Origin of the sequence: Nocardia sp. NPDC058480, assembly GCF_042720495.1 — a bacterium.
GTDB lineage: Bacteria > Actinomycetota > Actinomycetes > Mycobacteriales > Mycobacteriaceae > Nocardia.
This window is the reverse complement of the sequence record NZ_JBHXMN010000007.1, coordinates 282,663-332,410: the sequence shown is the minus strand read 5'-3', so window position 1 is coordinate 332,410 and position 49,748 is coordinate 282,663. Positions and strand designations below refer to the sequence as shown.

Below are 49,748 nucleotides of genomic sequence, written 5' to 3'. Positions count from 1 at the left end.
GAGCGCTAACCGGCGACCCGGCCGCGGACCGGCCACTTCGTGGCCGCCGCTCCCTATGGGTCGCGGGTGCGGGGTTGGGAGTGCGGTCATGGCGGACCTGGGGTGCACGGTGGGGCTGGGAGTGCGGTAGGGCTGCGGGCTTCGGGGTGTGTGGTGGGGCTGGGAGTGCGGTAGGGCTGCGGGCTTCGGGGTGTGTGGTGGGGCTGGGAGTGCGGTAGGGCACTGCGGACTTCGGGGTGGGTGGTGAGGCTGGGAGTGCGGTAGAGCTCTGGTCTTCGGGGTGCGGTGTGGCTGGGTGGGGCGGTTAGGTGGGGGTGGCCAGGGCGAAAGGGAGGATTGCGTCGGCGCCGCTGGTGCGGAGGGCGTGGGCGGCGACGGTCATGGTCCAGCCGGTGTCGGTGAGGGTGTCGACTAGCAGGATCGGGCCGTTGACCGCGGCGAGGTCGGGGATCTCCCAGGAGTCGAACAGTCCGGCCACTCGGTGGGCGGAGTTGGCCGCGGAGACCGGGGGGCGGTCGGGTCTGGTGTGGAGGGTGCCGAGGTTGTCGAGTCTGCCGATCTGGGCCAGGCGCGCGGCGAGGCTGGTGGTGAGCTGGGGGTAGCGGGGGGATTCGAGGGCGAGCACCGAGGTGGGGCGGGTGGTCCAGGTCCAGTCGCGGAGCACAGCGATGCAGGCGTCGAAGACCGCGTCGGGTACCGGTGCATCGGGGGCGTCGAGCAGGGCGCGCAATCGCATGCCCCAGCCGAGATCGGTGAGTCGACCCAGTACGCGGCCGGTTTCGGCGCCGCCGGAGATCTTGCCCGACAACGGGATTCCCAATTTCGCCATGCCGCTCGGCCACTGTTTGCGGGGGGCGAGGTCTAGGCCGGGGCGGTCTAGGCGGGCCCGGGTGGCGGCGATCGCGGCGTCGTCAACCGTGGTGTCGGGGCGGGTGCCGGTGCAGTTGTCGCAGCGGCCGCAATCGAGGTCGGCTGTTGCCAACCCGGCCATGCCTGGGTCGTCGAGTTGGCGGCGCAGGAAGGTCATCCGGCACGTCGACGTCGACTGATAGTCGATCATCGCTTGTTGTTCGGCGTCGCGTGCCGCGGCCAAGCCCTCGTAGCGTTCGGTGTCGTAGGCCCAGTCCTGGCCGGTCGAGAGCCACCCGCCGCGCACTCGCCGCACGGCGCCGTCGACATCTAGCACCTTCAGCACCATCTCGAGCCGCGATCGGTTCAGCTCGACGAGCGGTTCGAGCGCCACCGTCGACATCGCCCGGTCGGTATCCAACGCGGCGAGCACCGAGCGCACGATGTGCTCACGCGGGAAGGCGACGGACGCGAAGTAGCTCCAGATCCGCGCGTCCTCGGGGCCCGGCAGCAGGACAACCTCGGCGCGCTCGGTGCCGCGGCCCGCACGACCGACCTGCTGGTAGTACGCGATCGGCGAGGACGGAGCCCCGACGTGCACAACGAAACCGAGATCAGGCTTGTCGAAGCCCATACCGAGCGCCGACGTCGCGATCAACGCCTTGACCTCGTTGTTCAGCAGCGCGGCCTCGAGCACCTCGCGTTCGGCGGGGTCGGTTTGGCCGGTGTAGGCGGCGACGGTGTGGCCGTGCGAATTCAGCAGGTCGGCCAGATCGTTGGCCGCGGCGACCGTGAGGCAGTAGATGATGCCCGAGCCCGGCATCCGATGTAGCTGTTCGCCCAGCCACGCCGTGCGCTGCACCGCGTCGTCGAACCGCACCACCGACAGGTGCAGCGACTCGCGATCCAGCGTGCCGCGCAACACCAGCGTGTCGGTGCCGATCTGCCCGGCCACATCGGTGACCACCCGGTCGTTGGCGGTCGCGGTGGTCGCCAGGACCGGCACCTCCGACCCGAGGTCGGCGATCAGCGTTCTGATGCGGCGGTAATCGGGCCGGAAGTCGTGGCCCCAGTCCGACACGCAGTGCGCTTCGTCGATGACGACGAGCCCGGCGTCGGCGGCCAGACGCGGCAGTACCTGATCGCGGAAGTCGGGGTTGTTCAACCGTTCCGGGCTCACCAGCAGCACGTCGACCGCACCGTCGGCCACCCGCTGATGGATCTCGTCCCACTCGGTGACATTGCCCGAGTTGATCGTGGCCGCCACCACCCCGGCGCGCTCGGCGGCCGCCACCTGGTTGCGCATCAACGCCAGCAGCGGCGACACGATCACCGTCGGTCCACGCCCCGCCCCGCGCAGCAACTTGGCCGCGATGAAATACACCGCTGACTTACCCCAGCCGGTCCGCTGCACCACCAGCGCCCGCCTGCGTCGCACCACCAGCGCTTCGATCGCGATCCACTGATCCTCCCGCAACCGCGCGTCGGGCCCGGCGAGCTCACGAAGCAGCTGCTCAGCTCGTTCGCGCAGGTCAGGGTCCGTCAGGTCGAGCACATCGTTGCCTGCGGGTGAGGTCATGCGCCTATCGTGCCGCACACCTCCGACAGGTAGGTACCGCCTCTCCGCGATTCTGGCCGGATTCGGGTGCGCAGGGAGCAGGGGGCGCGGCCGTGGGAACGTCGGGGGCGCGGTTGGCTCGTGCCCGGTGGAGTTACCCATGTTCGTGCGAGATCAGGCGTCGCCTCGCACAGCCAGATCGGCCATTCAGTCGGCGAATGGTCCTGCGGGGGAGGAGAATAGGGCTATTGCCTGACCGCGGGAGGGGCGTTATGTCGAACAGATTCGACTCGCCTGCTGGGTGGACGCCGCCCGGTTCGCAATTCCAGACGAATTCGAACACCTCCCGCACGCTGATCGGCGCGTTTCTCGCGCTGATCGTGACGCCGGTCGGGATGGGGCTCGCCGCACACGGGGCACTCGACACCAGCCGGTGGGTCATCCTCGGTGACGCCGCCGACCGGCTCGGCTCGACCCTGCAGATCATCGTGGGCGCGCTGCTGCTCCTGCTGGTGAGCGCGCTGGCCGGGTTCACTCCCGTCGCGACCGTCCTGGCCGGACTGGTGTGGGGTGTGCTGCCCGGCCTTGTCTACTTCGTCTCGCCGGAGAGCACGTGGCGGATGGTGGGTGATCTGCCGCTGATGACCGATGAAATGCACCTCGCGCTCCACGCGTGGATCACCAGCGGCTACACCTTCGTCGTCGGGTTGCTGCTCGTCGGCGCGGGTGTGGCGGGCACCCTGCGCCGACGATGAATCAGCCCTTCACACACAGCACCTGACGCAGCGTCGCCACCACATCGACCAGATCGGCCTGTGCCGCGATCACCTGATCGATGTCCTTGTACGCGGCCGGGATCTCATCGACCACCCCCGCGTCCTTCCGCGATTCCACACCCTCGGTCTGCGCGACCAGATCCGCGACCGTGAACTGCCGTTTGGCGGCCGACCGGCTCAACCGCCGTCCCGCACCGTGCGAGGCCGACTGGAACGAAGCGGGATTCCCCTTGCCCCGCACCACATACGACCGCGTCCCCATCGACCCCGGAATCAACGCGAGTTCACCGGATCCGGCCCGCACCGCACCCTTACGGGTCACCAGCATCGGCTCGTCGTCGATGATCTCCTCGGCCACATAGTTGTGGTGGCAGGAAATGGGCTCGTCGAAACGCACCTCGCGCCCGGTGAATTCGTCGCGCACCGCACGGCACACCAGCGACAGCATCACCGCGCGATTGCGCGCGGCGTACTCCTGCGCCCAGGTGAGATCACGCCGGTAGGCGTCCATTTCCGAGGTCCCGGACACGAAGACGGCCAGGTCCCGATCCGGCAGCGACTGGTTGTGCGGCAGCGCACGCGCCACCGCCATGTGCCGCTCGGCCAGTTCCTTGCCGATATTGCGCGAACCGGAGTGCAGCAGAATCCAGACGGCATCGTCGGAGTCGAGGCAGACTTCGATGAAGTGATTCCCCGACCCGAGCGATCCGATCTGCTTGTGCGCCTTGGACTCCAGCTGGGAAACCCCGGGGTGCAGCTCCCCGAACGAACGCCAGAACCGCTCCCACCCGTTGGCGCGCAAGGCGGCCTGCCCGTGTGAACCCGCGAGCTCGGCACCGAGCTTCGTCACGTTCACGGCATCCTTGTGCGCCTGGAAGCCGACGGGCACCGCCTGCTCGATCCGGCTGCGCAGCGAGCGCAGATCGTCCGGCAGGTCGGCGGCGGTGAGATCGGTCTTGACGCTCTCCATCCCGCAGCCGATATCGACCCCGACCGCAGCGGGCGCGACCGCATCACGCATCGCGATCACCGACCCGACCGTCGCGCCTTTACCCAGGTGCACATCGGGCATCACGCGCAGTCCGTACACCCATTCCAGGTTCGCGATATTGCGAAGCTGGCGCAGCGCTGACTGCTCGATCTCGTGCTCGTTGGCCCACATGAGCGTCTGCGCTCGCGTACCGCGCAGCTCGACGGGAAACATGGTCGGTCCTCTCCTAGATGAAGGACCAACGGTAGGGGTGGGACGGATGTGGCGCACCTGATTTTCACCGCGCCCGGCAGGTCAGCCGGTGGTGATCGCCGCCGCGATCTGTGCGCTGCTGGGAATCGACGAGCTTGCGCCCAGGCGGGTGGTCGCCAGTGCGCCGGCGGTATTCGCCCAGTTCAGTGCGGTCGGCGCACCCTGATTCCAGGTTGCGACCAGTGCGCCGGTGAATGCGTCACCCGCGCCGGTCGTGTCGACCACATCGACGGCGAGTCCCGCGACGGAGAGCTCGGTCCCGTCCTGGCCGCGATACACCGCCCCGTCCCCGCCGAGCGTGCGCACCACGTGGGTGACCTCGGTCAGTTCGGCCGAATACTGTTCGGATTCCAAGGAATTCACAATCGCGAGGTCCACGGCGGTCCACAGTTCAGTGGGCAACGACTGAACCGGCGAGGGATTCAGGGCGACGACCGTGCCCGACGTGCGAGCGTGTCGGGCGGCGGCGAGCACCGTGTCGATCGGAATCTCCAACTGGCACAACAGGATGTCGGCAGCCGCGATCGCTGCGAGTTCGGCGGTCGACAGATCCGTCACCCGCCCGTTGGCTCCCGCTACCACGATGATGCTGTTCTCGCCGGCCCCGTCGACGACGATCGAGGCGATCCCGCTGGCACCATCGACCCGGCGCAGCGAGGTGGTATCGACGCCCGCGTCCGACAGCGCCGCCGTCAGTTCGGCCCCGAACGCGTCATCGCCGATCGCGCCGAGAAACCGCACCCGCGCGCCTGAGCGTGCCGCCGCGATCGCCTGATTCGCACCCTTCCCGCCGGGGACTGTCGCGAACTCGGACCCGAGCACGGTCTCGCCCGGTGCGGGCCTGCGCGCGGTTGTCGTGACCAGGTCCATATTGACGCTGCCGAGGACGACGACGGTGGGCGAATCGGTGCGGTCCATAACGCTGAATCTAGCGGCGAGGGCGCCATCGGTTCGGGCATCCCTTGCCGCCGTGGGAGTAGGGGGCAGCGGATGTGTATGCACTGGTCGGCGGCTGTGACGGAGAGGTTGCCATCCTCGCTGGGGCGAAGGTGCTGATGCGTGCCTAGAGCGTGGTGACGGCGCCGGTCAGCGGGTGTGCGCGCCACACGCAGTCCCTGCGTCGGCGTCCTTGGGGACAACTGCGTCGATAGCGTCGCCGAACCTGTGGACAACTCGGTCCCGCCGCCGGTCGGAGCCGTATTTCGGGTGCTGGGTGGCGTCGAGTGCGCGAGTCGGACTGCGTACGCTGATACCCATGACGGTAGAAGTGACCCCCGAGCTGGACATCCGCGCAGCGGTGCACGACGCCGCCCGCAGGGCTCGCGTCGCGTCCCGTGTGCTGGCTCAGCTGACCACGGCGCAGAAGAACGACGCACTGCACGCGGCGGCCGACGCCCTGCTCATCGCCACCGATCGCGTGCTCGCGGCCAACGCCGCCGACATCGCGACCGCGCAGGCCGCCGGTACCGAGGAGAACCTGCTCGACCGGCTGCGGCTCACCAAGGCCCGCATCGACGGCATCGCCTCGGGTCTGCGTCAGGTCGCCACCCTGCCCGACCCGGTCGGCGTCATCGTTCGCGGCTCCACCCTGCCGAACGGTCTCGAGATCCGCCAGACGCGCGTGCCGCTCGGTGTGGTCGGCATGGTCTACGAGGCCAGGCCCAATGTCACCGTCGACGCGTTCGGCCTCGCTCTCAAGTCGGGCAACGCGGCGCTGCTGCGCGGGTCGTCCTCGGCCGCGAATTCCAATGCCGCACTGGTCGAGGTATTGCGTGAAGCCCTTGTCGCCCAGGGTGTTCCGGCCGATGCCGTGCAGCTGCTGCCGAGCAACGACCGCTCCAGCGTCACCCACCTGATCCAGGCCCGCGGCCTCGTCGACGTGGTGATCCCGCGTGGCGGTGCTGGCCTGATCAACGCTGTCGTCCGCGACGCCCAGGTGCCGACCATCGAGACCGGCACCGGCAACTGCCACGTCTACGTGCACTCGGCCGCCGACCTGGCCATGGCCGAGGCCATCGTGCTCAATGCCAAGACCCGCCGCCCGAGTGTCTGCAACGCCGCCGAGACCGTCCTCATCGACGCCGCCGTCGCGGAGACCGCGCTGCCTCGCCTGAGCAAGGCACTCGAAGACGCGGGCGTCACCATCCACGGCGATCTGCCCGGTCAGGTCCCGGCCACCGATGCCGATTGGGGTGAGGAGTACCTCACCATGGATATCGCGCTGAAGGTCGTCGACGACCTCGATGCCGCCGTCGACCACATCAACACCTGGGGGACCGGCCACACCGAAGCCATCGTCACCGCCGACCTGGCCGCCGCCCGCGAGTTCACCGCCCGAGTCGACGCCGCCGCGGTGATGGTGAACGCGTCCACCGCGTTCACCGACGGTGAGCAGTTCGGCTTCGGCGCCGAGATCGGCATCTCCACTCAGAAGCTGCATGCCCGCGGCCCGATGGCACTGCCCGAACTCACCTCCACGAAGTGGATCGTGTGGGGCGACGGCCAGACTCGGCCGGTGTGATCGTGACTCTCGTACAGGAACCGATCTTCACCTCGGTCGACGATGTCATCGACCGGCTCGCCACCACCGGCTACCTGGCCGACAAGGCAACGGCCACTTCGGTCTTCCTTGCCGATCGGTTGGGCAAACCGCTGCTCATCGAGGGCCCGGCCGGTGTCGGCAAGACCGAACTCTCGCGAGCGGTGGCCCAGGTCGCCGACGCCGAACTGGTCCGCCTGCAGTGCTACGAGGGCGTTGACGAGGCCCGTGCGCTCTACGAGTGGAACCACGCCAAGCAGATCCTGCGGATCCAGGCGTCGAGTGAAAACGATTGGGCCGAAACCAAAGCCGACGTCTTCACCGAGGAGTTCCTGCTCTCGCGCCCCTTGCTCACCGCCATCCGGCGCTCCGAGCCGACGGTGCTGCTGATCGATGAGACCGACAAGGCCGATGTCGAGATCGAAGGCCTGCTGCTCGAAGTGCTCAGCGATTTCGCGGTGACCGTGCCCGAACTCGGCACTATCACCGCCACCCGCAAGCCGTTCGTGGTGCTCACCTCGAACGCCACCCGGGAACTGTCGGAGGCACTCAAACGCCGCTGCCTGTATCTGCACCTGGACTTCCCCGACGAAGACCTCGAGCGCCGCATCCTGGCCAGCCGCGTACCGGAACTCCCGAGCACCGTGGCCGAGCAACTGGTGCGGGTCGTGCACGTGCTGCGCGGAATGCAACTCAAGAAGCTGCCCTCGGTCGCCGAAACGATCGACTGGGGCAACACCTTGCTCGCCCTCGGCGCCGCCGACCTCGACGACGCGACCGTGCGCGCCACGCTCGGCGTGGTGCTCAAGCACCGCAGCGATCACCAGCGCGCGCTGGCCGAGCTGAAACTGGCCTGATCATGACCGCGCCGACACCGCACGGAATCGGTGGCCACGTCGCCGGTTTCGTCGGTGCGCTCCGAGCCCGCGGCGTGCCGGTCGGACCGTCGGAGACCGTCGACGCCGGGCGGGTATTGACCGTGCTCGACCTGCTCGATCGCGAGGCCGTACGCGAGGGACTGGCCTGTGCGCTGCTGCGCAGGCCCACCCACCGCGCCACCTTCGACGGACTGTTCGACCTGTGGTTCCCCGTCGCCGTGGGTGATCGCAGCGCCGAGACTCCAGACCTGCCGCGCACCCCCGATGGACAGATCGACCTGGCTGCCCTACGCGAGCAACTCGCCGAACTGCTCGCCGCCGAGGACAGCGGCCCCCAACAGCAATTGCTGGCGGGGCAGGTGGTCGAGCAACTCGGGCAGTACCAGTCCGCGCGCGGGCCGTCGTTCTCCGCGTACCAGGCGCTCAAAGATCTTGCGCCCCAGTCGTTGCTGGCCAAGGTGCTCGCCGGCCTCGCCTTGCCCCCCGACGCGAGCGAGCGAGACACCGAGGTCGCCCGCCGCGTCGCCAGGGAACGCATCGCGGGGTTCCGGGCGAGTGTGGAAGCCGAGACCAACCGGCGCGTGGCCGAACAGATCGGGCGCGAACGCGTCGCGACCTACGGTGTCGCCCGTCAGGCCGAGGACGCCGACTTCTTACGCGCCTCCGAACGCGAGCTCACCGAACTGCGGCGCGGTACCCAGCGATTGGCCCGGATCCTGGCCTCTCGGCTGGCGGTGCGGCGCAAACGGGCTCGGCGCGGCGAGATCGATCTGCGTAAAACCCTGCGCGCGTCGATGTCGACCGGTGGGGTGCCGATCGACCTGGTGAACCGCAAACCTCGTCCCGGCCGGCCGGAACTGGTACTGCTGTGCGATATCTCGGGCTCGGTGGCCGGGTTCAGCAACTTCACGCTGTTGCTGGTGAGCGCACTGCGTGAGCAGTTCTCGCGGGTGCGGATCTTCGCGTTCGTCGACCGCACCGACGAGGTCACCGGGTTCTTCGAGCCATACGCGGGCCTCGACGACGTGATGACCCGGATCTTCACCGAATCGCGCATCATCGACGCCGACGGGCACTCCGACTACGGTTACGCGCTGACCAGTTTCGCCGAGAACTTCGGCGAAGCCGTCACCAGTCGCAGCTCGCTACTGGTCCTCGGTGACGGTCGCACCAACTATCGCAACCCACAACTGGACACCCTGCGCGAACTGGTCGGCACCGCCCGGCACGCGCACTGGCTGAATCCCGAACCCAAAAACCTTTGGGGGACAGGCGATTCAGCGGCTCGCGACTACGGTTCGGTGATCGAGATGCACGAATGCCGATCAGCTCGGCAGCTGACCGAGGTGGTCTCCAGGTTGTTGCCCGTCTGAAGGAGCTGACGATGAGTGTTGACGTCTCGGCCTACTGTCTGGCCAAACCGGGCGCTTGGGAAGACGAGCCGTGGGAGGGCGACACCGTCGCCAAGGTCGGCGACAAAGTGTTCGCGTTCCTCGGTGCCGGCACGTCGATCAGCCTCAAATGCGGTCGCGACCGCACCGAAGCCGATGAACTGGTCAACATCTACCCCGACGATGTCACCGTGTCGCCCTACATCGGCCGCTACGGCTGGAACAGCATCCGCGTGAGCGGCGCGGTGCCCGACGACGAACTACGCGAACTGATCGACGCATCCTACGACGCGGTCGTCGCCAAACTCCCGAAGTCGAAGCGCCCCACTGCCTGAGCACTTCAGCCGACGTTAAGCGCCTCACATGGCACGGCAACCAAGATCACGCCCATGCTGGCAGGGGCGTCGCGCGACGACGAGCGATCCGATCGACGGATATCGGACGTAGGGATGGTGCGGTCGGGCTACGTGCTCGGTCGGTGGGCGCGGTCCGCTCGGTGACCGATCCGTTCGCGAACGACAACGATCGCCCCCGCGTCGAACCCATCATTCCGGGCGGTCCCGCTGAAGGTTCGGGAGATCGACCCATCGCCGGGTCGGGCACGGCCGTAGCCGAAGGAGGCTCCCCGCAACCCGCGACGGGTTCGGGGCAGGGCACCGTTGCCGAGCCGGGCACGGCGAGCCCGCTCGGTGTCGCGGCTCGGCATCTTGCGCCGGGTGCAGGGGCCCGTGCGGCACGGCGCCTGGCCGGGATCGCCGCCGCGCGCCTGGCCGACGCCCCCGCGGCGGCGGAGGAACAGCTGCGTAGGGCGCTTGTCGTCGGCGCCGGTGAACTGGGTGGGCGAGAACTCGCCGCGATGCGTACCCAGCTGGTCACCGCCGTCGCCGCCCAGCCGGGCCGCGACCGTGATGTGGCTCGCGCCGCCGCCTCGGCCGCGGCTTGTTGGCGCCCGATCTCCCAGGCCGACTCGGTACACCTGTGGCTGGTCGCCGGTCGTGCCTGGCATCGGGCCGGCAAGCACGCAGAGGCGGTGGTGGCGTTCGACCGGACCCTGCTGAGCGGCGCCGTCGGCTACCCACCCGGTGAGCTCGCGCTGGTGCGCGCCCAGTTCGCTGAATCGCTGAACCACCTCGGTCGCTACCGCCAGGCCGCGTGGCAGTTCGCCGAGGCGGCGCGGCTGATCGCCGGTTCGCCCGAGCAGCGGCGCCGCCATGCCGATCTGGTGTGGTCGGAGGCCGTTGCTCGTGAGTGCTGTGGGCAGGAGTCCGAGGCGCTCGGCGGCTACCTGCGTGCCGCGGGGCTGTGGGGCGAACAGGACAAGATCGTGCCGCGGGCCCGCTGCCTGCGCGCCGCCGCCTGGCTGCAACTGCGCGGACCCCGGGGGCGCGTGCGCGGGCCGTGGTGGGTGACGATCGACGTGTTGCTGATCGAACTGAATCGCCGGGTCGCCGCCGACCCGGCCGCGCACCTCGTCGAAGAGCTGAAACGCACCCGTGCCCAGTTCGCCCAGATGTGCGCGCAGGCGTCGGGATCTCGCGAGCGCCGCGATGCCCCGGAGTAGTCCGGTCCGCCCCGGTCCCGTCGGCCGGATTAAGCTCAGACCTCATGCACGAAACAGCTCGGCCGCGTCGCAAGCTCGGTGTAATGGGCGGCACCTTCGACCCGATCCACCACGGCCACCTGGTCGCGGCGAGCGAGGTCGCGAACCGGTTCGAGCTCGACGAAGTGATCTTCGTACCTACCGGCCAGCCGTGGCAGAAGGTCAACAAGCAGGTCAGCCCCGCCGAGGATCGCTACCTGATGACAGTCATCGCCACCGCATCCAACCCGAGGTTCTCTGTCAGCCGGGCCGACATCGAACGCAACAAGGTCACCTACACCGTGGATACCCTGCGCGAGATGCAAAACGCGCACCCCGACGCGGAGCTGTACTTCATCACCGGTGCGGACGCGCTGGCCAACATCCTGACATGGCAGGATTGGACCGAACTGTTCGAACTGGCGAAGTTCGTCGGGGTGAGCCGACCGGGTTACGAACTGAACACCGATCATCTCGAGGAGCATCTGCGGGACCTTCCCGCCGACGCCGTGACGATGGTCGAGATCCCCGCACTGGCCATCTCGTCGAGCGAATGCCGCCGCCGCGCCGCGGAGGGTCGGCCGGTCTGGTATCTCGTCCCCGACGGCGTGGTGCAGTACATATCGAAGCGGCACCTCTACGTGCCCGCAGGAACGGAAGGTAGCTGACGTTGAGTCACATGAGCGAGGGTCTGACCCTGCAGAAGGAGATGGCATGAGTGCCTCAACCGAAGCGATCGAGATGGCCACGGTCGCCGCACTCGCGGCCGACGACAAGCTCGCCACCGATGTCGTCGTGCTCGACGTGTCCGAGCAGTTGGTGATCACCGACTGTTTCGTGATCGCGTCGGCGCCCAACGAGCGCCAGGTCAACGCGATCGTCGACAACATCGAGGACAAGCTGCGCGAAGCCGGCCACAAGCCGGTCCGTCGCGAAGGCACCCGTGAGGGTCGCTGGGCGCTGCTCGACTACGTCGACATCGTCGTGCACGTCCAGCACAACGACGAGCGCAATTTCTACGCACTCGAGCGCCTGTGGCGTGACTGCCCGGCGGTTCCCGTCGAGGGCATCGCCGCACTCCCGACTCCGGCCGCGGACGACGACGCGCAGGTAGAGGGAATCAACGAGTGAGTAAGTACGCCCATGTGCGCAACCTGATCCTGTTGCGGCACGGGCAGACCGAATGGAACGCGGCCGACCGGATGCAGGGCCAGATCGACACCGATCTCACCGAACTCGGTCGCCAGCAGGCCAAAGAGGCTGCGCGCGAACTGGGTTCACGCAACTCCATCGCGATCCACGCCTCCGATCTGCGTCGCGCCAAGGAAACCGCGCAGGCGCTCGGTGACATCACCGATCTGCCTGTCATCACCGATCCGCGGCTGCGCGAGACCAACCTGGGTGACTGGGAGGGCCTGACCCACCTCGAAGTCGACGCCGACTACCCCGGCGCTCGGGTGCAGTGGCGTCTCGACGCCACCTACACACCGCCCGGTGGCGAGAGCAAGCTCGAGGTCGGCGCGCGTGCGCTGCCCGTGGTGCGCGAACTGTACAACGAGCGGCAGGATTGGCCCGGTCGGACTATCATCCTGGTTGCGCACGGCGGGTTGATCGCTGCTCTGACGGCCGCGTTGCTGGAACTGCCACCGGAGAACTGGCCTGCCCTCGGCGGGCTGGCCAATACCAGCTGGGTGCAGCTTTCCAGTCACGGCCCGGATATCGACCGACCCGGCTGGCGCCTCGATGTGTGGAACGCAGCGGCGAAGGTAGCTCCCGATGTCCAATGAAGAGCCCGACCGATCAGTACCTGATGAGATGTTCCAGCAGGTGACGGCGAAAGCCGGACGGCAGTTGCCGGACGCGCTATTCGGCCCGCCACCCGCTCGGCCCGCGCGCGCAGAGCGCGAGGAGCCGATCCGTTCGGTACCGGACGAACTCTTCAAGCAGGTCACCGCGCGCAGCGCACGATCGCTGCCCGATGCCCTGTTCGGCCCGCTTCCCGCGCCGGTCGTCGCTGAGCCCGAGCCGGTCGACTCGGCGGCAGGCGCCGTCGAGTCCGGCTCGGGGACAGCGGATTCCGACTCCTCGGCCGCCGATGTTTCCCCGGACGGCAGTATCGACGGCGATAGTGCGGTGACCTCGATCGGTGACAATGCCGAGGGTGCACACGACGCTGTCGACGTCGCATCCAGTTCTGCTGTGCAGGAAGCCGACAGCGAGACTTCCGGTGTCACGGCATCGGTGGACGTTGCCGCAGATGACGGTTCGACAGACGAACTCGTCGATGCGGATTCCGGTGCGGTACAGGCTGATACCGTCGAGTCCACTGTGGAATTCGCTACGGCGGATGCGGATGCGGTCTCCGGCAGCGATCTGTCCGTGGAGCAATCCGTCGATGACCCGGCAGTCGTCGAGCCGATCGCGGATACCGCCGGACCGACGGATCTGGCTGCGCTGCAACCACTCCGACCGGATGCGACTGGTCCGGTTCAGTCCGACGCCACTACCTCGTCCGAAGTTTCTTCGGCTGAGGTGACGGCCGCCGCCGAAACCGGATCTGCTGATGCGCAGGCCGATCCTCCCGCCGCACTCCCCGGCGTGGACCTCGATACCTCGGACAGCTTGCCGGCATCTTCGCCTGCCACTGACGCGGATCTCGCAGTCGAGGCGGCCGCGAACCCTGCTGCCTCGCATGGTGAATTGGTCGTTGCGGAGCCGGCCGGTTCGCTGCTCGTCGAGGAAGCCGTGTCGCCCAGGCCGGTGGAGTCGGCCGCGCCGCGTCCAGTGCTGCTCGTGATCGCCGACTCGCTCGCCTACTACGGGCCGAAGGGCGGGCTGCCTGCCGACGATCCGCGGATCTGGCCGAATATGGTCGCCGCGGAGCTGGATTGGGATGTCGAGCTGATCGCGCGGATCGGCTGGACCTGCCGCGATGCGTACTGGGCACTGATCGGTGATCCTCGGGTGTGGGCCGCGGTGCCACGCGCCGGAGCGGTCGTGTTCGCCGTCGGCGGCATGGACACTCTGCCGTCCCCGCTGCCCACCGCGCTGCGGGAGATGATCCGCTACATCCGTCCGCCGCGTTTGCGCCGTGGCGTGCGCGCGTCCTACAACTGGTTGCAGCCGAAGCTGTCGAAACTCGGTCGCCCGGTTGCCCTTCCGCCGCGGGTGAGCGTGGACTACCTGGAACAGTCGCGTACCGCGTTGAACCATCTGCGTCCTGAGCTGCCCGTCGTGGCGGTGCTGCCCTCGGTGCACAAGTGCGATGCCTACGGGCGGGTGCACCGGGGTCGGGCACGGGCGGTCAAGGCCTTGCAGGCGTGGTCCGGTCGCACCGCGGTGCCGCTCGTCGACCTCGCTGAGGCCGTCCGTGACGACATCGAGTCGGGGTCCGCGAACCCGGATGGCATCCACTGGGGCTGGGCTGGGCACGCGGCAGTGGCGACGGCGATGACCAAGGCGCTGCAGGAGGTCCGGTAGTCCGTGGCCGTTGTGGTGGTCACCGATTCGGCGGCGGGATTGTCCGCCGATCTGGTCGCCGAGCTCGGTATCGAAGTGGTGCCGTTGCATGTGCTCGTCGGTGAGCGTGAGATCCGGGATGGCATCGACCCGATCGAGATCGATTACACGGCGGACTCGGTCACCACTTCGGCCGCTTCGCCCGGCGAACTGCGCGAAGCCTACGAACGCGCGTTGAGCCACAGCGATGGTGCCGGGGTTGTCGCGGTGCACTTGTCGCGCCGGTTGTCGGCGACCTGGGAATCGGGTCGCCAGGCGGTGCGCGACATGGGCGCCGAAGATCGAGTGCGCGTGGTCGATTCGCTCGGCGCCGGTCTTGCCACCGGTCTGCCGGTGCTGGCCGCCGCGCGCAGGGCGACGGCCGGTGAACCGCTGGACGACGTCTACGAGTGCGCGGTGTCGGCCGCGACCCGTTCTCGCACGTTCATCCTGGTCAACCGTACCGAGCAACTCCGCAAGGGCGGCAGGCTCAGCAGCGCCGCCGCGTTCTTCGGCAGCGAACTGGTGACGAAGCCACTGCTGCAGCTGGTGGAGGGCAAGCTCGAAATGCGCGAGAAGGTGCGAACCAGATCGCGCGCCTACGCCAAGCTGGTCGCCGCCGCGGTCGACGCGGCCGCGTCCGACGGCGCGGCCCTCGGCATCCAGCACCTCGGTGCACCCGAGGCTGCCGAGAACATCGCGGCGCAACTGCGTGAGCAGCTGCCGGAGGTTCAAGAACTTTACGTCGCCGAGTTCGGCCCCGCACTCGGTGTACACCTCGGTATCGGCGCACTCGGCGTCGCGGTGTTGCCGGGCGGATGTGTCTGATCGGTGCCGGTTCAGAATCTCGCTGAGGGCAATCAGTCCGGTGGCGATGATCCGGTGCCTACCGTGGTAGTCATGGCTGGCAACACTTCTCCACAGACCGACCTTTCGCCGCGAGTACTCGTGGTCGAGTGGGACGACCCGGATGCCGAGCTGCTGCGCGCGGAGATGTCGGCGGAGGTCGGTCCCCGCTACGCGCACCTCGAGCTCACACTGCGCGGCCCCGCGCCCATGTCGGTCGATTCTGAGACCGTGCACCGAACATTCGTCGCGTACTCGGGCGCCGAGCCCGTCGGCCACGTCGCGTTGCGCTGGAACGCCGGTGACCTCGAACTCAAGCGGATGTTCGTCCGCCTCTCCTACCGGGGCACCGGAACCGCGACCGCGCTGCTGCAAGCCGCCGAAGCGTCTGTCCGCGCGGCCGGTCAGCCCCGGATCATCCTGCAGACCGGCCATCTGCAGCCCGACGCGGTGCGCTTCTACGAGCGCAGTGGCTATCACCGGATTCCGCTGTTCGCGCCCTATCACGTCCTGCCGCTGTCGAATTGTTTCGCGAGGAACCTGCACTGAAGTGGTGATCGCATGGGGATCTACGATTCCCCGATGACCGGATACGACGACTTCGACCACCTCGACGCCGCGAACCTGCCTCCCCGCAGGCAACACATCCTCGCCGTGATCAGGGATTCGGTGCTCGCCAACGGCTACTCGCCGAGCACACGGGAGATCGCCGACGCGGTGGGCCTGCGCTCCACATCCACGGTCTCCCAACACCTGAAGGCGTTGGAGGAGGACGGTTTCCTGCGTCGCGCCGCCACCATGACCCGCCCCATAGACGTGCGCCTGTTCCTGCGTGGCGCCCCCGCCGCCGATTCCGACGCCTCGGTGTCGGTGCCCGTCGTCGGCGACATCGCCGCGGGCACCCCGATCCTGGCCGAGCACAACCCCGACGACGTGATGACCCTGCCGCGTGAACTGGTCGGGCGCGGTGAGGTTTTCGGCCTGCGGGTGCGTGGTGACTCGATGATCGACGCCGCGATCTGCGACGGCGACCTCGTCGTGGTCCGCAGTCAGCGCGAAGCCAACTCCGGCGATATCGTCGCCGCCATGATCGGCGAGGAAGCCACGGTCAAGGTGTACCGCCGCCGCAACGGCCACGTCCAACTCGAACCACGCAACCCCGCCTACTCCGTGATCGACGGCGACGAAGCAGTCATCCTGGGCCGTGTCGTGTCGGTGATGCGCCGAATCTGAGGTCGCTACGCCGGGCCGAACCAGTCCAGCGACTGGCCGTGCGGCCCGGCGAAAGCCAGCGGCTCGTCGTCGAGAGCGAGTACCAACCGAGCCGCCGCCGACTCGCGCGCCGGCAACCGGTCGACGAGCGAGGCGAGCACCCCGGGGCCCTCCTGCGAAACCCAGTGGCAGGGCAGCTCCCGCACCGTCGCCCGGAAGTCCGCTCGTGCCCGCGGCGAGAGATAGCTGAGCACCGCGCTGTGGAACACCACCACCGTGCTGTCGTGTGGTGCTCCGTGTACCAAGTCGATGATCTGCTCGTTCAGGTCGCCGGTAACGATGGTCGGAGGATCCGCGGCCGCGATCGAACAGGCCGCGCGCAGCCGAGCCAGCCGCTCGTCCTGACCCGGCCAGACGAGGGCGGACAGCCACTGCTGGTCGTCCTTGTCGCCGGCGTCGAGCGGGTTCAGATCCACTCCCGCCCGATGGACGACTCGGGGGAGCCGGTCCGGGATCGGCACCGGACCGGTTGTCGTGCAGGTCAATACAACTGGCGACGGACCGTCGGACGGATCCAGCGCGGCTGCGTCGTACCGATAGCTGAAACGGTCCGGGTACAGACACAATCCGGCCGAGGCGCCGACCTCGATGAGTGACAGCGGTCCGGGTAGCCGGGCCAGCACCGGCAGTAAGGCCGCCGCCCGGCCCGCCTCGTTCGTCTGCGTTCGCCGGGTCAGTGCTGTGGCCGAGATCGCCGGCCAGTTCTCGCGTAGTTGTTCGCTGAACTCGCTGTAGGGAACCGCGGTCGCACCATTCACTCGCGCGGCGGCCAGGATCAGGTTGGGTTGTTGCTTGTCCGTGGGCAATTGGGCGATCAGCGCCAACACCGCCGGGTCCGCGCTGATATCCAGTGCTCGTCGGTGATAGAGCGGGGAATTGTCGCGCGCTTCCCGGAGTGCGAAGTCGCGGAATCGTTGTGCGAGTTCCATGGGTACCTGAATACGTCGAATCGGCCATGAGCGCACGGTATCTATTCGGGCAGGCCGGATCCCGGGTACGAGGTCTGCTGAGCGGTGAGTTATCCACAGGGCAGGAGTTATCCACAGGTTTCTTTCCGGCCCAGGTCAGCGTGGGTTCGTCAGGTCGGCGTCGGCATAACGTCGCTGCCATGTCACGACACGAAGAGCACGAGCGGGTACGGCAGCGGCTGGGTGGTCTGGCGGTCCGCGAGCGAGAGCGGCCGAGCCGTCAGCCGCTGCGCGAGTCCGGGATGGGTTCCGGGACGGTTGATTCGCGCACTGATGACGACCGAGGGCACTGGGACGACGACGAACTCGCACCGTCATCGGGACCCGCGGGAGCGGTCGGGCCGCCGGTGTGGCTCGACGACGGTGCCTCGCGTGGGCGAAATCGGCTGGTGCCCGAGCGCTTTCGTGAAGCACGGCTGGATCCGGGTCGTCGCGGCGCGCTGGTGCTCGGCCTGGTCGGTGTCATCGCGGTGGTGCTGACCGGGGTGATGGTGCTGCGCGATCAGCCCGTGGCCCGGGCGGTGCCGCCGGTGCCGGTACTGCGGGCGGAAAGCATTGCGGTTCAGCCCGGCCCGACCACCGTGGCAGCGGCGATGGCCGGTCCGGGCCCGACCGCGAGCGCTGATGTTGTCGTCAGTGTGGTCGGTTTGGTCGAACGGGCAGGGCTGCACCGATTGCCGGACGGCTCTCGGATCGCCGACGCACTCGAGAAGGCGGGCGGCACCAGAGAAGGCGCTGACCTGGCGGGCCTGAACCTGGCCCAACGGCTCTCCGACGGCGACCAGGTTGTCGTCGGCGCCACCGACCCCCAAGTCGGACAACCCCGCCTCGGCAGCATCATGATCGGCGCGGGTCGCGCACCCGCCGCAGGCCCGAACAACGCGAGCTCGAACACGGCCGGATCGAGCACGGTGGGTTCGAATACCGTAGGCCCCAGCTCCGGGGGCGGTACGCCAGGAAAATCTCGCATCGATCTGAACACCGCAACCGAAGCCGAACTGGACGCGCTACCCGGCGTCGGCCCGGTTACTGCCAAAGCGATCCTCGCGTGGCGCTCGACCAACGGTCGCTTCGCCGACGTCGCTCAACTCGGCGAGGTCGACGGCATCGGCCCCGCGCGCTTGGCCCGACTGCGCGACCTGGTGACGACATGATCCTTCGGACATTTCGCAGCAGCGAGCGTGAAAGTTCGCGCACCGCCGACGATTATCACCGGAGTGCCGCGTGTGTGGCGGCGATGGCATGAGCTGCCCGATGTGGCCCTGCGCGCGGCACGGAACTCAGCACGCCACAGATCAGACCTTGCAGGCGTCGGACGACTGCGCACCCCGATCGGACGACATCGTCGGGCCGACATGTCTGAGCACGCTGGGCGAAACCCGTTGTGCCGCAGACCTGCCCGCGGGTAGCACGGGCAGTGGTACGCCCGGATATGACGACGTGGCTGACGGATGACGGTCGCGCCGGGCGAGGGAACGTTGCTGGAGGCGTTGGCACGGCACCGAGCAACAACAGTGGTGCAACGTGTGGGAGCTGAACAGCGAGAGGCGCGGGGGCGGACACGGGCGGGTGCGGAGGAACGCGGGGGCAGGTCGCAGGAGGAACGCGAGGGCAGGTCGCGGGAGGAACGCGAGGGCAGGTCGCGGGAGGAACGCGAGGACAGGTCGCGGGAGCAGTCGGGGCAGAATCGACGGACGTGGTCGGCGTGGCTGCCGGTTGAAGTGGAAAGACCGGCGCAGGGTCGGCGGACGGGCGCGGAGCAGCACGAAGCGGTGGGGGAGGAGCAGCCGGGGCAGCAGGTGCTAGATATGCGGCTGGTGCCCGCGGCGCTCGGGTGTTGGGTGGCGACGATCGTCGCGGTGACCATGGGGTGGGTCGCGGGGTTGGTGTTGGCGGTGGGTGCCGTGGTGGTGGCGATCTTGCTGTGGGTGGTGCTGCTGTGGGCGATGGCGCATCGGCGGGAGCGGTGGCGGGTTGTCGCGGTGACCGGGTTGGCGACGATGTTGCTCGGGGCGGGCTTCGGGGCCGCGGGTGCTTGGCAGGAGCATCATGTCCAGTCGCACCCGCTGCGAGAGTCGTTCGGTCGATCGGTGAACGTGCTCGCCGTCGTCACCGACGACGCGAAGCCCATGCGCGCCGGTGGGTTCGGTGGCGAGCGGCGGTGGATTGTTCGTGCAGGTCTGCGCGAGTTCGGTCAGGGCCCGGCGTGGACGCAGGCCGGCGGTTCGATCGTGGTGCTCGCGCAGGGTCGCGAATGGGCCGAGTTGTCGCCTGGACAGGTGGTGCGGTTCCGGGCCGAGGTCAGCGAGCCGAACCGCGCGGATCTGACTGTTGCCACCCTGCACGCCACCGATGCACCGAAGCGGATCGGCGAGCCGCCGTGGTGGCAGCGGCTCGCGGCGGGCGTGCGATCGGATCTGGTCGAAGCGTCCGCCAGAGCATTGCCACCTGCCGCGGCAGGGTTGCTGCCCGCGCTCGTCGTCGGCGATACCGTCGCATTGTCAGAAGAAGTGCGCGACGCGTTCGAAGTTGCTGGGCTGCAGCACCTCTGTGTCGTCAGCGGTGCCAACTTCACGATCTTGTTGACGGCCCTGTTGGCGCTCACTCGACTGCTCACGGCTGGTCCGCGAACCAGTGCCACCGCGGCGGCGGGAGTCGTCGTACTGTTCGTCGTCATCGCGCGTCCCGACCCGAGTGTGCTGCGCGCGGCGGCGATGGGCTCGGTGACAGTGCTGGCTCTGCTCACCGGAAGACGCAAGCAGGCGCTACCGGCGCTGTGTGCGGCAGTGATCGGATTGCTCGCTGTCGCACCGCAATTGGCGGTGAGCGCGGGATTCGCACTGTCCGTTCTCGCCACGGCGGGGCTGATCTTGCTGGCGCCCAGCTGGGCCGACTGGTTGCGAGCGCGCGGGTGGTGGCGCGCACCCGCGGAGATCGTCGCGGTGTCGGCGGCGGCGTTCGTCGTCACATTGCCGCTGATGGTGGCCCTGTCGGGGCGGGTGAGCCTGGTGGCGATCGTGGCGAACGCGCTCGTCGCACCGGTGGTAGGGCTGATCACGGTGATCGGTGCGGTGGGCGCGGTGGTGGCGTGCGTGTGGGGTGATGGTGCGGTGTGGGTGCTCTGGTGTGCCCGACTACCGATGTGGTGGCTGCTCGGCGTCGCCGATCGTGCTGCCGCGGTGCCGGGCGCCACGGTCACGGTGCCGGGAGGCGCGGTCGGGGGAGTGGTCGCAGCGGTGATCGTCGTTGCCGTCGTGGCGGCCTTGCGTTGGTCGCACACCCGCAGATGCCTCGCCGTAGCGGCGTTGGGCGTGTCGATAGTGCTGCTCCCGGTGCGCTTCTTGCAGCCTGGTTGGCCGCCATCGGGTTGGGTGCTCGCGATGTGCGACGTAGGCCAGGGCGATGGATTGGCCTTGTCGGTCGCTCCTGGTGCCGCGGTCGTCATCGACGTCGGCCCCGACCCTCGCCCGATGCGGGCCTGCCTGGACCGTCTGAGAATCACCCACATTCCCCTGCTCGTCCTGACCCACCCCCACGCCGACCACATCAACGGCCTCGCGGGCGCACTCCGCGGCCGCACCGTCGACGCGATAGCCACCGCCCCAGGCGAACTCCGCCCAGCTATCGCCCGAACCTGTGCCGTCGCACACCGAACCCACGAGTCGGCGTCGGTCTCGGTGCCGGCACCGCCGAACCTCGCGGCGCCAACCGGAACTCCCTCGCGCCCAACAGCGGCCGCGGGAGAGCCACCGCACCCTGTGGAATCGTCGGTATCGCCACCGCGCGCACCGGGTGTAATCGCTGCGCAGGTGCCCTCGGCGGACGTGGCGGTTTCACCATTGCCGCCGGACGGCTTCGTCGGAACGCCGTCGCACTCGGCGACATCGACCGCGCCATGGGAACCGGAGCCGACGGCGGCCTCACATCCGGCGGAGCGAGCGTCGGCTGTGGACGCTGACGCGCGGCCGCGGACGGGAGGTGATCAGGTCGTGTGCCCGAGTGGGACCCCGGGGGAGAGGCTGGCGACGGGCGATAGCCGGTCAGCGGATCACGGTGTTTCCCAGTGGGAATCGCATGGCCATAGTGATGACACTGGTGGAGTAGAGCGGGTGGCGGAACTCGCCGGCGCGGCCGGTATTCCGCTGATGGAACTCCACGCAGGGCATGAGATGACCTTCGGGACAGTCGGATTACGTGTGCTGACCCCGAGCCGGGAGGTGCCGACATCATTGGCGGCCGATGAGGCCAACGATCGGTCGCTGGTGATGCGGGCTCGTACGTCGGCCGGGACGATCCTGTTCACCGGGGACATCGAGGCCGAGGCGCAGGACCGGATTGTGCGTGGCGGTGATGCGCGTGCCGACATTCTCAAGGTGCCGCATCACGGATCACGCACCACCACACCGGGATTCCTGCGTGCTGTCGGCCCGCGCCTGGCGTTGATCAGTGCCGGGTCAGGCAACACCTTCGGTCATCCGCACCCAACGGTGACTACCACCCTTGCCGCGCTGGGCACATCCGTGGCTCGGACCGACCGAAATGGTGATGTCGTGATCGTGGGTACCGCCGCTGACCTACGGATTGTCACGTCCCGTCGAACCGCACCGCGTGCGCGGCACGGACCAGCGCCTCGATGGCGTGGGCATGGGTTCAGGGCAAGTCGCCGGGTGCGGCGCGGGAAGGCGGCGCGTGTCCAGGTTGTCGGTGGGCGTACGTAGGATCGGCTGGTGAGCGAACGCCCTGCCTCGGTGCATCTGGTCCTCGGCGACGAGGAACTGCTGGTCGAACGCGCGGTTGCGAAGGTGACCGCGCAGGTGCGGGCCTGCGCGCCCGATCCGGACTCGGTGCCCGTCGATCGACTGCGCGCCGGTGACGCGAGTACTGCGGAGCTGGCAGAGTTGCTCAGTCCGTCGCTATTCGCCGAAGACCGCGTGATCGTGCTCGAGTCGGCCGCCGAAGCAGGCAAGGACGCGGTCGCGGTGATCACCGAGGCTGCCGCCGATCCGCCCGACGGCGTGGTGCTGATGGTTCTGCATTCAGGAGGCGGGCGCGCCAAGGCGCTGGCACCCGCGCTGCAGAAGAAGGGCGCGACCGTCCACGAGTGCACGAAACTCAACAAGGGCGCCGAGCGAGTGGAGTTCGTGCGCGGCGAGTTCCGGGCGCTCGGGGTCAAGGTGCCGACCGAAGTCGTTCAGGTCCTGCTCGAATCCGTCGGTTCGGAACTGCGCGAATTGGCCGCCGCCTGTTCGCAATTGGTGTCCGACACCGGTGGCAAGGTCGACGCGAACGCGGTCCGGCGCTACTACTCCGGCCGAGCCGAGGTCACCGGCTTCGACGTGGCAGACCTGGCCGTCGCCGGCGACCGCCCCGGCGCGATGGAGGCCCTGCGCTGGGCCACCGACCGCGGCGTCCCCCACGTCCTGCTGGCCGACGCACTCGCCGACTCCGTCCACACCATCGCCAAAGTCGGCTCGGCAGGTCGCGGCGACCCGTTCGCCCTCGCCCAGAAACTCGGCATGCCCCCCTGGAAGATCAAGAAGGCCCAGGCCCAAGCCCGCGGCTGGAACCCCACCACCATCGGCACCGCCCTGCGGGTAGTCGCCACCCTCAACGCCGATGTCAAGGGCGGCGCCGCCGACGCCACCTACGCCGTAGAACACGCCCTCGCTCGCATCCTGGACCTGCGCGCCACCGGCTGAACCGATCTCGGCACCCACTGAACAGGCGCGCCGCACCGCCATCCAATCGGGATCGAATCGCGATGTCTGTTCACTGTCGCGGCTGGCACAGTTGATCATGAGATGGTTGAGCCGAGTGGTAGCCGGGATGGACAAGGCGGGCGCGGTCGACGCGGTCGGGGCTCGGCGGGGCGAATAGCGCGGCAGGTGGTGAAGGTTGTCGCGGCGGTGCTGTCGGCAGCGGTAGTCCTGGTGACGGCGTATGGGTGGACGACGGCGGGGACTTTCGACGCGGGGTTCCTGCGGTCGCGGGCGATCGGTGACGACGCACCGCACTCACTCGGCGGCGATCTCAATATCCTGCTGATCGGGTTGGATACCCGGCGCGATCAGAACGGCAACGAACTGCCCTCCGAGGTCCTCGATCAACTGCACGCGGGTGACGGTGACGAGGGCGGATACAACGCCAATACGCTGATCCTGGTGCACATTCCGGCCTCGATGAACAAGATCGTCGCGGTGTCGATTCCGCGCGACGACTATGTGCCGGTCATCGGCATCCCGGGCTACACCCACGCCAAGATCAAGGAGACGTACGGGTTGAAGAAGGCGGCCGTGCAGGACCAGCTGATCGCACGAGGAATCACCGATAAGCGCAAGCTGGAACAGGCGGGCAGGGAGGCGGGGCGGGCCTCGACCGTGGCCGCGGTCCGGGACCTGACGGGGGTGCCGATCGACCGGTTCGCCGAGGTCACCCTGGCAGGGTTCTACGATCTGGCCGCCGCGCTGGGTGGCGTGGAAGTCTGCTTGAACAAGCCGGTGAAGGACACCGAGTTCTCCGGCGCCGATTTCCCCGCGGGCCGCCAGCAGCTGAATCCGGCGCAGGCGCTGGCCTTCGTCCGGCAACGACACGGGCTGGAGAACGGCGACCTGGACCGAACCCACCGTCAGCAGGCGTTCCTGACCTCGGTAGCTCGACAGTTACGTAGCGCGGGCACGCTCACCGACCCTGGCAAGCTCTCGTCGCTGATGGATGTGGCGCATCGCAATATCGTGCTGTCGGACGGCTGGAACATGACCGAATTCGTCCGCACCCTCGGTACCGCCGACGATCCGCAGGTCGAATTCCGCACCCTGCCGGTGCTGCGCTACGACGTGATCAACGGCCAGGACGTGAACATCGTCGACCGGCCCGCGATCCGCCGCGAGATCGCCGCGGCCTTCGGTATGCCCGTACCGACCGCTACCACGGTCGAGCGCACGGGACAACGCACCGAACCGCCGGCCGCGTGGTCGTCGGAGTCGACCGCGGGCGCTTGGCAGACCAGCACGACCGCGTCGGAGCCGGAGACTCCCGACGCGGGCACGCCGGTCCGCAGCGACATCACCTCGGGGCAGGTGCCCTGCGTGAATTGAGCTACTCGCCGGCGACGACGAGCGAGATGTCCACATCCTCGTCGTCGTCGAGGTCGTCGTAGCGTCCCTCCCACTCGTCGTAGAGGGGAACCTCGTCTTCGCGGGTGACGATCCACGCGGCGCCGTAACCACCGTCCTCGTCGGGCACCATCACATTTTCGACCTTGAGACCGATGCCGAGGATCTCCGCCGCGCGGATCACCTCGGCCAGGTCATCGCCTCGTACCACCGTCTGATTCGCGTACACCGTCAACATGGCGCGAATGGTAGCTGGTGGAAGGGAACGACAAAAGCCGCCGTGGTCATCGAGGCCACGGCGGCTGCGTCTTGCGAGGTATTACCAGCGAGCATTAGCTCGCCGACGATCAGATCTTGTTCAGAGCCAGCGCGAGCGCGGACTTCTTGTTGGCCGCCTGGTTGGCGTGGATGACGCCCTTGGACGCGGCCTTGTCGAGCTTGCGGCTCGCGAACTGCAGCTGCTCAGCAGCCTTTTCCTTGTCGCCGCTGGAGGCAGCCGCACGGAAGTTGCGGATCGCGGTGCGCAGCGCGGACTTGACCGACTGGTTGCGCTGACGCGCTTCCTCGTTGGTACGGATCCGCTTCATCTGGGACTTGATGTTGGCCACGCCTGTATCCTCTGGTTTCCTGTCGCTGGGTGGTGTTCCTTGAAAGCTCGTCGGGCGCGCGCCCACGATGCAGCAGTTGGTGCTGAACTACGGGTAACACCGCGCCGAATATCGAGGTTACCAGCTCGGCACCCCCCGGCGAAATCGGCCCTGGATCCACCGGACCGGGGAGACGACGCCGATTTCACCCCTTTCAGGTGATGCAAAGAATTTACCTGTGTCACACACGACGCTGCTGCCGGGTGATGCACAGTTTTTGTCATGACCTCCACCACTGCGCCGGGTACGGCTCGATCTGCATCACCGGCGATGGTGAGAACGAACGGCCACCCGGCAGCCACGCACACCGGCTTGTTCGAGGGGTACGGCCCGGGACGCTTCGCCGACGCGTTCGACGAGATGTTCGACGGGTCGGGAAAAGTGCGGGCGCCCTACAAGGGCATCCACGCCGCGATGGCGGCCAATGACGTCGATGACCTGGCCAAACGATCGGACGCGCTGGACCGCGCGTTCATCGATCAGGGCATCACCTTCTCCCTCTCGGGTCAGGAGCGGCCTTTCCCGCTGGATCTGGTGCCGAGGGTGATCGCCGCCGCGGAGTGGGCCAAACTCGAACGCGGGATCAAACAGCGGGTCACCGCGATGGAGTTGTTCCTGGCCGACGTCTACGGCGAACAGAACATTCTGCGCGATCAGGTGATCCCCAAGCGGCTGGTCACCTCGTGCGAACACTTCCATCGCGAGGCCGCCGGGCTGGTACCGCCCAACGGTGTGCGCATCCACGTCTCCGGCATCGACCTGGTCCGCGATGAAAAAGGCGACTTCCGGGTGCTGGAGGACAATCTGCGCTCGCCGTCGGGAGTGTCCTATGTGATGGAGAACCGGCGCACGATGGCCAGGGTCTTCCCCGATCTGTTCTCCTCGCATCGGGTGCGCGCGGTGGGTGACTATCCGGGCCACCTGCTGCGCGCGCTGCGGGCCTCGGCGGCGCCCAACGAGGTCGACCCGACCGTGGTGGTGCTCACGCCGGGCGTGCACAACTCCGCCTACTTCGAGCATTCCCTGCTGGCCAGGCAGATGGGCGTGGAACTGGTGGAGGGTCGCGACCTGTTCTGCCGCGACAACGTCGTCTACATGCGCACGACGGCGGGAGAGCGTCAGGTCGACGTGATCTACCGGCGCATCGACGACACCTTCCTCGACCCGATGCACTTCCGCCCCGACTCCGTGCTCGGCGTCGCCGGGGTGCTCAACGCCGCCCGCGCGGGCAATGTGGTGATCTCGAGCGCGGTCGGCAACGGCGTCGGCGACGACAAGCTCATCTACACCTACGTACCCAAGATCATCGAGTACTACCTGGGCGAGAAGCCGATCCTGCCCAATGTCGACACCTTCCGCTGCTGGCTCGACGACGAGCGCGAGGAAGTGCTCGATCGGGTCGGCGACCTGGTGGTCAAACCGGTCGAGGGCTCCGGTGGCTACGGCATCGTGATCGGGCCCGACGCGTCGCCGCGCGAGCTGGAGGCGATCAAGCGCAAGATCAAGGCCGACCCGCGTGGCTGGATCGCCCAGCCGGTGGTGCAGCTCTCGACGGTGCCGACCAAGATCGGCGACGATCTCGCGCCCCGCCACGTGGATCTGCGCCCGTTCGCGGTCAATGACGGCGACGACATCTGGGTGCTGCCCGGCGGTCTCACCCGGGTCGCGTTGCCGGCGGGCTCGCTGGTGGTGAACTCCAGTCAGGGCGGCGGCAGCAAGGACACCTGGGTGCTGGCCGGGCGCTCGGGGACCGAAGACCGGGAACTGGCCGGACCCGAACTCGTCAGCGAACCGCCGCAAGCGGATTCGTTCGAGATCGGTCGCGAACTCAGCACGCCGCAGGCCAATCAGCAACAGCAGCAACAGCAGCAGACACAGCGGCTGATCGGGGAATAGAGACATGCTTGCGCGAAACGCCGAATCCCTCTACTGGATCGGCCGATACGTCGAGCGCGCCGACGACACAGCGCGCATCCTGGACGTGGCAGTGCACCAACTGCTCGAAGACGCCACCGTCGACGCGGACCGCACCTCCCGCGTGCTGTTGAAGGTGCTCGGGATCGAACCGCCCGAGGGCCTGCGCCTGGACGTGTGGTCGGTCACCGATCTCGTCGCCTACAGCCACGACCACGGCGTCTCGATCAGTGACTCCATCACCAAGGCCCGCGAGAATGCCCGCGGCGCACGCGAAGTCACCTCGAGTGAGATGTGGGAGTGCCTCAATGCCACCTACAACGGCATGGCCGCGGCGGAGCGGGCGGCACGTGGCCTCGGCCCGCACGAGTTCTTCTCCTACATCAAGGGCAGGGCGGCGATGTTCACCGGACTGACCGACTCGACCCTGAGTCGTGATGACGGCTACCGCTTCCTGCTGCTCGGCCGCTCCATCGAACGCGTCGACATGATGGTGCGGCTGCTGCTCTCGCGTGCCGGTGACAAGACCTCCTCGCCCGCCTGGGTGACGGTGCTGCGCTCGGCGGGCGCGCACGACACCTACCTGCGCACCCATCGCGGCGCCCTCGACGCCGCCAGGGTCGCCGAGTTCATCCTGATCGACCGCCTGTTCCCGCGTTCGGTGTTCCACACGCTGCGGGTCGCCGAGGCCTGCCTGACCGAGCTCGATCAGCGACCGGGCAGTCGTGTCGGCGCGCGGCACGAGGCGCAACGGGTGCTCGGACGCGCGCGCAGCGAACTCGAATTCCTGCCGCCTGGAGTGTTGTTGGAAGATCTGCAGAGCCGCCTGCTCGCCCTGCAGAAATCGTGCCGTGAGCTCAGTGAAGCCGTGTCACGCCAGTACTTCCATGCCGCCCCGTGGGTGGCGTGGACCGATGTGCGCAGCAAGCAGGACGGCCGCGTGCAGGTAGAGGGAGAGCTATGAGTTGGCGGATCAGGGTGGTGCACACCACCGGTTATGTCTACGACGCGCCCGTGACGCGATCGTTCAACGAGGCCAGGCTCACCCCGCGCGCCGACAGCAGGCAGAACGTGATCCTCAATCGCGTCGAAACCGTGCCCGCCACAAGGGCTTATCGCTACACCGACTATTGGGGCACCGCGGTCACGGCCTTCGACCTGCACGCACCGCACACCGAACTCGAGGTGACCGGGTCCTCGGTGGTCGAGACCGAACCGTTCGCCGAACCCGCCGAGGAACTGAGTTGGGACGAACTGCAGGGCGGGCGTGTCGTCGACCGGTTCGACGAAATGCTCAGCCCCACCGCCTATGTGCCGCGCGATCGCAAACTCGCGACCGTGGCGCGCCAGCTCTCGCGCGGTGAGGAGCCGGCCAAGGCGGTGGTGCGCGCTGCCGAGTGGGTGCACAAGGAAATGGACTACATCGCGGGCACGACCTCGGTGCACACCTCGGCGTTGCAGGCCTTCGCCGAGCGCCGTGGCGTGTGCCAGGACTACGCCCACCTGACGCTGGTGTTGTTGCGCAGCATGGGTATTCCCAGTCGCTACGTGTCCGGTTACCTGCACCCGAAGCCGGGCGCGGCGATCGGCGAGACGGTGGCGGGCCAGTCGCACGCGTGGATCGAGGCATGGACCGGACAGTGGTGGGGGTATGACCCGACCAACAATCTCGCCGTGAACGAACAGCACGTGTCGGTCGGTGTCGGACGTGACTACGCCGATGTGCCGCCGTTGAAAGGTGTGTTCTCCGGCGGCGGCTCGACAGACCTGGAGGTCGTTGTGGAGGTCACCCGCCTCGCGTAATGTCCGAGAGGCTCGTGCGGACCCCGCTCGCCGCGGGGATGATTCCTCCCGGAGAGGTGGCAGCCGATGTCTCCCACTGCACAGGAACTCGTCGAAATCGAAGTAATCCCCGAGCCGAAGAAGTGGGCGGCCGAGGGTCTCGGCACTTTCATCCTCGTGATCTGTGGCGTCGGCACGATGGTGCTGGCGGGCGATCGGGTCGGCGCGCTCGGCGTCGCCTTCGCCTTCGGGCTCTCGCTGATGTTTCTGGTCTACGCGATCGGGCCGATCTCGGGCTGCCATGTCAATCCGGCTGTCACGCTCGGGCACATGTTGCTCGGGCGGATCAGTGCGATCGGCGCGGTCGGCTATGTGATCGCCCAGCTGGTCGGCGCGTTCCTCGCCGGACTGGTGCTGTTCGCGCTGGCCAACAATCTGCCCGCCTACGACCGCCCGGTCGACGGTCTCGGTGCCAACGGCTGGGGTGCGCACAGCCCGTCGGCGGTGACGGGGCCCCTCGGTGAGGTCGTCGTGCAGAACGGATACGGCTTGGCGGCCACCATCATCATCGAGGTGATGCTCACCGCGCTGCTGGTGTTCGTGGTGCTCGCCTCGACCGATCAGATCTCCGACGTGCCGCTGGCCGGGCTCTCGATCGGCGTCACTCTCACGGTGGTCTACCTGGTGTCGCTGCCGATCGACAACACCTCGGTGAACCCGGCGCGCAGCCTGGGCGTCGCGCCGTACCAGGACGGTGCGATGGCGCAGGTGTGGGCGTTCATCGTGTTCCCGCTGATCGGCGGGGCGCTGGGGGCGCTGCTCTACGGCCTGATCTTCGGCCGGTCCAAGGACGTGCACTCCTAGCTACGAACCATCGAACCCCGATCCGGTGTACCCGGGTCGGGGTTCGATTGTCATTCAGCTCCAGCTGTATTCGGCGACCAACCGGTGCGCGACCAGGTCGAAGGTCTTGCGCTCGACGATGGCGCCCTCGCGCCGGATGCCGTCCTCCGGCACGTCGAGTACCCGGTCCAGCCGCACCCAGCTCGGCCTGCCGTCGTGATCCCACGGCCCGGCGCCGATCCCGACCCAGTTGCGGTCGTGGGCGCGGTCGGCCTTGGACGACAGCATCAGCCCGAGCAGGGTCTTGCGGTCGCGCCCGACCACCAGGACCGGGCGGTCCTTGCCATTGGTCGGGTCTTCTTCGAACGGCACCCAGGTCCAGACGATCTCGCCGGGGTCGGCGCGCCCGTCGAGCTGCGGGCAATAGACGATCTGGCGGGCGCGATGCGCCGTCGGCACGGGTGTCGAGGCTGTCGGACGCACCGCGACGGCGGGTCCGGACTTGGTCGCCAGTGCGTCCACCAGCTTCTCGAGCAGTCGCGGCCCCTGCTTGCGCACGATTTTGGGCCCCTGCTCCTTGGCGATGACGCCGAGCTGCTTGCCGAGACTGTTCCAACTGCTGGCCATCTCTGAAATATAACGCCGACTCGCACTTCGGTGCACCGGTGACAGGGCCGTCGCCGCGCGAAATGAGGGGTCGACGCACGGTCCGGTGCACCGGTGGCAGGGGTCTAGCTGGGCGAAATGTGTCGTCGACTCACGGTCCGGTGCACCGGTGGCAGGGGTCTAGCTGGGCGAAATGTGTCGTCGACTCACGGTCCGGTGCACCGGTGGCAGGGGTCTAGCTGGGTGCATGGGACGATGGGCGCAGTTCGCCTATACCCCGCGAGGAGTGGAGTGGCTTCCAGTTTTGCCGATACGACGTTCACCGATCCGTCCCGGATCCGGAACTTCTGCATCATCGCCCACATCGACCATGGCAAGTCGACCCTGGCCGATCGGATGTTGCAGCTGACCGGTGTGGTCGAGGAGCGGGCCATGCGCGCCCAGTACCTGGACAGGATGGACATCGAGCGCGAGCGCGGCATCACGATCAAGGCGCAGAACGTGCGGTTGCCGTGGCCGGTCGACGGCACCGAGTACGTGTTGCACATGATCGATACTCCGGGCCACGTCGACTTCACCTACGAGGTCTCCCGCGCGCTCGAGGCCTGTGAGGGTGCGATTCTGCTGGTCGATGCCGCGCAGGGCATCGAGGCACAGACCCTCGCGAACCTGTATCTGGCGCTCGAGAAGGATCTGACGATCATTCCCGTGCTGAACAAGATCGACCTGCCCGCCGCCGATCCCGATCGGTACGCGGCCGAGATCGCCCACATCGTCGGCTGCGAGCCGGACGACGTGCTGCGGGTCTCGGGTAAGACCGGTGTCGGCGTGCGAGAACTGCTGGACAAGGTGATCGAGGCCGTTCCCTCTCCCGTAGGCGACGCCGACGCACCCGCTCGCGCGATGATCTTCGACTCGGTCTACGACACCTACCGCGGCGTCGTCACCTACATCCGCGTGGTCGACGGCAAGATCTCGCCGCGCGAGAAGATCAAGATGATGTCGACCGGTGCGACCCACGAGTTGCTCGAGGTCGGCATCGTCTCGCCCGAACCCAAGGCCACTCAGGGGCTCGGCGTCGGCGAGGTCGGTTACCTGATCACCGGCGTGAAGGACGTGCGCCAGTCGAAGGTCGGCGATACCGTCACCAGCGCCCGCAACGGCGCTGCCGAGCCGCTCACCGGCTACCGCGAGCCGCGCCCGATGGTGTACTCGGGTCTGTACCCGGTCGACGGCTCCGACTACCCGGATCTGCGCGACGCACTGGACAAGCTGCAGCTCAACGATGCCGCGCTCACCTACGAGCCGGAAACCTCGGTGGCGCTGGGCTTCGGTTTCCGCTGTGGCTTCCTCGGTCTGCTGCACATGGAGATCACCCGCGAACGGTTGCAGCGCGAGTTCGATCTGGAGCTCATCTCGACCGCGCCCAACGTGGTGTACCGGGTCGAGATGGAAGACGGCACCGAACACGTCGTCACCAACCCGTCGTACTGGCCCGAGGGCAAGTCGCGGCACGTGTACGAACCCATCGTGAAGTGCACCGTCATCTCGCCGAGTGAGTTCATCGGCTCGATCATGGAGCTGTGTCAGCAGCGCCGCGGCGAGCTGGGCGGCATGGACTACCTGTCCGAGACCCGCGTCGAGCTGCGCTACACGATGCCGATGGCCGAGATCATCTTCGACTTCTTCGACCTGCTGAAGTCACGTACCCGCGGTTACGCCAGCCTCGATTACGAAGAGGCGGGCGAGCAGGAAGCCGATCTGGTGAAGGTCGACATCCTGCTCCAGGGCGAGGCCGTCGACGCGTTCAGCGCGATCGTGCACCGCGACGCCGCGCAGGCCTACGGCCACAAGATGACGACCAAGCTGCGCGAACTGATCCCGCGTCAGCAGTTCGAGGTGCCGATCCAGGCCGCGATCGGCGCGAAGATCATTGCCCGCGAGAACATCCGGGCGATCCGCAAGGACGTGCTCGCCAAGTGCTACGGCGGCGATATCAGCCGTAAGCGCAAGCTGCTCGAAAAGCAGAAGGAGGGCAAGAAGCGCATGAAGACCATCGGTCGCGTGGAGGTCCCCCAGGAAGCCTTCGTGGCAGCACTGTCCTCGGATTCGGACAAGCCCAAGAAGTAGGCAAGCCCCCAGCACGACAACTCAGGCGCCGGTGCTCACCGGCGCCTGAGCTATTTCCACCCGCAGGCGGACACCGCCCAGCGGGCTCCGGTCGAGTTCGGCTGTGCCGGAATGCAATTCGGCCTGCTGGCGAACCAGTGCGAGGCCGAGGCCGGAGCCGGGGGAGCCCGGTCGTTTGGCGAAGCGGTCGAAAGCGGTGGGGGACAGGTATTCCGGAATGCCTGCGCCGTTGTCGTCGATGGTGATCGACGCGCCGTTGCCGGTGGCCCGCGCGGCGACGGTGACCTCGGTGGCGTGCCCGTGCAGGACCGCGTTGGCTACGGCATTGGTCACGATCAGCATGATCCCGCCGGGCAACCCGTGTACCGGGACCGGATCGCACGCGGTGAGCGTGATGTCGACGCCGGGATTCGCGCGGCGCGCGTTCTGTACCGAGCGGTCGAGGATTTCGCACAGTTCGAACGGTTCGAACGCACCGTGATCGGTGAGCTCGCCGACGGCGAGGCGTTCCAGATCGGTGAGGGTGCGCTCGATCTGGCCCTCGGCGGCCAGCACGTCGGCCAGGACGGCGCCGCGCTGGTCGGCGGGCAGTTCGGTGCCCGCGAGCACCTGCAGGTCGGTGCGCATCGCGGTGAGCGGGGTGCGTAGTTCGTGGGCGCAGACGGCGGCGAAGTCGCGGGCACTGGCCAGCGCCTGCCGTGTCTCGCCGTGCGCGGTCTCGAGGCGCGCGAGCATTCGGTTGATCGCGTCGGAGAGTTCCTCGGCTTCCTTGGCGCCACGTCCCGACAGCGGTGGCAACTCGTCGAGTGTGTCGATTTCGTGGGTGGCGGTGGCCAGCCTGCGCAGTGGTCTGGCGGCGAATCCGGCCAGTACCCAACCCAATACGGCGGCGGCGATCACCCCGGCCACCCCGATGCCGAGTCCGATCAGCTGGCTGCGGGTGATGGCGGCGTCGACGAGTTCGCGATCGGGATCGAGCCGGACCACCAGACCCGGCGCGCCCTGCACCAGCGCCAGCGATTCGTTCGCAGCTGTGCCAGGGACCACGATCGTGTGTTCACGAGGGATGGTCGGTGCGAGGACCGCAGGCCCGGGTACGGCAGGAGCCCCGAGCTCGGACGGTGGACTCGGGCGATCACCGTCGAACCGCTGCGCGACCTGCACCCGCATGCTGGACACGGTCTGATCGAGCTGGCTGGTACCCGCCACCTTCAGCAGCGCGCCGTAGGTCAGGCCGAGGGTGACCGCCACGATCGCGGCGACCACGGCCGATACCAGCGCCACCCGGACCCGCAGCGACCAGGAAGCCTTCACGGCTGATCCCGCAGCACGAACCCGACCCCGCGCACGGTGTGCACCACCCGCCCGACACCGTCGGCCTCCAATTTGCGTCGCAGATACGAGACGAACACATCGACCACATTGGTGTCGGTGTTGAAGTCGTAACCCCAGACGGTCGACAGGATCTGCTCGCGCCCGAGCACGATCCCGGTATTGCGGGCCAGCATCGCCAGCAGTTCGAACTCCCGTTTGGTGAGGTCGACCGGCGCCGAACCCGCGTGCACCCGATGCCCGGTCAGATCGATCACCACCTCGCCGACCTGGATCGTGTCGGTCGAGGCGGTGACGGTTGCCGGCCTGCGCCGCAACAGCGCGCGCAGCCGCGCGACCAACTCGCCCAGATCGAACGGTTTGGTCAGATAGTCGTCGGCGCCACGCTCGAGCGCGGCGATCCGGTCGGTGACCGCACTGCGCGCGCTGAGCACGCAGATGGGGATGTCGTTGCCCATCGCGCGCAGTGCGGTGACGACGCCGACACCGTCGAGTTCGGGCATGTTCACATCGAGCACCATGGCGTCGGGCGCGGCGGAACCCACTAGGGAGAGTGCACGGGCGCCGTCGGGCGCGGTGATCACCTCGAAGCCGGAGAGCTCGAGGCCGCGCCGCAGCGACGCGAGCACGCGGACCTCGTCGTCGACGACCAAGATCTGCTGTCCCGTCATGCACTCACCCTAGTGTTTTCCCTTGTTAGCGCTGGTCAGAACGGTCGTGCGGGCTGGGTGTCGGCAGAACCGGTTGCCGGCGCCGGGACGGCATCGGTGAAGCCACCGGGCGCGGGGACGCTGGTTCGCGCACCGCCGGGGTGGATCTGCTGACATTCCACCGGACCGTCCATCGGCGGTGCGGGGTGTCCCGGTGCCGGCGCCGCGCGTTCGATGCGGATCTGACCGGACTCATGGCCGGGCCGGCCGGGAACGGTGTGCTCGAAGTGCACACGAGGCCCGTCGGACAGCGGGGGCGGTCCGGGAACGTCGGCGCCGCCCGGCGCGGTGCAGATGATCGTGGTTGCCCGGCCGTCGTCGGGACGGTCGCCCGGATCGGCGGAGGCGACGCCGGTGACAGTGGCGGTGATCACGGCGGCGCCGCCGAGTAGTGCGGCGGCCTTGACGCGATTGCGGGTGGCGAGTGCGGTCATGATCGGGCTCCTGACTATGCGTTTCACCGACCTCCTCGGCCGGCGAGCACCGACGTTATGGCGCCGAACTTCAGGCGTCGTTGAGCAATCGTTAGAGTTCTCTTGGGATCGTCGGCGCCCCTGATTCCCCGGGCTCGCCGAAAGATGTTGCTCGCCATAAGGTGAGTACCAACCGGCCTGGACGAAATGACAGGCCGATGTCCGGGAAATAGTGTTGGATGGGCCTCACTTCGCCGCTGTTTGTGGTGGGGAACCACAGCGATGCGATGTTGGAGCTTTGATGACGCGTGATCTGCCTTTCGATGACGGTGCCGCGCGCGCAGAGGGGTCGGAGGGGTCGGACACGGCCTACCGGATCGCCAACGGCGTGGCCAGGGTGGCCAGGGCTGGCGCCTACGTCACCGGTGGCGCGTTGGTCGCGGCCAACGGGACCACGCGCGAGCCGGGCACCAGCAATGCCGACAGCCGGTACGCGGGCTGGTCTCAGCAGACCGTGCCCACCGATCCGAGCCCGGACGCACCCAGCCCCATCGTGACCTTCCCCGACTTGGCCGTCGAGCCGACGCCTGCCCCCGTCGTGCCGCACACGCCGTTCTTCGCGCCGCCGAAGGCCGACGCCTCGATGGTCGCGGCGCCGGACGAATCCGGCTGGCGCCCAGAGATTCCCGGTTCCGATGATGATCGCGAATTCCGGATCCCCGGCAGCGACGAGCCGTCGAGCGGTATCGGCATTCCGGCCTACGGGCACGCACCGGCCGGACCCGGCTACGGCGACAACGCCTTCCCGCTACCCGGCACCTCCCCGGACCCCGGCTTCGACCTCCCCGGTTTCGAGGGTCTGCCCGGCCAGGGCAACCTCCCCGGCTTCGACCTCCCTGGCACTGGCAACGGCCTGCCCGGTTTCGACGGTCTGCCAGGCGGTGGTATCGGCATTCCGGGCTACGACGGCTTGCCCGGACAGGGTTTCGGCATCCCCGGCTATGACAGCGTCGGTATGCCCAGTGGCGATCTGGCCGGCCCCAACGCCCCCGACGGCATGTTCAACGGAATCGGCGATCTCGACGGTGCGTTCGACGGTGTCGGCGGCATGTTCGACGGTGTCGGCGCGATGGTGACCACCGACTGGCAGGTCGACGTCCACGTCGGGCTCGACGGGGTATGGGCCACCTCGCAGATGAAGGTCGACGTGCAGGTCGGCCAGGTCGGCGATCAGCTCGACGACTACGGCCAGTGGCTCGGTGACGGGCTGAAGGTTCCCGGCGACCCGGCGGCCACCTCGCCGACCGGGCCCGGCCTCGGCACCTCGCCGTCCGGCGGTTCCGGTCTCGGCAACTCGTCGTCGGGTGCTCCCGGCCTGCCCGGATCGTCGTCCTCGGGCGTCGGTCTGCCCGGCACCGCGGCGCCCGCCCCGGCGATCGCAGCGCCTGCCCCCGCCATCGCGGCACCTGCCCCCGCGCCCGTCGCCGCGACGCCGTTCGCCCCGGCTCCCGCGCCAGCCCCGGCCCCGATCGCCCCCGTGCCTGCGCCGATCGCGCCCGCCGCGCCCGCGCCGGTCGCTGTCAACCCTGTGGTCAGCACGCCGTTGCAGACCACCATCCAGCCCGACGTCGCCTCCACTCCGATCGCGAATGTGTTCGGCCAGCATGCCGTTTCGCCGCTCACCGCGCCCGCGGCCTCGGTGCCCGCCCTGTTCACCCCGCCCACGCCTACGAAACCCGTTGTGCTGCCCGATGTTTCCGGTGGCGGCAGCACCCCGACGACGGTGCCGGTGACCGTTCCGTCCAAGGTCCCGACGGTCGATATCGACACCCCGACGACCGTGAAGCTGCCCGTCCCCTCGGCCACGGTCCCGACCGCGCCCGATGACACCAAGGTGCCGATCACGGTGTCGCCGACCGGGCCGGCCAAGCCGACCGTCCCTGACGACGACATCACCACCAAGCCGGGCACTACCGGCGGCGTGACGACACCCTCCACCGGCGGCGTGACGACACCCTCCACCGGCGGGAGCACCCCGACCGTCGACGTGCCGAGTCAGACCGCTCCCCACACGACCGCGCCGGTGACAACCCAGCAGCCGACCGCTCCGACGAAGCAACCGACCATCGATCAGCCGACCAAGCAGCCGACCGTCGACATCGATCCGCCGACCGTGGTCACCCCACCGCCGGTGGTCACCGTGCAGCCCACCGTCGCGCCGGTAAAACCCCCGGTCATCGAGACCAAGCCGATCGCCGCCGAGTTCGACCAGCACGACGGCGGTTACCATGGCGTTTCGGCCGGATTGTTCGATACGGGCATGGGTGGTGGCGATTTGCTCGCTTCCGCGTTTCCCATCGAGCACCATGGGTATGACTTCGTGGTCTGAAACACGACGATTTCGGCCGTGTTCGATGCGACGAGAGTGAGGAACAGTTGTCTGCCGCAGCCGGACTGCAGACCGCGACGGTGAAGCATCCGGATGTGATGGCTCCCGTTGTCGCGCTGGTCGACGAACTGCGGGAACTGGTCCGCTCGGGCGGCCGCAACGACCTCGACGCGCGCCTCGGGATGGTGCGGGCCAGGCTCAGCGATCCGCGGGTCCGGATCGTTGTCGTCGGTGAGCCGCAGGCGGGGATGAGCACGCTGGTCAACAGCATGGTCGGGTCCCCGGTCAGCGCCACCGAGGGCAAGCCGAGCGTTCCGGTGATCGTCGAATACGGCCAGGCGCCGAAGGCGACGCTGGTGAAATCGGCGCCGGGCGGCCGGGTCGAACGGGTACCCGTCGATCCGCTGAACCCGCTGCCCGCCCTGACCGCCCTCGGCGTGCTGCGCGCCGAGTTCGCCGAGCCGAGCGCGCTGCTGGCCGACGGTCTCGTCGTGATGGACGCGCCGGGTTCGACCGCCCACGAGGCGGCCGCCTGGTCGATGATCGCCGCCGCCGACGTGGTCCTCTACGCCGCGGATTCCGCCGCCGAACTCACCGAGGCCCAGCTGGACTACCTGCGCCGGGTCGAGCAGGTGTGCCCGGCGGTGGTCTGCGTGCTCACCAAGATCGACCGCAACCCGCACTGGTCGCTGACCCAGCGGCGCAATCGCACGCTGCTCGACGGTGCCGGGCTGAACTTCGCGGTGGCGCCCGTCTCGGGTCTGCTGCACCGGGAGGCCACCGAGCGCGGCGACCAGCAGCGTGATGCCGAGTCGGGGGTGCCCCAGCTCATCGATCATCTGAGTGAATATGTTGTCGCCCAGGCTGATTCGGTGGCAGTGGCGGCCGCGGTGCGCGATATCGCGCTGATCACCGACCAGCTCACCGTCACCCTGCGGGCCGAGTCGGATACGCTGCGCGACCCGCGCAGGCGCGCCGAGATCACCCAGCGTCTGGCCGCCGCGCGCACCACCGCCGACCAGTTGCGCCAGCGCACCGCCACCTGGCAGGTCACCCTCGTCGACGGCAGTTCCGAGCTCAGCGCCGATATCGAGCACGATCTGCGGCACCGCTTGCGCACGCTGGTCCGCGAGGCCGAGGCCGAGATCACCCGCACCGATCCCGCCCGCAAGTGGGCCGATTTCGCCTCCGAACTCGATGCGCGGATCTGTGAGGCGGTCGAGGAGAACTTCGTGATGGCGCACTACCGTGCCGTCGAGCTCACCGAGCAGGTGGCTTCGAAGTTCCCGCCGGACAACCGAACCCCGCCACTGCCCGAACTGCGACTGACCAACCCCGGCGAAGTACTGGAACCGGTACAGCCGCTGGAACCTCTCGAAAGCGCCAAAGCAGGTGTGGGACAACAGCTGCTCACCGCGCTGCGCGGTTCCTACGGTGGCATCCTGATGGTCGGTCTCGCCACCAGCCTGCTCGGCATGTCACTGGTCAACTGGTACTCCGCGGGCGCGGGTGTGCTGCTCGGCGTGAACGCGCTCTGGGACGACCGTAAGAACCGCAAGCAGCGCAGGCAGGCCGAGGCCAAGGTGGCCGTCGCCCGGCTGGCCGATGACGTGATCTTCCAAGTGGGCAAGGAATCGCGGAACCGCCTGCGCTCGTTGCAACGAGTGCTGCGCGACCACTACACCGAGATCGCCGCCGAAGTGGGCCGCACCGCCGACGAGGCACTGCGCGCCGCCGAGGAAACCGGCCTGCGCTACGGCGACCACCGCGAACTGCGCATCACCGAGATCGATGCGGGCCTGCGCACAGTGGCCGGGCTGCGAGCCCGCGCCGAGCGTCTCACCTACTGAGCGGCCATCGGACCTTCACGGTCGGTGCGACGGTGCGTGCGCGGGCTGGAACTGACCGGCGTTGCGCTGGTCCTCGGCCCGGATCACGTGGGTCACGGCGTTGATCAGTGCCAGGTGGGTGAACGCCTGCGGAAAGTTGCCGAGGTGACGGCCGGTGCGCGAGTCGATCTCCTCGGCGTAAAGGCGCAGCGGGCTGGCCAGTCCGAGTAGCCGCTCGCACAGATTGGTGGCCCGTTCGAGTTCGCCGATCTCCACCAGCGCCGAGACCAGCCAGAACGAGCAGATCGTGAACGTGCCCTCCTCGCCCTCCAGTCCGTCGTCGGTGGTGTCGGTGCGGTAGCGCAGCACGAGCCCGTTGACGGTGAGATGGTCGGCGATGGCGAGCACGGTCGCGCGGATACGCCGATCGTCGGGCGGCAGGAAACGGGTCAGTACCGCCAGCAGCAGCGAGGCATCGAGAGTGTCGCCACCGTAGGTCTGCGTGAGGATGCCCTCCTTGCTGACACCGAATTCGAGGACGTCGGCCCGGATCTCCTCGGCGATCTCGAACCACTCGGCCGCACGCTCGTGCTGGCCGTGCAATTGCGCCAGCCGGGCACCGCGATCCAGCGCCACCCAGCACATCACCTTCGACGAGGTGAAGTCCTGCGGTTCACCGCGCACCTCCCAGATCCCGCGATCGGGTTTGCGCCAGTTCGCGATCGCCGCGTGCACGGTGCGTTCGAGCAGCGGCCACAGCGATTCCGGTATCTGCCCGCGCGATTTCACGTGCAGGTACACCGCGTCGAGCATGGTGCCCCAGATGTCGTGCTGGTCCTGGTCGTAGGCGGCATTGCCGACGCGGACCGGGCGCGCGCCGTCGTAGCCGGAAAGATTGGGCAGCTCGTATTCGGTGATGCGACGTTCGCCGCCGATCCCGTAGAGCACCTGCAGGGGGACCGCTTCTCCATTGTCGCCGGTGGTGACGTCATCGAGGAAGGCGAAGAAGTCGTTGGCCTCGCGGTCGAGTCCGAGGGTGTAAAGGCCCCACAATGCGAAACTCGCGTCCCGCACCCAGGTATAGCGGTAGTCCCAGTTACGTTGTCCACCAGGCGTTTCCGGAAGTGAGGTGGTCGAGGAAGCGAGCAGTGCACCGGTCGGCGCGTAGGTGAGTCCCTTCAGCGTGAGCGCGCTGCGCTGCAAGTAGCTGCGCCACGGATGATCGGGGAAGTCGCCCTGGTTGATCCAGCGTCGCCAGCATTCGGCGGTCGCCCACATCTTCTGTGCCGCGTCGTCGAAGGTGGCGGGCGCGGGCAGTTCCGACCAGGTCAGCGCGACGAACACCTGGTCACCCTCGGACATTCTGGTGCGTGCCCGTGCCTCTCTGCCCTCCAAACCGAGACGCAGGTCGGTGGTGAGTATCAGCGACGGCCCGACAGCTGGATCGCTCGTCGCCCGCGCGGTCGCCTGCTCGTAGACCTTGCCGGTGTACTCCCATTTGGCCCCGCCCCGGTGGTAGTCGAACGAGGGCTGACAGCTCATTTCCAGCTCCACAGTGCCGCTCACGCACTTGACCGTGCGCAGCAGCATGTGTTCGGCATCCCAGTCCATCGGGGTGCGCCGGTGGGTTTTCGACCGGGCGATGTTGTTGTGCCACGGGCCGAGTACCAGCGCATCGCGCACGATCAGCCAGCCGGTTTCGGTCTGCCAGGTCGTTTCCAGGATCATCCCGCCCGGCAGATACCGTCGCGCCGCCGGCACGTTCTTGCCGTAGGGGCCGATGCGGAAATGTCCGGCGCTACGGTCGAGGACCGCGCCGAAAACGCTGGGGGAGTCGGGGCGTGGCACGCACATCCATTCCACCGAGCCGCTGCTGGCGATGAGGCAGCTGGATTCACAGTCGGACAGGAAGGCGTAGTCGTCGATGGGTGGAAACGCACCGCGACGGCCGCTGGAGGAGACCGGGCTCAGAATCGGCAGGCTGTCCACGCTGGGAGACTCCATACCCCATCATCACGGCGGTGCGGGCGCGCGTCCACCGCTGTGGGCAGCGATATCGGTTGATCCGCTGGTCGCGGCCCGGGAATTCGCTTGCGCCGAGTGGACGGCGAGGGCGTTCACGGTGACCGACTAGGCTGGTCGGCGTGCAACGCATCGCAGGTTGGTGGGACGGCTTCGAACTCTGGGTAGCCGGGCTGCCCTTCATTCCGCAGTTTCTCGTGGTGCTGGTCGGCATGGTCCCGATCAGCTTCGCCATCGCTTTCCTACTCGACCGCGGCTTGCGCATGGCCTTCCGCGTCCTGCGCCGCGACGATCGCACCGAACCGCCGATGCCGGTCACCCTCGCCGAACGCCCGACCGTCGGCAGCGGTGCCCGCTGATGCCACGTTCTCGCGTTCAGCTCGCTCTCCTCGCCCTGCTCGTTCTCGTCGTCATCGCCTGGTTCTTCACGCGGTAACCGGCGCGAGCACAAGCCCGCGCCGGCGCCGCGGCTAGTTCTTACGCCAGTCGTCGAAGCGTTTGCCCAGGTCCGATACTGTGCGGCCGACTTCCTGACCGACCGTGTTCACCGCTGAGCCCACATCGCGTCCCAGGTCGCGCACCGTGCGAACCAGCATGTCCTCGGACTGATCGAACGACTCGCGATAGTGCCGGGCCGCCTCCTTGACCTCCTCGCTGATGCGCGCGTTGCGGTCGTGCTCACGGCGCGGGTAGGTGCCGCCGAGCACCCGGTCGTAGTCGCCGGACTGGATCCAGCGACGCAGCTCGGCCGCGCGCAGCACCGAGAACGGGTGCGACTGCAATTCCAGGTTGAGCAGCTTGAGCACGCCGTCGCGCAGGTCACCCGAGCGCAGGTAGTCGTCGGCCTGGTCGAGGAACGCGCCGTGGTTCATCTCGTGCAGCCACGCGCCACCCGCGGTCTTCATGTGCACGCGCACCGAGGCGTCCACGTCCTGGCAGCACAGCAGCCCCGCCCGGTCGCCGGACAGCTCCGACTTGCGGCTCCACTCCATCAGAGCCGCCACGATCGCGCGCAACGCCCAGCCGCCCACCGGCATCCAGCCGACCGAGGCCGACAGGCGCATCAGGTGCATGAGCATCGTGCGATACACCGCGTGCCCCGACAGCGCGTGGCCGAGTTCGTGGCCTACGACGAACCGCAACTCCTCGGTGTCCATCAGTTCGAGCAGCCCGGTGGTGAGCACGATGAACGGCTTGTCCATCCCGATGGTGAACGCGTTCACCGACGGGTCCTGCAGCACGAACATCTCCGGCGTGGATTGCGCGTCGAGCACGCCGACGCAGTCCGCGCGCAACTGGTGCAACGTGCGGAACTGCCGATCGTCGACCCGCACGGCCGTCGCCAGATACATCAACCGGTGCTGACGCTCGCGCAGCAATCCCGACAGCGCCCGCAGCACCGTGTCGAAGCCGCTCAGTGAGCGCAGTGCCACGAGCGCGGTGCGGTCGGCCGGGTGTTCCCAAGCGCGCGTGCTGATCTCCGGAAAACGCGTGCGAACCCGGTCTGGAGCCATGGTCATAGAATGAAATTCCCCCTGGTTGATGAACTCTCGTCGATTGCGACCATCATGTCGCAACCTGCTACAGTCTGCCTGTGTCGTCGAGTGTCGCCCCGCAGATCCGCCATGAGTTGGCGTTGATCGCTGTCGGCAACCTCGCCGTCGCTGACATTCTCTGTCGATGATCGGCCACCGGACTCGTCTGCGCGTTTCTGCCCAGTAGACTGGCGCGCGCTTTCCCTTTCGCAGTCGAAGTCCGTCACTGTCGAGGCCACCGGCCCGAGTCGCGCCAACTGTCGTGCATTCCGCACACGGCAGGTCTACCGATCGATGAGCGTAATCCTGCCGCCACGAAAGATGTTGCGCCGCAGGTCCTTCCCGAAAGGTTCACCCCGATGTCTCGCAATACCTGGATCGGCTCGCGCCGTCGCGCCGCCGCCGTCGCTCTCACTGCTGTCGCCGCGCTCGCGCTGACCGCTTGCGGCGGTGGGGCCAGTGACTCGACCGACGGCAGCGACATCGTGGCCGACGGCAGTGGGGGCACCATCAACCTCTATGCCTATGCCGTGCCCAAGCCGGGATTCGACCTGGTCACGTCCGCGTTCAACGAGACCGAGGCAGGCAAGGATGTCGCGGTCCGGCCGTCGTACGGCGCCTCGGGCGACCAGTCGCGCAAGGTCAAGGACGGCGCCGAGGCCGATGTCGTGAACTTCTCCGTCGAGCCCGATATCACCCGCCTCGTCGACGCGGGCCTGGTCGAGGAGAGCTGGAACGCCGACGCCACCAAGGGCATCCCCTTCGGCTCGGTCGTCACCCTGGTGGTGCGCGAGGGCAACCCCAAGGGCATCAACGACTGGGACGACCTGCTGAAGCCGGGAATCGAGGTTGTCACCCCGAACCCGTTCAGCTCCGGCTCGGCCAAGTGGAACCTGCTCGCCCCATACGCCGCCAAGAGCGACGGCGGCAAGAACCCGCAAGCAGGTCTCGACTACCTGTCGCAGCTGATCTCCCCCGAACACGTGCGGGTGCAGCCCAAGTCTGGTCGCGAAGCCACCGAAACCTTCCTGCAGGGCACCGGTGACGTGCTGCTGAGCTACGAGAACGAGGCCATCTTCTCCGAGCGCAACGGCGACCCGATCGAGCACATCAACCCGCCGACCACCTTCAAGATCGAGAACCCGGTCGCGGTGCTGAAGAACGCCAAGAACCTGGCCAAGGCCACCGCGTTCCGCGACTTCCTCTTCACCGCCGAAGGTCAGAAGGCGTGGGCGCAGGCAGGCTTCCGTCCGGTTGACCCGAAGGTCGCCGCCGAGTTCGCCGAGGACTTCCCGACCCCGGCCAAGCTGTGGACGATCGACGACCTCGGTGGCTGGAAGGCCGTCGACAGGGATCTGTTCGCGCAGGGCACCGGCAAGGTCGCCGTCATCTACGACCAGGCCACCAAGTAGTCGGTGACCCGGCTCACACGCGATACTGGACAACTGTGACTGACAGCAGTGGGCCCGCCGGGACCGGGGAAACCCCCGATCCCGGCGGCGCCGTGAAACTGGACAAAAAGCCGCCAGCCCCGCGCCGACCTCGCTGGTCGTGGCTGCGCGTTACCGGCTCGGTGGGCCCGTTCGGCATCGGTGTCGCCGTGATGTGGCTCAGCGTGATCGTGCTGCTGCCGCTGGCAGCGCTCACCGTCAGCTCCTTCGAAGAAGGCTGGTCGGGCTTCTGGGACGCGGTCACCGCGCCCTCGGCGCTCGACTCGCTGAAGGTGACGATCGGCGTCTCGGTGATCGTGGCCGTGATCAACATCGTGATGGGCACCCTGATCGCCTGGGTGCTGGTGCGTGACGAGTTTCCTGGCAAGGGCATCGTCAACGCGCTGATCGACCTCCCGTTCGCGCTGCCGACGATCGTCGCCTCGATCGTGCTGCTGGCGCTGTACGGCCCCAACAGCCCGGTCGACATTCAGCTCAACGCCACCCAGCCAGGTCTGGTCGTGGCGCTGGCCTTCGTCACGCTGCCTTTCGTGGTGCGCTCGGTGCAACCCGTGCTCATCGAGGTCGACAAGGAAGTGGAACAGGCCGCGCTCTCACTGGGCGCGAGCAACTGGACGACATTTCGCCGGATCGTGCTGCCCACGCTCACGCCCGCGATCATCTCCGGCGGCGGGCTCGCCTTCGCCAGGGCGATCGGTGAGTACGGTTCGGTGGTGCTGATCGGCGGCAATATCCCGCGCGAGACGCAGATGACCTCGCAGTACATCCAGCAGCAGATCGAGGTCGACCGGCCGGTGAACGCGGCCGCGGTATCGGTGGCGCTGCTGGTCATCTCCTTCGCCACGCTGTTCGTGCTGCGGCTGCTGGCAGAGCGCGCGTCCCGAAAGGAGAGGGCGGACCAATGAGGCTCTCCGTGTTCACCCGCCTTTCCCTGCGGACCGTTGCGCTGGGCTACCTGTTGATTCTGTTGGTCTTGCCGCTCGGCGTCATTCTGTACCGCACATTCGAGCGTGGGATCGGTGCGTTCATCGATTCGATCACCACGCCCGCAGCGATCTCGGCGTTCCAGTTGTCGATGATCATCGTGGCCATCGTGGTGCCGCTGAACGTGATATTCGGCGTCATCACCGCGCTGGCGTTGGTCCGGAGCAAGTTTCCCGGCCGCAATCTGGTCCAGGGTCTCGTTGACTTGCCGATCGCGACGTCGCCGGTCGTGGTCGGTGTTGCGCTGATCCTGCTCTGGGGTGCGGGCGGCTGGTTCGGTGCGATCGAGAACACCGGCTTGAAGGTGATCTTCAGTTTGCCCGGCATGGTGATCGCGACGATCTTCGTCACGCTGCCGTTCGTCGTTCGCGAGGTCGAGCCGGTGCTGCACGAGATCGGTGAGGACCAGGAGATGGCGGCGGCGACTCTCGGCGCCAATCGCTGGCAGACGTTCTGGCGGATCACTCTCCCCGCCATTCGCTGGGGCCTCACCTACGGCGTCGTGCTCACCGTGGCTCGTTCACTCGGCGAATTCGGCGCGGTGATCATGGTGTCGACCGCGCTGCCCGGCAAGTCGCAAACACTGACTCTGCTGGTGCACGGCCGCTACATCAACGATCACAACACCTTCGGCGCCTACAGCGCGGCCACCCTGCTGATGGGCATGGCATTGGTGGTTCTTCTCCTGATGACTCTTCTCGAACGCAAACGGGGCCCCGAATGATCACCGTGACCAACGCGCGCAAGAACTACGGTTCCTTCGCCGCTCTCGACGATGTCAGCATCGACATCCCATCCGGCGAATTGACCGCCCTGCTCGGCCCGTCCGGTTCGGGCAAGTCGACCCTGCTGCGGTCGATCGCGGGACTCGAGTCTCTCGATTCGGGCATCGTCATGATCGCGGGCAAGGACGTCACCCGCGTCTCACCGCAGAAGCGCGACATCGGCTTCGTGTTCCAGCACTACGCCGCGTTCAAGCACATGACTGTGCGTGACAATGTCGCCTTCGGCCTGTCCATCCGCAAGCGGCCGAAGAAGGAGATCGACAAGCGCGTCGACGAGCTGCTCGGCATCGTCGGCCTCGACGGTTTCCAGCACCGTTACCCGGCGCAGCTGTCGGGCGGTCAGCGTCAGCGCATGGCACTGGCTCGTGCGCTGGCCGTCGACCCGCAGGTGCTGCTGCTCGACGAGCCGTTCGGCGCGCTCGATGCCAAGGTGCGCACCGATCTGCGGCAGTGGCTGCGCAGGTTGCACGACGAGGTCCACGTGACCACCGTGCTGGTCACCCACGACCAGGAGGAAGCCCTGGATGTGGCCGACCGGATCGCGGTGATGAACAAGGGCCGCATCGAGCAGGTCGGTTCGCCCGAGGAGGTCTACGACCGGCCCGCCAACGAGTTCGTGATGTCGTTCCTCGGCGCGGTGGCCCGGCTCAACGGCCATCTGGTCCGCCCGCACGATATCCGCGTCGGTCGCGATCCCAGCATGGCGATGGCCGAACACGAGGGCACCGCCGAATCGGCGGGCGTCACCAGGGCCACGGTCGAGCGGATCGTGCGCCTCGGCTTCGAGGTGCGCCTGGAACTGCGCAATGCCGCGACCGGCGACCAGTTCGCCGCCCAGGTAACCCGCGGTGACGCCGCGGCGCTCCGCCTGACCGAGGGCGAGACGGTCTATGCCAGGGCGACCCGGATTCCGGACCTTCCGCACGCCTGATCCACCCTGCTACGAACGGGGCCCCGCGACATCCGTCGCGGGGCCCCGTTCGTGTTGCCGAGGGATTCGCCGACGGTACGAAACCCTCGTTGGACGCGGATCGGCGCAGGTTAACCGGTACCGGCGGTTCGCAGGCCGGAATGACGCGCTCGGCGGACAACTATTTTCCGCGTCTTGCCGCAGACCCTCGAAGACTGTGCACGACGCAGTGTCACAGGTAGAAGCACTTTTACTGGCGAGTAGGTTCCTCAACAGGGCTTTCGGTGCGCCGAGCACGCGAAATTCGGCAATGCGAAGAGTTGACGTGACTCCGTGTAGGTGTAACCATTGGAAACAGTAAACGTCCCTAACGGAGAGGCAGTGACGACGATGTCCGCGCCCACCACCCCTGACGTCGATCCTGTAGTCGCGGAGGCTCAGGCATACGCCGAGAAGTTGCTGATGCTGTCCGAGGCGTCGGTCGATCGCCACTTCGACCCGTTCGAGGACATCGACTGGGACGCCCCTGACTTCGACCCGAACTGCAAGCCGGAGCGCTGGGTTCTGGTGACCTCGGCTGACCCCATCGGTCGCCACCCCTGGTACCAGGCGCTGCCGCTGGAGCGCAAGATCGAGATCGGCAAGGTCCGTCAGGCCAATGTCGCCAAGGTCGGCCTGCAGTTCGAGGCCATCCTCATCGTTGGCATGATGCAGCACATCTTCAACCTGAAGAACAACGACCCGGAATTCCGGTACTGCTCGCACGAGATGATCGAAGAGCACAACCACACCCTGATGTTCCAGGAGATGGTGAACCGCGTCGCCGACGTGCCGGGCATGAACCCGCTGGTGCGCCAGCTGCGCCACCTGGTCTCCCCGGTCGGCGCCCTGATGCCGAACCTGTTCTTCATGGCCGTGCTCGCCGGCGAGGAGCCGATCGACCACATCCAGAAGGACATCCTGCGCTCGGGCGACGACATCCACCCGATCATGCGTGGTGTGATGGCGATCCACGTGGCCGAGGAAGCTCGCCACATCTCCTTCGCGCACGAGTTCCTGAAGAAGAACGTGCCCAACGCGCCCAAGTTCAACCGGGCCGTGCTGTCGATCGCGATGCCGACCATCATGTTCATCCTCGGCCGGGCCATCGCGACCCCGCCCAAGTCGTTCTTCAAGCAGTTCGACATGCCCGCCGATGTGCGCAAGGAGCTGTTCTACGGCTCCAAGGAGTCCAAGCGGGTCTTCGCCGACTACTTCATCGACGTGCGCGCGCTCGCCGAGGAGATCGGTGTGATGAACCCGGTCTCGAAGCTGGTGTGGAAGATGTTCGGCATCGACGGACCGTCGAGCCGCTACCGCTCGGAGCCCAAGCGCTCCGCCAAGAACGCCGCCTGAGACGATAGCAATATGCCATATGTTGTCACCCAGTCATGCTGTAGTGACGCCTCGTGCGTCTACGCATGCCCGGTCAACTGCATTCATCCCACCCCGGATGAGCCGGATTTCCGCACCGCGGAGATGCTCTACGTCGATCCGGCGGCCTGCGTGGACTGTGGTGCCTGTGCCACCGCGTGCCCCGTTGATGCCATCACCTCGTCGAAGAAGCTGACCGACGAGCAGAAGCCCTTCATCGAGATCAACGCCGACTTCTACCGCGTGCAGCGGGACCGGCCGACGTTGGCCGCACCGGTGATGCCGCCCGCGATCGACACGCGGCGCTCCCCGCTGCGGGTCGCCATCGTCGGCTCTGGTCCCTCGGCGATGTACGCCGCCGACGAACTGCTCACCCAGCCCGGCGTCGCGGTCACGATGTTCGACCGCCTGCCGCAGGCCTACGGTCTGGCCCGCCTCGGCGTCGCACCCGATCACAAGCACACCAGGAAGGTCGCCGACCTGTTCGACATCATGTCGAAGCAGGACGACTTCGGTACCTACCTAGACGTCGAGATCGGCAAGCACATCAGCCATGCCGAGCTGCTCGAGCACTTCCACGGCGTGATCTACGCCGTCGGCGCGTCCTCGGATCGCAAGCTCGGCATCCCGGGCGAGGGTCTGGCGGGCAATGTGTCGGCCACCGACTTCGTCGCCTGGTACAACGGCCATCCCGACCACGCCGACGACCGGTTCGATCTGAACCAGAAGCGGGTCGTCATCGTCGGCAACGGCAACGTCGCCCTCGACGTCGCCCGCATCCTGACCGTCGATCCGGCCCTGCTCGCCGACACCGATATCGCGCCGTACGCGCTGAAGGCATTGCGCGAGAGCAAGATCGAGGAGGTCGTGATCCTGGGCCGTCGTGGTCCGGCCGAGTCGGCATTCACGGTGCCCGAGTTCGTCGGCCTGCTGGCCGCCGATATCGACATCGCGATCGAGGGTGAGCTGCCCGCGGTCACGCCCGATCTGCCCTACAAGGTCGAGCAGAAGCTGCGCCTGCTGCACAGCGTCGCGAATCGCCCGTTCGGTGCGCGCAAGCGCATCGTGTTCCGTTACCTGTCCTCGCCGGTGGAGATCGTCGGCACCGACACGGTCACCGGGGTGCGGGTGGAGCGCAACGAGCTCGGCACCGACGCCGAAGGTCGCGTCGCCGCCACGCCGACCGGCGATACCGCGCTGCTCGAGGCGGGCGTCGTGCTCACCTCGGTCGGCTACCGAGGAGTGCCGACCGCGGATCTGCCGTTCGACGACGCGCGTGCGGTGATCCCGAACGACGCGGGCCGGGTGCTCACCGCGCCCGGTGGCGAGATCTTCCCCGGCGCGTATGTGACCGGCTGGATCAAGCGCGGCCCGACCGGTTTCATCGGGACCAACAAGTCGTGTGCGCAGGAGACCGTGCAGCAGCTCGCCGATGATTTCAACGGTGGCAAACTGCGCGAGCCCGCGCATAACGCGCAGGAGTTCGACCGTCTCGTGCGCGCCCGTCGCCCGCAGGCGGTCGCCGGTGGTGCCGCAGTGCCGAG

The 49,748-nt window shown here is 67.7% G+C and carries 44 protein-coding genes (1 of these 44 only partly in view); 32 read left to right on the top strand and 12 right to left on the bottom strand.

Translation table 11 applies throughout. The features are described from left to right. Positions 1 to 304: 304 nt before the first annotated feature. Positions 305 to 2,428, bottom strand: a complete 2,124-nt coding sequence (locus ACFWO8_RS19765; RefSeq protein ID WP_378952930.1) for a RecQ family ATP-dependent DNA helicase — start codon at positions 2,426 to 2,428, stop codon at positions 305 to 307. Positions 2,429 to 2,679: 251 nt separating this feature from the next. On the opposite strand from ACFWO8_RS19765, the gene ACFWO8_RS19760 reads away from it, so the two are divergent. Beyond that, positions 2,680 to 3,162, top strand: a complete 483-nt coding sequence (locus ACFWO8_RS19760; RefSeq protein WP_378952927.1) for a hypothetical protein — start codon at positions 2,680 to 2,682, stop codon at positions 3,160 to 3,162. Between the two features lies 1 nt (position 3,163). On the opposite strand, the gene ACFWO8_RS19755 is transcribed toward ACFWO8_RS19760, so the two are convergent. Beyond that, on the bottom strand, positions 3,164 to 4,387 hold the full coding sequence (locus ACFWO8_RS19755; protein WP_378952924.1) for an RtcB family protein: 1,224 nt from the start codon (positions 4,385 to 4,387) through the stop codon (positions 3,164 to 3,166). A gap of 81 nt (positions 4,388 to 4,468) precedes the next feature. Further along, complete coding sequence (locus ACFWO8_RS19750) at positions 4,469 to 5,344, bottom strand: ribokinase (RefSeq protein WP_378952921.1); 876 nt, start codon at positions 5,342 to 5,344, stop codon at positions 4,469 to 4,471. Positions 5,345 to 5,681: 337 nt separating this feature from the next. Here ACFWO8_RS19750 and ACFWO8_RS19745 point away from each other — a divergent pair, with 337 nt between their 5' ends. The 12 genes from ACFWO8_RS19745 to lexA all read left to right on the top strand — a co-directional run bounded on the left by ACFWO8_RS19745 (position 5,682) and on the right by lexA (position 16,390). Beyond that, positions 5,682 to 6,947 carry a glutamate-5-semialdehyde dehydrogenase gene (locus ACFWO8_RS19745; RefSeq protein ID WP_378952918.1) on the top strand — a complete coding sequence of 422 codons (1,266 nt, stop codon included), beginning with the start codon at positions 5,682 to 5,684 and terminating at the stop codon, positions 6,945 to 6,947. Further along, on the top strand, positions 6,944 to 7,822 hold the full coding sequence (locus tag ACFWO8_RS19740; RefSeq protein ID WP_378952915.1) for an AAA family ATPase: 879 nt from the start codon (positions 6,944 to 6,946) through the stop codon (positions 7,820 to 7,822). The genes ACFWO8_RS19745 and ACFWO8_RS19740 overlap by 4 nt, the downstream gene beginning before the upstream one ends. A gap of 2 nt (positions 7,823 to 7,824) precedes the next feature. After that, entirely contained in the window at positions 7,825 to 9,216 is a 1,392-nt protein-coding gene (locus ACFWO8_RS19735) for a VWA domain-containing protein (protein WP_378952912.1), read from the top strand. An 11-nt stretch (positions 9,217 to 9,227) separates the two neighbouring features. Further along, on the top strand, positions 9,228 to 9,569 hold the full coding sequence (locus tag ACFWO8_RS19730) for an MmcQ/YjbR family DNA-binding protein (protein WP_378952909.1): 342 nt from the start codon (positions 9,228 to 9,230) through the stop codon (positions 9,567 to 9,569). Positions 9,570 to 9,730: 161 nt separating this feature from the next. Then, positions 9,731 to 10,795: a hypothetical protein gene (locus tag ACFWO8_RS19725; protein ID WP_378952906.1), complete on the top strand. Its 1,065-nt coding sequence runs from the start codon at positions 9,731 to 9,733 to the stop codon at positions 10,793 to 10,795. A 44-nt stretch (positions 10,796 to 10,839) separates the two neighbouring features. After that, the gene (gene nadD / locus ACFWO8_RS19720) at positions 10,840 to 11,481 is read left to right on the top strand and encodes a nicotinate-nucleotide adenylyltransferase (RefSeq protein ID WP_101463962.1); all 642 of its coding nucleotides are present in this window, start codon (positions 10,840 to 10,842) and stop codon (positions 11,479 to 11,481) included. Between the two features lie 46 nt (positions 11,482 to 11,527). After that, the gene (gene rsfS, locus ACFWO8_RS19715) at positions 11,528 to 11,944 is read left to right on the top strand and encodes a ribosome silencing factor (RefSeq protein WP_056821472.1); all 417 of its coding nucleotides are present in this window, start codon (positions 11,528 to 11,530) and stop codon (positions 11,942 to 11,944) included. Continuing rightward, the gene (locus tag ACFWO8_RS19710) at positions 11,941 to 12,600 is read left to right on the top strand and encodes a histidine phosphatase family protein (protein ID WP_378952903.1); all 660 of its coding nucleotides are present in this window, start codon (positions 11,941 to 11,943) and stop codon (positions 12,598 to 12,600) included. The genes rsfS and ACFWO8_RS19710 overlap by 4 nt, the downstream gene beginning before the upstream one ends. Further along, positions 12,590 to 14,293: a diglucosylglycerate octanoyltransferase gene (octT, locus tag ACFWO8_RS19705; RefSeq protein WP_378952900.1), complete on the top strand. Its 1,704-nt coding sequence runs from the start codon at positions 12,590 to 12,592 to the stop codon at positions 14,291 to 14,293. Before ACFWO8_RS19710 ends, octT begins: the two co-directional genes overlap by 11 nt. A 3-nt stretch (positions 14,294 to 14,296) precedes the next feature. Next, positions 14,297 to 15,139: a DegV family protein gene (locus ACFWO8_RS19700; RefSeq protein ID WP_378952897.1), complete on the top strand. Its 843-nt coding sequence runs from the start codon at positions 14,297 to 14,299 to the stop codon at positions 15,137 to 15,139. Between the two features lie 72 nt (positions 15,140 to 15,211). Then, on the top strand, positions 15,212 to 15,706 hold the full coding sequence (locus tag ACFWO8_RS19695; protein ID WP_378952894.1) for a GNAT family N-acetyltransferase: 495 nt from the start codon (positions 15,212 to 15,214) through the stop codon (positions 15,704 to 15,706). 33 nt (positions 15,707 to 15,739) lie between these two features. Next, positions 15,740 to 16,390: a transcriptional repressor LexA gene (gene lexA / locus ACFWO8_RS19690; RefSeq protein WP_378952982.1), complete on the top strand. Its 651-nt coding sequence runs from the start codon at positions 15,740 to 15,742 to the stop codon at positions 16,388 to 16,390. A 5-nt stretch (positions 16,391 to 16,395) separates the two neighbouring features. Here lexA and ACFWO8_RS19685 read toward each other — a convergent pair whose 3' ends face one another. After that, positions 16,396 to 17,358, bottom strand: a complete 963-nt coding sequence (locus ACFWO8_RS19685) for a DUF2332 domain-containing protein (RefSeq protein ID WP_378952891.1) — start codon at positions 17,356 to 17,358, stop codon at positions 16,396 to 16,398. Positions 17,359 to 17,537: 179 nt separating this feature from the next. Here ACFWO8_RS19685 and ACFWO8_RS19680 point away from each other — a divergent pair, with 179 nt between their 5' ends. From ACFWO8_RS19680 to ACFWO8_RS19665, 4 genes are all read left to right on the top strand, one after another. After that, entirely contained in the window at positions 17,538 to 18,551 is a 1,014-nt protein-coding gene (locus ACFWO8_RS19680; RefSeq protein ID WP_378952888.1) for a ComEA family DNA-binding protein, read from the top strand. A 654-nt stretch (positions 18,552 to 19,205) separates the two neighbouring features. Then, positions 19,206 to 22,115 carry a ComEC/Rec2 family competence protein gene (locus ACFWO8_RS19675; protein ID WP_378952885.1) on the top strand — a complete coding sequence of 970 codons (2,910 nt, stop codon included), beginning with the start codon at positions 19,206 to 19,208 and terminating at the stop codon, positions 22,113 to 22,115. A gap of 9 nt (positions 22,116 to 22,124) precedes the next feature. Further along, positions 22,125 to 23,096, top strand: coding sequence for a DNA polymerase III subunit delta (holA, locus tag ACFWO8_RS19670; RefSeq protein WP_378952882.1), 972 nt, complete (start codon positions 22,125 to 22,127; stop codon positions 23,094 to 23,096). Between the two features lie 186 nt (positions 23,097 to 23,282). Further along, the gene (locus ACFWO8_RS19665) at positions 23,283 to 24,491 is read left to right on the top strand and encodes an LCP family protein (protein WP_378952879.1); all 1,209 of its coding nucleotides are present in this window, start codon (positions 23,283 to 23,285) and stop codon (positions 24,489 to 24,491) included. A 1-nt stretch (position 24,492) separates the two neighbouring features. Here ACFWO8_RS19665 and ACFWO8_RS19660 read toward each other — a convergent pair whose 3' ends face one another. Both ACFWO8_RS19660 and rpsT read right to left on the bottom strand, forming a co-directional pair. Then, positions 24,493 to 24,747, bottom strand: coding sequence for a hypothetical protein (locus ACFWO8_RS19660; RefSeq protein WP_378918766.1), 255 nt, complete (start codon positions 24,745 to 24,747; stop codon positions 24,493 to 24,495). Positions 24,748 to 24,856: 109 nt separating this feature from the next. Further along, positions 24,857 to 25,117 (bottom strand): 30S ribosomal protein S20, encoded by a 261-nt coding sequence (gene rpsT / locus ACFWO8_RS19655; RefSeq protein ID WP_378952876.1) that lies wholly within the window; start codon positions 25,115 to 25,117, stop codon positions 24,857 to 24,859. Between the two features lie 309 nt (positions 25,118 to 25,426). Here rpsT and ACFWO8_RS19650 point away from each other — a divergent pair, with 309 nt between their 5' ends. The 4 genes from ACFWO8_RS19650 to ACFWO8_RS19635 all read left to right on the top strand — a co-directional run bounded on the left by ACFWO8_RS19650 (position 25,427) and on the right by ACFWO8_RS19635 (position 29,716). Next, positions 25,427 to 27,052 carry a circularly permuted type 2 ATP-grasp protein gene (locus ACFWO8_RS19650; RefSeq protein WP_378952977.1) on the top strand — a complete coding sequence of 542 codons (1,626 nt, stop codon included), beginning with the start codon at positions 25,427 to 25,429 and terminating at the stop codon, positions 27,050 to 27,052. Between the two features lie 4 nt (positions 27,053 to 27,056). Further along, a complete protein-coding gene (locus ACFWO8_RS19645) occupies positions 27,057 to 28,034 on the top strand; it encodes an alpha-E domain-containing protein (protein WP_378952873.1) in 978 nt (325 codons plus the stop codon). Then, entirely contained in the window at positions 28,031 to 28,873 is an 843-nt protein-coding gene (locus tag ACFWO8_RS19640) for a transglutaminase domain-containing protein (protein WP_378952870.1), read from the top strand. Before ACFWO8_RS19645 ends, ACFWO8_RS19640 begins: the two co-directional genes overlap by 4 nt. A gap of 66 nt (positions 28,874 to 28,939) precedes the next feature. Then, the gene (locus tag ACFWO8_RS19635; RefSeq protein WP_378952867.1) at positions 28,940 to 29,716 is read left to right on the top strand and encodes an aquaporin; all 777 of its coding nucleotides are present in this window, start codon (positions 28,940 to 28,942) and stop codon (positions 29,714 to 29,716) included. Positions 29,717 to 29,770: 54 nt separating this feature from the next. Here ACFWO8_RS19635 and ACFWO8_RS19630 read toward each other — a convergent pair whose 3' ends face one another. Then, a complete protein-coding gene (locus ACFWO8_RS19630; RefSeq protein WP_378952864.1) occupies positions 29,771 to 30,322 on the bottom strand; it encodes a type II toxin-antitoxin system PemK/MazF family toxin in 552 nt (183 codons plus the stop codon). 234 nt (positions 30,323 to 30,556) lie between these two features. Here ACFWO8_RS19630 and lepA point away from each other — a divergent pair, with 234 nt between their 5' ends. Further along, complete coding sequence (gene lepA / locus ACFWO8_RS19625) at positions 30,557 to 32,431, top strand: translation elongation factor 4 (protein WP_378952860.1); 1,875 nt, start codon at positions 30,557 to 30,559, stop codon at positions 32,429 to 32,431. A 21-nt stretch (positions 32,432 to 32,452) separates the two neighbouring features. Here lepA and ACFWO8_RS19620 read toward each other — a convergent pair whose 3' ends face one another. From ACFWO8_RS19620 to ACFWO8_RS19610, 3 genes are read right to left on the bottom strand one after another with little or no spacing between them, the layout of a single operon-like run. Then, complete coding sequence (locus ACFWO8_RS19620; protein ID WP_378952857.1) at positions 32,453 to 33,745, bottom strand: ATP-binding protein; 1,293 nt, start codon at positions 33,743 to 33,745, stop codon at positions 32,453 to 32,455. Continuing rightward, positions 33,742 to 34,434: a response regulator transcription factor gene (locus tag ACFWO8_RS19615; protein WP_378952854.1), complete on the bottom strand. Its 693-nt coding sequence runs from the start codon at positions 34,432 to 34,434 to the stop codon at positions 33,742 to 33,744. The genes ACFWO8_RS19620 and ACFWO8_RS19615 overlap by 4 nt, the downstream gene beginning before the upstream one ends. Before the next feature lie 35 nt (positions 34,435 to 34,469). After that, on the bottom strand, positions 34,470 to 34,907 hold the full coding sequence (locus ACFWO8_RS19610) for a hypothetical protein (RefSeq protein ID WP_378952851.1): 438 nt from the start codon (positions 34,905 to 34,907) through the stop codon (positions 34,470 to 34,472). Between the two features lie 280 nt (positions 34,908 to 35,187). On the opposite strand from ACFWO8_RS19610, the gene ACFWO8_RS19605 reads away from it, so the two are divergent. Both ACFWO8_RS19605 and ACFWO8_RS19600 read left to right on the top strand, forming a co-directional pair. Next, a complete protein-coding gene (locus ACFWO8_RS19605; RefSeq protein ID WP_378952848.1) occupies positions 35,188 to 37,275 on the top strand; it encodes a hypothetical protein in 2,088 nt (695 codons plus the stop codon). Between the two features lie 47 nt (positions 37,276 to 37,322). Next, positions 37,323 to 39,125, top strand: coding sequence for a hypothetical protein (locus ACFWO8_RS19600; protein WP_378952845.1), 1,803 nt, complete (start codon positions 37,323 to 37,325; stop codon positions 39,123 to 39,125). A 15-nt stretch (positions 39,126 to 39,140) separates the two neighbouring features. On the opposite strand, the gene ACFWO8_RS19595 is transcribed toward ACFWO8_RS19600, so the two are convergent. Next, a complete protein-coding gene (locus ACFWO8_RS19595; RefSeq protein WP_378952842.1) occupies positions 39,141 to 41,108 on the bottom strand; it encodes a glycoside hydrolase family 15 protein in 1,968 nt (655 codons plus the stop codon). A 140-nt stretch (positions 41,109 to 41,248) separates the two neighbouring features. Here ACFWO8_RS19595 and ACFWO8_RS19590 point away from each other — a divergent pair, with 140 nt between their 5' ends. Beyond that, positions 41,249 to 41,485 carry a hypothetical protein gene (locus ACFWO8_RS19590; RefSeq protein WP_194828689.1) on the top strand — a complete coding sequence of 79 codons (237 nt, stop codon included), beginning with the start codon at positions 41,249 to 41,251 and terminating at the stop codon, positions 41,483 to 41,485. 111 nt (positions 41,486 to 41,596) lie between these two features. Here ACFWO8_RS19590 and ACFWO8_RS19585 read toward each other — a convergent pair whose 3' ends face one another. Further along, complete coding sequence (locus ACFWO8_RS19585; RefSeq protein ID WP_378952838.1) at positions 41,597 to 42,646, bottom strand: M48 family metallopeptidase; 1,050 nt, start codon at positions 42,644 to 42,646, stop codon at positions 41,597 to 41,599. 74 nt (positions 42,647 to 42,720) lie between these two features. On the opposite strand from ACFWO8_RS19585, the gene ACFWO8_RS19580 reads away from it, so the two are divergent. The 7 genes from ACFWO8_RS19580 to ACFWO8_RS19550 all read left to right on the top strand — a co-directional run. Further along, entirely contained in the window at positions 42,721 to 42,810 is a 90-nt protein-coding gene (locus tag ACFWO8_RS19580; protein ID WP_019045829.1) for an Ms4533A family Cys-rich leader peptide, read from the top strand. Positions 42,811 to 43,020: 210 nt separating this feature from the next. Further along, positions 43,021 to 44,073 (top strand): sulfate ABC transporter substrate-binding protein, encoded by a 1,053-nt coding sequence (locus tag ACFWO8_RS19575; RefSeq protein WP_378952835.1) that lies wholly within the window; start codon positions 43,021 to 43,023, stop codon positions 44,071 to 44,073. A 92-nt stretch (positions 44,074 to 44,165) separates the two neighbouring features. Continuing rightward, positions 44,166 to 45,017 carry a sulfate ABC transporter permease subunit CysT gene (gene cysT / locus ACFWO8_RS19570; RefSeq protein WP_378952973.1) on the top strand — a complete coding sequence of 284 codons (852 nt, stop codon included), beginning with the start codon at positions 44,166 to 44,168 and terminating at the stop codon, positions 45,015 to 45,017. Continuing rightward, positions 45,014 to 45,820, top strand: coding sequence for a sulfate ABC transporter permease subunit CysW (gene cysW, locus ACFWO8_RS19565; protein WP_378952832.1), 807 nt, complete (start codon positions 45,014 to 45,016; stop codon positions 45,818 to 45,820). Before cysT ends, cysW begins: the two co-directional genes overlap by 4 nt. Further along, complete coding sequence (locus ACFWO8_RS19560; RefSeq protein WP_378952829.1) at positions 45,817 to 46,812, top strand: sulfate/molybdate ABC transporter ATP-binding protein; 996 nt, start codon at positions 45,817 to 45,819, stop codon at positions 46,810 to 46,812. The genes cysW and ACFWO8_RS19560 overlap by 4 nt, the downstream gene beginning before the upstream one ends. A 369-nt stretch (positions 46,813 to 47,181) precedes the next feature. Next, positions 47,182 to 48,186, top strand: coding sequence for a diiron oxygenase (locus ACFWO8_RS19555; protein WP_378952970.1), 1,005 nt, complete (start codon positions 47,182 to 47,184; stop codon positions 48,184 to 48,186). Positions 48,187 to 48,198: 12 nt separating this feature from the next. Continuing rightward, on the top strand, positions 48,199 to 49,748 hold the 5' portion of the coding sequence (locus ACFWO8_RS19550; RefSeq protein WP_378952826.1) for an FAD-dependent oxidoreductase. Its footprint extends 37 nt past the window's final position; 1,550 of the gene's 1,587 nt are visible here — the first part of the coding sequence; the start codon lies at positions 48,199 to 48,201; its stop codon lies off the right edge, out of view.

Coding starts and splice junctions, on each gene's coding strand:
- ACFWO8_RS19735 (WP_378952912.1), top strand. CDS start 7,825: ATGACCGCGCCGACACCGCACGGAATCGGTGGCCACGTCGCCGGTTTC.
- ACFWO8_RS19635 (WP_378952867.1), top strand. CDS start 28,940: ATGTCTCCCACTGCACAGGAACTCGTCGAAATCGAAGTAATCCCCGAG.
- ACFWO8_RS19640 (WP_378952870.1), top strand. CDS start 28,031: ATGAGTTGGCGGATCAGGGTGGTGCACACCACCGGTTATGTCTACGAC.
- nadD (WP_101463962.1), top strand. CDS start 10,840: ATGCACGAAACAGCTCGGCCGCGTCGCAAGCTCGGTGTAATGGGCGGC.
- ACFWO8_RS19760 (WP_378952927.1), top strand. CDS start 2,680: ATGTCGAACAGATTCGACTCGCCTGCTGGGTGGACGCCGCCCGGTTCG.
- ACFWO8_RS19745 (WP_378952918.1), top strand. CDS start 5,682: ATGACGGTAGAAGTGACCCCCGAGCTGGACATCCGCGCAGCGGTGCAC.
- lexA (WP_378952982.1), top strand. CDS start 15,740: ATGACCGGATACGACGACTTCGACCACCTCGACGCCGCGAACCTGCCT.
- ACFWO8_RS19685 (WP_378952891.1), bottom strand. CDS start 17,358: ATGGAACTCGCACAACGATTCCGCGACTTCGCACTCCGGGAAGCGCGC.
- ACFWO8_RS19765 (WP_378952930.1), bottom strand. CDS start 2,428: ATGACCTCACCCGCAGGCAACGATGTGCTCGACCTGACGGACCCTGAC.
- ACFWO8_RS19575 (WP_378952835.1), top strand. CDS start 43,021: ATGTCTCGCAATACCTGGATCGGCTCGCGCCGTCGCGCCGCCGCCGTC.
- ACFWO8_RS19585 (WP_378952838.1), bottom strand. CDS start 42,646: ATGACCATGGCTCCAGACCGGGTTCGCACGCGTTTTCCGGAGATCAGC.
- ACFWO8_RS19680 (WP_378952888.1), top strand. CDS start 17,538: ATGTCACGACACGAAGAGCACGAGCGGGTACGGCAGCGGCTGGGTGGT.
- ACFWO8_RS19610 (WP_378952851.1), bottom strand. CDS start 34,907: ATGACCGCACTCGCCACCCGCAATCGCGTCAAGGCCGCCGCACTACTC.
- ACFWO8_RS19695 (WP_378952894.1), top strand. CDS start 15,212: ATGGCTGGCAACACTTCTCCACAGACCGACCTTTCGCCGCGAGTACTC.
- ACFWO8_RS19555 (WP_378952970.1), top strand. CDS start 47,182: ATGTCCGCGCCCACCACCCCTGACGTCGATCCTGTAGTCGCGGAGGCT.
- ACFWO8_RS19630 (WP_378952864.1), bottom strand. CDS start 30,322: ATGGCCAGCAGTTGGAACAGTCTCGGCAAGCAGCTCGGCGTCATCGCC.
- octT (WP_378952900.1), top strand. CDS start 12,590: ATGTCCAATGAAGAGCCCGACCGATCAGTACCTGATGAGATGTTCCAG.
- lepA (WP_378952860.1), top strand. CDS start 30,557: ATGGGCGCAGTTCGCCTATACCCCGCGAGGAGTGGAGTGGCTTCCAGT.
- ACFWO8_RS19645 (WP_378952873.1), top strand. CDS start 27,057: ATGCTTGCGCGAAACGCCGAATCCCTCTACTGGATCGGCCGATACGTC.
- ACFWO8_RS19750 (WP_378952921.1), bottom strand. CDS start 5,344: ATGGACCGCACCGATTCGCCCACCGTCGTCGTCCTCGGCAGCGTCAAT.
- ACFWO8_RS19615 (WP_378952854.1), bottom strand. CDS start 34,434: ATGACGGGACAGCAGATCTTGGTCGTCGACGACGAGGTCCGCGTGCTC.
- ACFWO8_RS19660 (WP_378918766.1), bottom strand. CDS start 24,747: ATGTTGACGGTGTACGCGAATCAGACGGTGGTACGAGGCGATGACCTG.
- ACFWO8_RS19755 (WP_378952924.1), bottom strand. CDS start 4,387: ATGTTTCCCGTCGAGCTGCGCGGTACGCGAGCGCAGACGCTCATGTGG.
- ACFWO8_RS19595 (WP_378952842.1), bottom strand. CDS start 41,108: ATGGAGTCTCCCAGCGTGGACAGCCTGCCGATTCTGAGCCCGGTCTCC.
- ACFWO8_RS19650 (WP_378952977.1), top strand. CDS start 25,427: ATGGTGAGAACGAACGGCCACCCGGCAGCCACGCACACCGGCTTGTTC.
- ACFWO8_RS19730 (WP_378952909.1), top strand. CDS start 9,228: ATGAGTGTTGACGTCTCGGCCTACTGTCTGGCCAAACCGGGCGCTTGG.
- cysW (WP_378952832.1), top strand. CDS start 45,014: ATGAGGCTCTCCGTGTTCACCCGCCTTTCCCTGCGGACCGTTGCGCTG.
- ACFWO8_RS19560 (WP_378952829.1), top strand. CDS start 45,817: ATGATCACCGTGACCAACGCGCGCAAGAACTACGGTTCCTTCGCCGCT.
- rsfS (WP_056821472.1), top strand. CDS start 11,528: ATGAGTGCCTCAACCGAAGCGATCGAGATGGCCACGGTCGCCGCACTC.
- ACFWO8_RS19605 (WP_378952848.1), top strand. CDS start 35,188: ATGACGCGTGATCTGCCTTTCGATGACGGTGCCGCGCGCGCAGAGGGG.
- ACFWO8_RS19675 (WP_378952885.1), top strand. CDS start 19,206: ATGCGGCTGGTGCCCGCGGCGCTCGGGTGTTGGGTGGCGACGATCGTC.